Genomic DNA, 57,671 nt, shown 5'->3' with positions numbered 1-57,671 from the left:
GAGATGAAGTACTTAAGCAAGTGGCTACTATTTTTAAGGAAGAGGTTCAGGGCATAGGTGTTGCTGGACGATATGGTGGAGAGGAGATGGTTTTACTTATTCAAAGTCTCGACGTTGATATGGAAGAGATCACGGAACGAATGAGATCCCGTATCGAAAAGGAAACAATCACTACAGCTAGCATCGGCTATCGAATGTATGACCCAAGTGTACCAGCCGACCTTTTAATCAAACAGGCAGATGAAGCTATGTATGATGCAAAAGCAGCAGGCAAGAACCGGGTAATGTCCTATACATTAAAAGCAGCAAATATATTGGACGTAGCTGCCAACGAATAGGACAATAGGGTTTATATTAAACCCTTCATAAATAAGATCTAATAAGAGATTTCCCTTGAATTTTTTTAAACTCTTGGGCAATCTCTTTTTGTTTTAACTCAAAATTTTAATCGTAATACATGGTAGTTAGTAGATTTGAATTCATTGAAATAGCTTGTAAAGAGTTTTCAATATCGAGCAAATTTCTATCTATTCATTTAGGAAAGCACATGTTTCAATTTTATGGAACAACCTGGTATGATAATAATCATAACAACGTGACTGAGGTGATTCATGTGTCAGAGCTTATTGAAAATCGATTAGAAACAGAAAACACTAACGAAAGAACAGGTGAGCTACACATTAGAGAGGCGATACAATACATACTCGATCATTACCAGGAAGCAAGATTGTCATTTTTTGAGAACCATAAGATGGGTAACCACGTACGCAGTATATTTAAAGATATCATTATTAATGAAGCAAATTTAAATCAAGATCATCTCTATATCAAGGGCTCCGTTGGAAACGGACGATGGGCCGAAATACCGTGGATTTCAATTTTTAATAGAGATATTACCACCACAGCTACAAAAGGTTATTACATTGTTTATTTGTTTAAAGCAGATATGAGCGGTGTGTATATTTCCTTAAACCAAGGCTGGACATATTTTAAGGAAAAGTATCAGACCAAACTGGGACGGAAAAAAATCCGGACGACTGCAAATATAATTCAAAAGAAGTTGAACTTTACTCCAGATCATATGACTGCAGAAGCCATTACGTTAGGAGGACAAGGGTGGCTAGCAGAGGGCTATGAAAAGGGTCATATTTTTGGACGTTTTTATAGTGCCGATAACTTACCTAGTTCAAAGGAACTTATCAGTGACCTTAAGGAATTATTGATTACATATAAAGAGATTGAATATATGATCGGTGAAAGAACGCTTGAGCAATTTAATGATTACCTATTGTTAAGTGATGATGGTCAATTTTTAGAAGAAGAGCAGCAACAAGAAGAAGACTTCCAAAATAGAGTGCAATCGATACTTGATGAAAAGGTAAAGAAAGCCGAAAAGAATAGTATGGAGGATATAGAGACGGAGGATACTCCACTTCCAAAACCAGAACCTGTTATTGATCAGACCAAAAAAGAACGCTGGCCAAGAGATGCTCAAGTTGCCGCTAAGGCGCTTCGTTTATCTAAATTCAAGTGTGCCTTCGATGAGACACATGTTTCGTTTACTTCGAAAGTTACAGGAGAAAGATATTTGGAAGTTCATCATCTTGTACCCATGAAATATCAAAGGAATTTTAATGTTAGTTTGGATCGAGCATCCCAACTTCTAGCATTATGTCCAACGTGTCATCGTCAGATCCATCATGGAACAGACAAAGATAAAGAGAACATATTAAGAAAACTATTTGACGATCGACATGAGAAATTAAAGGCTATTGGTATTGAGATAAATTTAGATGAACTATGTCAAATGTATGGTATCGAGAAGTAGGCAAAGAAGAGAGATATATACTACTGATTATAGAAGCACCGAGTTGAATGTTGGAGAGTTAAATGTCTTGAATATAATAATGAAAGTGACGTGTTAGTTATGATACTCGCAGGGAAACTGTATTCATTTGAAATGCTTAAGAAAACACGAAAGGAATTTGAACATTTTGATGTTAAAGACTTTGATATTGATACAGTTCCAGTCGTGTATATCCAAAGAGATAAGAAAAATCTCTATGTAGGAAAATCTACAGACGTATATGGTCGTTTTTCTACACATCTAAAAGATATTAGTAAAACATTTACTGACATTACGATTATTAAAAGTGATCTCTTTAATGAGAGCTCCATTAAACACATCGAAACACTCTTAATTGATTACTTGCTAGCAGATGCCCAGTTCAACTTACTGAATAAGATTAAAGGCCAGAATATTCACTCGTATAATGGGATTGAAGATGTAAACGATATGTTCGTAACCATATGGGAAAAACTTATTCATGAAGGAATAGCAAGTGAACCATTAAAAGAGATACATAATAAGTTTATCTATAAATACTCACCTTTTAAGGAGCTTACTGCCAATCAAATTGATATTAGCCGTGACATCTTAGATACCGTGCTAAGTACCTCTAAAAGTAGACATCTGATTACTGGTGATCCAGGTACAGGAAAAACAGTAGTATTAACGAATCTTCTATATACACTTGTATATGATCAAACAACGGGTAAGGACCGTGAAGGATTAGAACGGGATGATATCGCACTCGTCATTCCACAAAACCACTCATTAGGCTTATATAAAGATTTAATTCGAAAAGTTGGTTTACATGGTATTACAGTGTTATCTCCTTCACACTTTATTAAGAAGGCTAAAGGTAGGGATACAAAATATAAGTATGTTTTTGTAGATGAAGCACATCGGCTAAAACAGTATTTTGGGAAGCAAGCGAGAGATTTAAAACATCTAATCACTCCGGATGGGTTTACAACCGAATTAGATCTGATATCAAACTACGCTCATCATCTAACCATTGTGTATGATCAGTATCAAACTATTCGTCCGGCTGATATAGACTCCGACCATTTTAAAGAAAAGACAACAGATTATCGTAGACATGTACTACGTAAACAGTTCCGGTTGAAGTCAGGGGATCAATATTTAGCATGGTTGAGAAAATATCTGCAAATGGCTTCAGATGTCCCTGTGTATGAAAAAGGATTACTAAAAGGTTATGACTTTAGAGTGATGGATTCCATTTCGGAATTACACAAGGGGATAAAGAAACTAAATAAGACCCATAAACTATGTCGAGTGATTGCGGGCTATTCTTGGGAATGGGCAACACAAAAAGACAATAATTTATATGATATAAGTGATCCTATCACAGGTGACACATTTAACTGGAACTCTAGAACAATAGGTTGGATTAATCAAGAAAATAGTGTTGAAGAAATAGGCTGTATTCACACAACTCAAGGTGCAGATCTAAACTATGTAGGCGTGATCTTTGGAGAGGAAATTGATTGTAATTATACGGGTGAAGAAGATGGAAGCTATGATTTTGAAAAAGTAAGAATTATAGTCTATCCAGAAAAGTATAAGGATCGAAATGGTCTTCCAATCAAAGGTACTGACGAAAATAACGAAGAATTAAAATCCTATATCCAGAAAATCTATTATGTCTTACTGTCACGTGGCATAAATGGTTGTTACGTATATGCAACAAATCCCAATATGCAAAAGTATTTAAAGGAACTTCTAAAAATCAGTCAGTAGTTGATAGAATGGAGTCTTCATAAGGAACGTGAGTTCCTAGAAGATTTTCATTGAGAAAGTAGCTTCAGATTATGAATCATTTGAGTACAGAAAAAAATCGAAAGATCACGTTTATTATTTGTCTAGGAACTTTACGAAGGAGAGTTGTTTACTGCAGTATGTAGTGAATAATACAAAGTAAGGCTAAGACAAAAGAGCTAAGATAACCCTTTTAATAGGGTTGTCTTTTCTGAATACCTAGAATAAAATACAAATATATAAAAGCACACAATTAATGAGTCTATCATGAGACACTGAGGTAAATATATTTGTATTACATATAAGAAAGATTCATATAGTTCTAGGAAAACTGTAAAAATAATAATGATTTCTCAATTATAAAATCATGAGCAGAAAGGAATTTTTTCATGAAAGAACCCGAACGTTATTTAAATAAAAGTCCTAATGTGTTTAAAGTCGTGGGCTTATCATTTAGACCAGAAAAACGCGAGACTGCAACCGAAAATAAACTATCTATTGGATTTAAAATTGGGGATTGGAATGAACCTATTAATTTTATTCCTTACTTTCAAACGGTAGATAGAACCCAATTACATTAATAGACGCTCTCTTAAGACTTCCTTATAGGAAGTCTTTTCTTCTATATCAAGAAATAGTGCTAAATCAGATACACGATAATAAAATATACTAGCCCATTCTCTTCGTAATAACTTTCCCAATTTTCGTTCAAACAGATTTTATACCCATAAATCACTTATGTATTTCAACAACATACTCAAATATCAAGAATACATATCAAAGGAGAAAATCTAAGCTATAGATAAGATGAGAAAAGCATACACCACCCGGACGGAGTATGAACTCATTAATTAATAGTATGTTAGTGCACTTTCGTAAAAGTTTACTTTCAATCTTTGCAAAGAAGATTAAAATGCATATAGAATTAAAGTTAACTTAGTAAATAGCCGTAATACGAATAACCAGCCTAGGATCCTTTAACAATTTGACAAACATAAGAATAAAATGAAGTAGTATGTTTAAGGGTATTGCAGATACTTTCTTATAGTAGGAGAAAGGGGAAATCAATTTATGGGAAGTTATTTCTTCGGTATTCTTGTTTTCTTATTTATTTTCTCCATACGCTCGAGATCAGTTTTATGGATATATCGGATGTATCTCATAATCTCATTTATAGTATTCACATGGTTTAGTTTTAAGGAAGGGTTTTGGTTCATTTCATTTGTTCTTCTAGTTTCTATTCTTTGTTATATCATATACATAATCTCAGATTCGTTTATGTATGAAACTTCAGATCAAAAGGATTCACTCGGAATCTATCCGATGATGTGTGGTCTAATCGCTATATGTTTCTGGCTAGCCAATACTGATTATTATCCTGTATCAGAGTATTATCGAAATTGTGCTGCTGCTCATGCAGATGGTGCTTCTCCTATCTATAAAGGGGAAGCGGGTTACCGTAGAGGTCTTGACCGAGATAATGATGGAATTGCGTGTGAGCTGTGATTCAGTGAGAGAGAAATAGACTAATAGATGGCCAAGGAGATGTACGAATGGATCCTATACAAATTTTAGCCAAAGGATTAACTACGGGGTTAACTTCTTTTATAAAGAATAAAATTACAAATGAGAAATGGTTCCGAGATGTGGTGTCTTTTATAAGAAAAGATAATTACTCCAGAGAAGTTACTAATATGTTCACTGCAGCTATCGCAGATGCAAATAGTCAAAGCAGGTTACCTGAAAACTTAGTTAAAGAATTATTGGAAGATCCACAAAACAGAGAGGAAGTGTTTCGTTGGATCATTGAAGGTGAACCCGATGATAGTCCTAAAGTAGATCTGAATTTAGATCCATATATGGAAAGATACCCTAGACATCAAGATGAAACCCTTCATTTCTTTTATATTGTAATCAAAAGAATGCAAAATTATAAAGTAACGTACTGGCCACCTGGTATCTTACAGATACTGAGTAAAGTGGAAAATATGCAGACTCGTCTAAACACAATAGACCATCAGGGTAAAGAAATATTGAAAATGCTAGGAGATGTTCAACCAAGAAATTCTAGTATACAATTTCGAAGAGCTTTAGAGGATATGCTTTATGAAATGAACTTAGATGGAGTTGAACAGCAATTAAAAAAAGCTCTTCTTACCGTTTCTAATACAGAACATAGTGACCCCAATTGGAAGTATGATTGGCTAATTGACGGTAAAAATATTAGTGTTGTAGAGAAACCAGTGAATCCAGAGATATTGAAAGATCTGGAGAAAAAGATTGTGGTTTTACCGGATATTCCAAAAGAATTCCGTCGCTTCGCTGATTTAAACGAAATTATTGAATATGGAAAAAGAAAGCAGATCACAATTGAGCTGCCTCTCCACGAGTTTCGTTCTTATGCAGGTGAGCATCTTCTATATAAACAAGTATCTAAAGATCCTGAGCAGCTAATTATGTCCATTCCACCTACCCCTTTCCCACATGTGGAATGCACATTAACCATAGGTGAGCAAATTAAATCTATGATCTGGCTACAAGTAGTCGAAATTTTGGATGATGATACCCGTATCTTCAGTAATCGAAATCAAATAGATCGAGTGATTGAATATGAATTTCGTTTTGATCCAGCTCGAGAAACCATTGCAGAGTTCCGGTTAGTACCCATTAATGAATCTAATCTTGTAGAAGCTTCGTTGTTATTCTTCAGGTACTTGCTACTGGAGGGAGAACAAGAATTTCAGCTTCTATTGAACCATAATAATGTGGTTATACTTGAAGGCATTCTAACTAAAGATAGAGAAGAAGACATTAGTATAGAGAGATCTACACCTGTCTTAGAATGTTTGTTTGAAATTGAGTGCTTTTTTAAGATTAAATTCCAAATGCCTACTAGGTTAACAGAAACAGAAGTGAAGCGAATTGCCGAAATTGTTAGAATCATACGCATAAATAATTTAGAAGAGGATGTATCTGGTTACACCTGCAGTGCATATTATTCTGATTTAGAAACGTTAAAGAAAATTGTTTATGAAGAAATGGATGAGGGGACTACTTTCCAACTTTATGACGATGCTAGGATTACGCTACTCAATTATTGTTTTAATATGAGGATCCATTTTATATCCGACATCCCACCTATAATCAAAGATGTTGAAATACTCAAGAAAAAGTTGGAGCTCTTGTCTCAAGGAGAAACGGTGAATCTTCAATTTATTTCAACTGAGGGAGCTCAAAACAAATTGAGGTACATCATGATCTGCGGCGAGTTGTAATCACATTTACCGTCATCAATCTTTTTCACATGATTAACTACTAAGCATGTATGGTTAGCTGCTAGATGTCATGAAATGAATTTTTGCAAACTAAGGAATATAGCATGGTTTAATTTTAGCTTTCGTTAGAGAATATCTTTAAATATCCATCCGCTTTGTGATATACTCTACTCATACATTAGTAACATGGATCTTTAAGGAACAGGCACACGCCACATTCCAATTCTACGTCCCTCAAGGGGCTGTATCACTTTTATTTGGTGATCATGTAGAATTCGGAAAGGGCAGGTGCCTTTTTTTGTTGTGTTGATAGGCTATACCTCTCTGAGAATAGGGTGACCTAAAGGTGACCTTAAATACACCTTTAACACTTAGGTCCATCCAAAGAAACCAAAGGAGGTCTTTACAAATCCATAAAACACGTATAAACGTACAACTCGCTCATAGGACTAAACCTCTTTTAATATATCCTAGTCCTGCTGCGTTCTCGCCGCTCATTTTTTGTTTGACTATTTAGCCTGCCTGTTGTATTGCTCCCTTTTAACGAGGGTTTAGATTTGTATCTAGAAATCTGCAACTTTTATTGAACCTGGAACCCCCTTTGCGCGCGGCGCGCACTCACTCTAGCCCTAAAAAAAAGATATAGATACGTATCTAGGTTTCAGAATTGAAAGTAGATCATAGATCCGTGCTTATGTGTCTCAGGGTTGAAGATCTCGTATAAAGGGGAAGGAAAAGGCGAGAAGGAAGAACGTATGCGAGAAGACGAAGTGCTTTCCTGTGACCGAGTAGTACGATATAATGTATATATGGATGAGTTTTACAGTTGATGGTCTATTGCACTCCTTCCCTCTCCATATGTGTTGACGATCGTTGCTCTTCGCATCTACTAAACGTTCATCATTTTTTTTAGAAACAGATACATATACGCTTAGATTTGCGGTTCCATCGAAAGGTACCTGTAGGGTGAAGAATGAATTTCTGTCTCGAGATCAAAGCTTTTTCTAGTAAACCGATTGTTTCGAAAGTATCTATAGCACGATAGGGAGAACGATAAACACACAGAGGGCGGACATAGCTTGTGTAGTAAAAATCAGAAAACAAAAGGAGAATGACAATGAATAAGGATTTTTTAGTAGCATTAACTGAGATTGAAAAGCAAAAAGGGATTTCAAAAGAAGTTTTGTTAGAGGCTCTTGAGGATGCGCTCGTATCAAGTTACAAAAAGAAGTTCAATACTGCAACGAATGTGCGTGTCGATATTAATCGTACGTCTGGTGCAATGAAAGTGTTATCAAAGAAGATGGTTGTAGATGATATCATTGATGAACGAGTCGAGATATTGATCGACGAAGCCCGGCAGATCAACCCAAAAATCCAACTTGACGAGTTTATTGAAATTGAAGTTACTCCGAAAGACTTTGGACGGTTGGCTGCTCAAACGGCTAAACAGGTGGTTATGATGAGAATTAAAGAAGCTGAACGAGCTCTCGTGTTTGATGCGTACGCTGGTAAGGAAGAAGAGATCATCACTGGAAAGGTCCAGGGCATGGACTCATCTAACTTATATGTTTTACTAGACCATACCGAGGCTGTCCTACCTATCAGTGACTTGATGCCCAATGAAAAGTTTAAGCTGGGGGATACAATCTCAGCATATATCTCGCGCGTTGAACAAACCTCTAAAGGAACTTTGGTCATTCTGTCTCGTGTACACCCAGGACATCTGAAGAAGTTGTTTGAAACAAAGATCCCAGAAATACAAGAAGGAAAGGTCGCTATCAAATCCATTTCCAGAGAAGCGGGGATTCGTTCGAAGATTGCAGTTACTGCACTAGATCCAGATGTGGATGAAGTTGCGGTATGTGTTGGCGTAAAAGGGCAAACGATTCAATCCATTACAAGTGAACTCGGCGGAGAGAAGTTAGATATCATTAAATGGTCCAAACAGATGGAAGAGTATGTTGCAAATTCCTTAGCACCTGCTAAAGTACTTGAGGTCCACATTTTTGACGATGAAGAAGATCCGACAGCACGAGTGATTGTGCCCAATAATCAGCTCACACTTGCGATTGGTTTGAAGGGGCTGAATGCACGTCTCGCAGCAAAATTAACGGGGTATAAGATGGATCTGTATAGTGAGGATCAAGCATTTAAACAATTCGGCCGTCCAGTGACCATAGTCGAATAGATTCACTTCTTTCTAATTAGGGCAACGGACACCTTGGCTCTATACAAAGATTTTTAGGGTTGAGGGAGATATAGCAGGCGCAGAAACTGCCCGAGATAAAGAGGCCTTCTAATCGTGTTTATTACCGTAAAAGCATAATCTTGATCCAAATGATAGAATATGAATGTTTGACTTGCCATATGCAATTTTAATTTCAGCAACAGAGGAGAAGTAATTATGCAGTTCCTCATAAAAATCGGAATTTGTTCCTTTATTCTTAGCATGTTTTTTGTGGCCAATCATATTCATGGCGTGATACCTCCAAGTGTTTACCGAATCTTTGGTACGATTGGGATATCTCAAATTATTATTTCTTATTACATGTGGAAAGCTGAATTTTCACGGATGCAAGGTAGTATGGATCGTAAAGTACCACATGATGAAGTTGAAAAACCTACGTTGACAGGACCTATGGTAAGGGGCGCAGTAATTTCACTAGTCTTATGCGGCATCCTTTTAATTCCTCATCTGATTGCAATAGGTGGGGTGTGGATCCTCACCTATGGAATTAGCTTTTTCGTGGTATATACGTTCCTTTCGAAATACATGGACGTTCGCCAAGACACAAAGACACTAACTAATAAACCGTCTTTGTCACGTTCTTAATCAAACTAAAAGATCCGGAAAGTGAGGGAGTCTAATGCCAGTGAAAGAGGAGATTAAACTCGGTCCAGAACGCTTAGGGCTCAGTGAGAGAGATATCATGTACTTGCTCATCTTTCGTGAACTTCACAATCAGTCGGCATCTCCTTCAGAAATCTTTGAGGTGGTCCGCGCGGAATTAAGTAATATACAACGAGGACGAGCGAGATCCTATTTCTACAATGTAGTAAATCAGATGGAATCATTCGGATGGATAACAACGATCCGGACGGAGAACAAGAACAATAAAAAATACTATGCTATTACCACAGACGGTTATGCGAAAATAGATAGTTTTAAAGAATCATGTATGGATACCATGAAGAGTTTAAAAAGTATGGCCGATCACTTTGACTTTCATATCTCGGGTACTGGTAAATCCGAACCCATTCAACTGAATACGCAGCAACGAAAAATGTTTAACCGATTAATTAACGTGCGACATTTGATCAGGTTCTTATTTTTAAAGATTCTAACTGAAGCCGAACATCGCCAAGAAAGTGGAAAGAAAGTGTGGTTACTTTTTAAAGAAAGATACGAATGGCAGCCTGCACAAGGCTATTATTACGAGGTACTTCGAGAAATGGAAGTAGACCAGGGATATGTAACAGGAAAATGGACGACAGATCGGCGTAGCACCTATATTTATCAAATTACGAGTCACGGGTTAGAGTCTATCGCAAGTGAAGCCGAGACTACGCTACACTTCCTACGACAGTTACAACACTATACACGTTTTATACTAAATTTGTTTCCTGATCGTAACAGTTAATGCCGGAACGAATTGCATATTAAATAGACTCAAAGCTGCATCTAAATCAGATGGGCTTTGGTAGGGTCATCTCAACAGGAGGAATTACGGGTGCAATCTTTAAATTTCGCACTACAACTGTTTAAAGATAGTGGCGTTCCATTCAAGCTTAGTGGCGAAGCGCAAACAGAAAGAGAACTGAAAGTAACACGTCTAGTTGTAACTAAAGATCATGTGTTACAAGGACATGTTCAAACGTACTTAAATGTACTAGTGAACGTTGAAAAGAAAAAACAAAAAGGTCAAAGCTCTGTGGTCATCTTATTTGACGGGTATGAACATGAAGCCAGAAGAATGTACAATGTGCCCGAGTTAAAATCTTGGATCCAAAAACTAGTGAAGAACAAACCATATCTGTTTTATTTTATCGCTAATATGAATGATCATTATGTTCATGATATGGCACTATGTTCAGTTACGACTTCAGCTTCTTTTATGCCTACATCTTTATTGGCGTATACGGGTAAATCCCCGGAACTTGAGCTAAACGGAGCAGATGTTACACCCGTGATTCAAAAACTGGCTAAATCAGCATTAATGTATGCCAAAAAGTTGAAGCACACGCCTGAAGAACTGATGGACCAATGTATAACTTTTCTGGATCATGTGAAGTACGAAGAACATTTAGAAGAACATAAGCGATTTCTTCAAGAGATCTAGATTACTTGCCGGTATGACGGAAAGCACCTCAAAGAAGGTGCTTTTTCCTTTTGCCTCTAATGACGGTTTATGAGCAGTTTTAAGCCTCTTCACACAAGAACACCTAATTACAAGGATGAGTCTGAAAACGAGTAGAGCATTGACGCTGATTGCGCCTGCTTCCTATGTGATGCTTACGCTTCGGTGTATCAAGAGGACGTAAGCAAGGACTTTGCCGTTGTTTGTCGAATGACTGTATAGAGGTGGTTCATTGTGGAGGAATTAATACAAAAGATTACTGCATTTAGAGATGAGCGAGACTGGGAACAATTTCATAATCCCAAGGATCTGGCCATTTCTTTGAATCTCGAAGCGAGTGAGTTGCTTGAAATATTTCAATGGAAAAGTAACGAAGAAGCCATTGCGAAAAGCAAAGACAAACTTCAAGATGAATTGGCTGATGTTCTATATTATGTGTTACTCATGTGCAACGATCTTAATATTGATCCGAAGAAAGCATTAATAGAAAAGCTGAAGAAGAATGCAGAGAAGTATCCAGTAGAGAAGGCATATGGCTCAAACAAAAAATACACCGAACTTCGTGGGAGTAACCAAGAATAAGGGTTCCTTTCCTTCATTAAGGCTACATTGTTCATTCATAAAGTAGTAGATTAACTATCCGTAGGAAAGGTTCATCATTTGGGTTTTATTTTGGATGGCTTGTTCACATGTAAGTAGAGACCGCAGAATAAGAACATATTTAGCACGCTTCTGGACAGCATACAGGGTGACCTCGGTGTAAGATTACGGTATAATGAAATCAATTGAATACTCACAAAGCGAAGCACGCTTCTCCCTATGGGGAAGCGTGCTTTTTGCTCGTTATAGGAGGTTTACATGAAACTTATCATAGCTGAAAAAAAAGACCAAGCTCAACGACTAGCGGCTCCTTTTCCAACCAAAGGGGAAGGTTGGGGCTACATCGAGGTACTTCCCTGTCCGACATTCCCCAAGGGAGCTTACTTCTCGTGGGCAGCAGGACACTTAGTTACTTTAAAAGAACCAGAGGATTATGATCCAACGTTTGAAAAGTGGAGAATGGAGCATCTCCCCATACTACCAGGACCCTTTCAACTGAAGCCTGCAAAAGGGAAAGAAAAATTGTTCGCCCACTTGAAGAAATTGATTCAAAACAAGAGCTTTAACGAAATTATAAATGCCTGTGACCCAGGCCGCGAAGGTGAAGCCATCTTTACTCTGATTTATCAACTTAGTGGGTGTAAAAAACCCGTGAAGAGACTTTGGACTTCTTCGTTAACGAAAGAAGCGGTTTTTGCAGCATTTCAGAAACTTCTACCCGAATCAGAAAAGAAAAATTTGTTTTATGAAGCATATGCTCGGTCATGTGCAGATTGGCTTGTGGGGATAAATACATCAAGAGCATACTCCATCCTGCTTCGAGAGAAAGGAGTCAAAGTTGAAAAAGGAGAGAGCTTCTCAACAGGGCGTGTTCAAACACCGGTTCTAGCACTTATTGTTGAACGCGAAAGGGAAATAGAAAGTTTTGTACCCACTCCCTATTGGGAAGTCATTGCAAACTTCAGTTTTAGTGATATGGAGTATAGGGGGAAATGGTTTACAGGCAATCAAGACCGACTTATGGATCAGGGTAAAGCTGAGAAATTGGCCGCTTGGTGTTCAGGAAAAACGGCCGATATCGATGAGATATCTGTGGAGACTAAAGAGACTTTGCCCCCTTATCTGTTTAGTCTTTCTGCATTACAAACCCTTGCCAATAAACTTTTCAAACTAAGTCCGAAAGATGTCTTAGATGCCTGTCAAACGCTATACGACAAGGGGTATCAGAGCTACCCACGTACGGATAGTAATCGGATTACGACGGAAGAAGCAAAGGAGTTACCCAGCATTCTTGAGAACATAGGTAAACTAGGGCCTTATACTCCTTTAATCCCTAAACCGGTTCCCTCTATTATGAATAATAAAAGATATGTGGATGCTTCGAAAGTATCAGACCACTACGCGATTATACCGACCGATACAGCTCCAGATTTAAGCAGATTAAGCCATAATGAAAGACTGATCTATGACTTGGTTGTTAAATCAGTAATTGCAGCTCATTATGATAGTGCTATTCTGGAACACACCACGATCATCACGTATGTGGGAGATCAATTTTCGTTCCTAACCAAAGGGAAGAGAATCATTCGAGACGGCTGGCGACTCGTTATCAATACAGATGACCCTGCCGAGAGCGAAGAAAGCCTAGATCTGCTGCTTCCTAGTGTAGTGGAGGGACAAGTTGGTCATACCACCGATTGTTTTGCTAAAGAAGCCTGGACTTCTGCTCCTAAGCGTTTGACAGAAGGTAACCTCATCTCAATGATGAAGTCTGCGGGGAATCAGTTAGGAAATAAAGAGCTAGAAAGCATCTTGCGCAAAACGCATGGTCTTGGGACAGAAGCGACTAGAGCAAGTATTATAAGCCGATTAAAGGATCAGAGTTATATTGAAATCAAAAAAAACTTGGTGTATCCCACTGTGAAAGGACGAACACTTATTCAAGCTATCGGCCAATCTGCTTTATCCTCAGCCGAAACAACTGCCAAGTGGGAACAAACATTAAGTGAAATTGGTCAGGGGAGATTTACACATACTAGCTTTATTGATCAGGCCAAGAAACTGGCTACTAAGCTTGTTTATGATGCTGTGAACTCTGTTCAATCTATGGACATGCCCGAAGCAGTTAAGCCAAACTCAGCAACGACTAATAACGGCATTCCCATGTCACGACCTCCAGTATCTAGCTCACCTGTACAATCCATATCGTCGCTGGGGCAGTCTAATACTACACATATCGAGGGGGATCCAAGGCATCAAAAGAAATCGATGCATGATGAGGATATGGAAATCAAGGGGAATGCTACTGAATATTCAGATGCTTCAGAACAGATTACTTCTCCTATATCTAGTAGCCCAGCTAAGACATTACCTACAACTGAAGCGCATCGACGGCCGAAACGAAATGTGACCGCTGATCAAAACTTGGGATCTTGCAAAAAATGTGGCCAGCCTGTCATCGATAAAGGAGTTTTATATGGCTGTAGTGCATGGGAGAACACGGGATGTGATTTCAAAATTAGCAAAACAATCAAAGGTAAAGTCATTGAAAAGGAAACGATCCTACGTATTCTGGAAACGGGATCGAGTGGTTTAATACGGGGATTTGTTCATAAGTCCAAAGAATCGAATAAAAGCGATACCGTCTTTGATGCTATATTACAGTTTGACCAGACAGGTAAACTGTGTTGGAATTACCCAAGCACCGATGTGTTGAAGTTACCTGTCACCTTACTTAAATCTTCAACAGTCATACCAACTTCAAACCAGGATTCAAAAAGTGCTTTCGCTGAGCTTGAAAGAGAAACAGCTAATTTGAAGTTACCTGCCAAAGTTATTCGCGTCACCTATGGACCTCGTGTAACGAGATATGAATTGGTACCAGCAGAAGGGCTGAATATATCCCATTTTAAGCGACTCAAGATGAATTTGAAAATGGCTCTGAAGGCTGAAGAAATCACGCTTTATCTCCCTATCCCTGGTACAAACGTAATTGGTATAGAAGTACCCAGTAAACTACCGTATACCGTTCATTTAAGACCACTTCTTGAGAATAAAGAATTTTTAGCTACACGAACTGCTCTAAACTTCCCTATTGGTATGGACATGTCGGGGGAACCGGTTTATGCAGATTTAGCCAGCATGCCGCATCTACTGATCGCAGGAGCTACAGGAGCAGGCAAATCCGTATTTATTAACGCTATGATCATAAGTCTTTTATACAGTCTGGGTCCGGATAAGCTTAAATTTTTGTTCATTGATTCCAAAATGGTCGAACTCTCTGTCTACGAAAACATCCCGCATTTGTTTGGCCCGATCGTAACGGATGTGAAAAGAGCAGGAATCGCATTAAAAAAACTTGTTGTAGAGATGGAAAAGCGATATGAAATTTTAAGCCACTATGGTGTGCGTAATATTGAATCGTATTACGATAGGGTACAATCGGTAGATCCTAGCGCTCCTCGCCTACCTTATATCGTTTTAGTCATAGATGAACTTGCGGATTTGATGATGACAACAGGAGCGGATGTAGAGGAATGTATTCAGCGAATTGCCCAACTTGCACGTGCAGCTGGTATTCATATGATTATAGCCACACAGCGGCCCTCCAAACAAGTTTTATCGCCTGTGATTAAAGCAAATTTACCCGTAAGAGTTGCATTCGCTGTTGCCAATCATTATGATTCTAAGGTAATTCTGGATGAGTCGGGAGCTGAAGATTTGCTAGGGAGAGGAGACATGCTATATCTCCCTAAGGATGGGGCAAAAAGAAGATTGGTTTCTGCTTATGTGTCCGATGTTGAAATTGAGAATATAGTATCTCACCTCAATTCAAGTGAAGAGGGTCCCTCACGAGCTTTTGCAAAACGAATTTAATGTGTCTTCACTATCTGCATTTTGTATACTTTTTATACCGACTCCACACATGTGGAGTGTTGTTCACTGTTGGTCAGGAAAGACTAATAGTTGAGATGTATTGGCGGAAATAGCAAAGAGGGGTGGCGAACCCCTCTTTTTCTCTAAGAACTTTTAGTTTTTGTAACAACACTTGAAAGGGAAAAACCGTATTTTCGTATTGGTTCATTAATCTTGTTATCGTTATTATTTTTTGTCTCTACAATTTTTGTTTTAAGGTAGTCTAGTTCGATGTTATCGAAATCCGAAGAATTTGTATCTAACAAAATGGTTTCTAATTCTGAATAAATTTCATTTAGATGATTATCCAATGCGATTCCAGTACTCACAACTTCTTTTTTTTGTTTAGTTAATTTTCTCTCGTCTAAATGATATTTTATTTCCTTCATCAGAGGCAAGATTATACCTGTTCCAACTAAAATGATAACTTCATATGGGCTATTATGTGAAAATTGTTTTAAATCCAAGAATCTTGAGTCTCTTTTGGTTTTATTAATATGATTTACACAAAGTATCTGTATTTTATTTGTTTCTGGGTAGTATATGCCTACGACAGGTCTTGAGTTGTTATTAAATTCTCTAAAAAAAGATGAAAAATACTTGGACTCTAGATTTTTGTATTTTTCATTTTTTAGTAAAGCGTAATCTTTTTCAAAAAAGCTATCTTGCATTAAATCAATATCTATCTGTTCATCATCAAATTTATTAATTCGGTTTACTGCTGCACCATATGCTTTTTCTATTTCATTATTTTTTTCTCTAAGATTAGATTTGCTTAAAAGATTATAAGCCAAATCCTTTAAATCAGAAAGATTATTTAGCATGCTCTTATCATTTGGAGAATTGATAAAATTATGTAGCTGTTTTTTAGCGATTCTTTTATGAATCAGTTTGTAAATAATTTCATTAAATGTTCTAAAAACATTGAAAATAATATTGATGGAGTAAATCTTGCGATTTGGAAATAGGCTCACAGGTTTACCCATATGATAAAGATATAATATCTCGCTTGCTTTATTTAAATCTATTGCGTCAAGTTTAGAATAGGAGGTATTAATTTTAAAAGAATCATCTAATATGAAAATATTTTCAACGGGAGTTCCTGAATTTATTGCTTTAGATATTGAAATTAGTAATTCGTTTTTATAATAATTACTAGAAAATTGATTTATGAAGTTTGATATTTCCCAAGGACTTAGCAGTTCTTCTGTGGGACGCTTGAAAATGATTTCAATTCTTTTATCGAGGTCAGTACTTTGATTTTGTTGAGACATTTAGTATCCCCTCCCTTAGGGCTTTCTTTTATTTTTTATAGAATCCACTTTACTTATTATCTCATTTACTTTTTCATTGACTGCTTTCTGCTTTTCAATTTCAAATAGCTTTTTTATGTGACCCAAATTCCTATCACCAGAAAACAATGTAAGAAAACTAAATGCAATTCCAAATAAAAGAAAAGTGTCATTGTCTATTGAAGTTGTTATTGTTTGGATTACGGGTGTGTTATATATTAGGGGAACTAACACAAAAGACATTATGCTTAGAAATAAAAACACGAATTTTAGAATTATGCTAAAGCTCTTTTTATTCTTAATCTCTTTTAGAGGATCATCTAAATAGCTCACTAATGACATGAATAAAACACTTAATGAAAAGCCAAAAACATAGGGTTCAGTGATTTCGATAAGCCCGAACATTTTTAGTGCGGCTGCAATTAGTAATGAAATTCCTAAGAATAATCTTATCAATAAGTTTCACCTCATTTCTTAGTGCTATAAAATGCCGCAGTTACTATTTTCATGAATTTCTTTAATTATACATCAAATTCACCTCTTGTAATGAGTTAGTCCTAAAAAGAGCAAATAGAAAAGAGAGACTAATCTCTCTTGTATACATAATCTATCGTCAACATCTTCTGCTATTTATGATAATGATTCGTATAGATACGGCAGCTCAAGTCAAACTCGATAAAAACGTCAAGTTCATTAGTGGTACTAAAAAGAATGTATTATTATTTTCTTCCCTTGCATTATTATTTTCATTACCTCTCTATCGAATAAAATTTCAGATTGTCTTATGTCAATTTCTGTTCTCATGAAATGAAAAGCATCCATGAAGTTTTGTTGATCTTCATTACTTCCTATGAATTTATACGGCTTTTTATTATCAATAAATGGAGGTATCCATTTTTAGTTTAAAAGCACCATTTCCTTCAAATCTTGACTAAATATCAAACAATACAACTCTTTTTTATCCAGGAATATCAACTCACAATATAATTTATTCTATCGCTTCTAAAACCTTTAAAAAAACTTAATTTACTGAATAAAAAACGACTGGACAGAATCTAAATGGAAGTCCACATTTCTACTTTTGCTTCTTTAAATTGCCTCCGGGAGAACCATTTAAGCTATACAATAAAGTACGTAGATGGTAAGGATTTTCTCCCACGATTTTTGTCGTCTTGAAACATTGCCAAAGATTTTAGTGTCGTCTATATTCATACGATATTCTTCAACTCTTTTGCGTAATCTATTGGTTGTGAATTACTCATGACTACGTTTTTTTCTTTCGTTTTTTAGTTGTTTGATTGTTTTTGAGTTGATTATTGTCGTTATTGTAAGAACAATAGCAATAACAATTAGAATCATGATGATTACGAGATTCAGAATGACAAATTGATAATAACACGACGGTCATTATTTCACAAAATTTGGAATTAAAATACATTTTTGATATTGTATATCAAAACTTTTGAATGGTGGAATGAGAATATGCGTAAAACGTCAATTCAGAAAAATTTTGTACGGAGCAGACGAGGATAAACTCTGACACTCCAACAAAAAGTAAATCATTCGCTAATGGGGGGGGAGCCTGTACAAGCCCTATAAGGTGTATTTAAAAGAGCAGTTGCCCTAATTGAGCTTATCACAGTCCTCTATACAAGTCCTGAACGTCTCACAGGCTGTCTTAGTTGGCTTGTAACGGCTGACTGTTATTTTCATCCGCTTTCTTTGCTCCTTGCTTCCTGCGATTTAGTTCACGGTAAAGTGAACCCTTGCTTACATCGGTCATTTCTTCAATCTGCGCTACTGTAAATTCTCCGCTCTCGTGTAGCTTGATTGCCTTGTCAAGCTTCTTCTTATCTGTCATGGGGCGACCGCCCTTGCGTCCACGCGCTCTAGCCGCTTCTAGCCCTGCTACGGTACGTTCTCGTATAATTGACCATCGTTTTCGAACCAAGGGATATGATTTAGGTTAATTGATTTAATGCCTTTTAAATGCACTTATGATAAATCATAAGTATGGGGGACAGAGCGTAAAGCTCCAGGAACGCCATAACAACAAAGCTAGGAGATTAAGAGGGGGAATTACTAAACAAAACACCATGAAGCATTTTGAAATTTCGGGGATTTCCTTTAATTAAGGCTCTGTTAAACTTTGTTGTTGATTTCATTGAACTAACGGGTAGGGAAGTTACAATATATGTTATAATTAACTCATTAAATTTATTGATATTGATGAATTTGAAGCTAGTTTCTATGAGATGAAGACCATTAATAAAGGATAAGGAGAAAACAATGGATACGGAAGCAATATATCATCATCTTACTCCTCAAACCTACATGAAGTCCTGGAAGCATGGAAATTCGTCAATCTATGTTGTGAAAAAAGGAATCAACGATTTAGGGGAAGAAAAGAATACCAAAAGATTTGCAGGGATTGATGATTACCATACAATTAGAGCAGGTTCTCTTAGTGGTAACGAAGAGGATTTCAAATCATTTTTTGAACCTTTGAAAGAATACGTCGTAAAATTGGATGGAAATATACTGAAAGATCCAATCGATATGAATCTAAACTTTTATAGATTCAATGAATGGAGCATTAGTGATTTGAAAGGGAATGTTGTTTCTGATGAAGTAAAACGTTCACTTAGAAGCACTATACTTTCAAAAACAAGAAAAGATATTGAAGTAAATTGGAGCCAACAATATGAAAATGATTGGAACAAAACTCATGATACAATTGCAAATGCAGTTTCGTCAACGGACACTCATTTATTAAATGCAATCAAAAGAGATGATCTAATTAAGTTTATGGTTTCGATTGAATGGCGATCGAAACCGTATCACCCAGTACTACAAAACGCATTGGACGTAGCCTTAAGAGGTGATTTATTAGGTATCGACTTTAAATCCATTAAAATTCCAGAAGAAGAACGGTTATTTCCGTTTTTAGAGACAGTGTACGATGAATATGCCCATAGTTATATATTGAAGCTATATCGTCAATTTCTTAATGGAGAAGGATTGATTATGGATGAGGTAGAGAAATTTGTTAATGAGTCAACCCTTGTTTTCTTAAGGGCTCCTGCTAATGGAGAATTCATAACCAGTGATAATCCTGTTTGTAGATTCATTAATTCCGAAGGTAAAATTGAGTATATCTTCCCTTTAGACTCCCATATTGCTTGTGCTGTAGTAAGTGGCAACCATAAGAAATATTATGTAGTAAGAGATCTTACGAAAGATGAGCTAGTTGATTACAACAATCGACTAAAGGACAATTGCAACGAAGGATATATTCTACGTGTGCAAGATCGTGAAATGTATTTTGGTGATGAATAGGGATGATTTTTCCAATGTAAAGCTATAAAATGTTCAACTGAACATAATAGTAATCATTACACTAACGGGAAACGATAGTTGAATAAACATAGTATTTTAAGCCACTCAATTGAGTGGTTTTTTCTTTGGGGGAAAAACAAACAATAACCTTTAAAAGAGCCATAATTAAAAAGAAGCCGCCTCGACTCCACTTGCTATGTTCCCCTCATAGTAGACAGTAGAAAAAAACAAAACTTTCTACGTCTATTATGAGGGGAGTTTTTTTAGAGCTGAAGTATGGAAATGGACGTAAAGCGTATCTAAGTGCCATTATTGATGTATACGATAACTCGATTGTTTCATGGGTACTCGGTCATTCCAACAACAATAAACTCGTGATGGATACGTTGAAAAAAGCCTACGACACAAATCCAAGCGTGTCCCCTATGATCCAGAGCGACAGAGGCTTTCAATATACCTCTCATGAGTATAAAAGACTCCAGTTGAAGTATGGATTCATAAAGAGCATGTCTCGTGTAAGTCGCTGTTTGGACAACCAGCCAATCGAACGATTTTGGGGTACGTACAAGTCAGAAAGTTATTACCTTACGAAATATGACGCCTATGAAGGTCTGTACAGCGCAGTCCGTCGTTACATGCGTTACTACAACCACTACCGTTACACGGAGTGTTTGGACGGCCTGTCTCCGAGTGAATACCGCAGTGCAACATAACAAAATACCTTAGCATGTCATCCGAGCTAAGGTATCTAAACGAACCATTTTTTGTTTTTTAGCTGTCTACTTGACGGGGAGCAGTTCAAATTCAACGCAGTCGGCTTTTTTACGTTGAAGGGAGGAAATGCGATGACGAAGGTAGTCGTCGCCCTGGCTAATCAAAAGGGCGGTGTGGTCAAAACGACAACGGCTGTAAATCTAGGAATCGGATTGGCTAAGGAAGATAAGAGAGCCTTGCTAGTGGACGCAGATGCGCAAGGGAATTTGACAAATTCCTTTGGGCTATAGGGAACCAGACAGCATTCCTGTTTCATTAGCCACTCTGCTTGTCAAAACGATGATATTCACAGGAGGGTATTTTACAGCATCAGGAAGGCTCCGGCTTCATGCCAGGCAATATTGAGTTATCGCGGTTAAGGTGTAGCTTGAGAACACGATGAGCCGTGAAACAATTCTGCGCTCATATATCGACCAGGTAAAGTCAGATTACGATATGTCCTTATTGATTGTATGCCAAGCCAGGGGATGCTGACAATCTATGCCTTGGCAGCAGCAGATAGTGTCATTATTGCAGTACATGCTCATTATTCGCCAGCAAAGGGAATGGCTCAGATTTTCCAAATCATTTCCCGTGTGCGCCGTTAAATCAATACGAAGTGGGGCTCTAGATGACATAATTAAGATCATTTTATTGCATTAAGAAAAAGCTTCAACAGTGCCAGCGCATCTTTACGTTGCTTTTCTGTGCAGTTTTGGAGTGCTGCCATAATTAACTCAGACTCATCACTTATTGAAGAGGTTTCATTTTCCAATAGTAACTCATTAGGAGAAATTTTGAGCAAATGGCATATGCTGAGCATCGTTTCAATGGACATGCCAACTTTTCCGCGTTCAATATCTCCACAGAACCGTGGTACTCGTTTAATATACTCAGCCATCTGTTCACGGGAAATTTCCAGAGCATCCCGCTGCTTCCGAATACGCTTACCTACCTTCTTTTTGTCGTAAACAATCATTACAGTGCCCTCTTTTCAATTAAAGTATCTTTATAACTCTTATTATGTAGGAGTACAGAATTGACTTAAATGAGTTTTTAAACTACCATTAAGGTGGTTTTAAATACACATCATGTTCATCTTTTCTACATTTCATAACTGGAATGGAGGTTGAGGATGTGAATGAATGGTTGGAAAAAATGGAGGAGGAGCGACGTAAGCTAAACGTATTAGGACAAGCTGCATAGAACAGTCTATTCTTTTGTTTGAAAGTCCAGAAGTAAAGTCGCAAGCTGGATGAATTATGAAGCGAACTGAGCAGATGCTATAAAAGAAAGTTAGGGGGAAGCTGAGCGATGGGATTTCCACCGTGGTTTCGGCAAGCGATTCAAGGAAGAATGGATGAGGTTTCTGCTAGAATTGAGCACGATCCTGAATTAAACTTTATCCGTGAGCAAGCAGATAAAGCCTTTGAAGCTTTGTTTGCAGAAAAGGATATTGGACGGATGTCGGAGTTCTCTGAATGGGAGGACTGGCATCACCACAAGTATGGAATTATAAATGAACGATTGTATCTGCAGGGGTTGAAGGATGGAATTCAGCTTGCTGCCACGCTGCTATTTCATTCCATAGGGTTTGATGAAGGAGAAGGATGTAGCCATACAGAGGAAAAGAATAAAAGTAAGTAATGTGTGGCTAACTTGGGAGGGATTAAGGTGGAGGTAAAGATTAACCGGGAAATCCAGGAATATACGGAAAGCTATTTTTTGGAATCTCCTTGCGGCAGTTCTTTTTTTCTATTCTAGCTGTTGGTGTAGGATTGCTTTGTATTTTAGGCAATTTGGTATTGAAACGTTAAGCCGGATGTGTTTGCTGGGAGTTGAGCCATGCGCGGCATTGGGCTTTATTGGGTATCACGGCTTGACAGCAGATCAGCTATTAAGGGCGTATTTAAAATGTGAATTTCTAATGCCACGGCACTAAGTTTTTTTATTCTACAAATACCTATTATGAGGCGCTACAAGGAACGATTCAAAAGTATGAAAAAGAAGGAAAGAAGCGCTATGATTAAAACGTTAAGTCGCATTCTGAAGCAGGATAAGGAAAGATTTGTGCCAATTATCCACTCTGAGCTATCAGCAAATGAATGGACTGAATACTGCTTCTCCTTCGGAGTAGAAAGGGAATGCACTGAGAACATTGAATACCGAAAGTATGGCAATGTTCATCCCCTTTCGGGCGCAGCAGGTCTTCCATCCCGAAGGTATTTATTATGGGCAAAATGTAATTAGCAAGAACATGCTCATTACCAATCGAAAGCAGTTGTTAAATGGAAACAGTTTCATCTTGGGGATATCTGGTTCAGGGAAAGCTTTATTGCCAACGAGAAATCGTTAATCAGGTGCTGGCTACAGATTTCGCAATGGGGGTAGCTCGCAGAGAGCCTGGGAGAGGTTAGATACCTATGAAAATGACTAACCATCGTTCGCTGGATAAGTAAATCGTCAAATCCAAACAGTGTAGAAGGGGCATTCGAATGTCCCTTTCATTTAAACTTGTGCCAAACTATCCATTTATCTTGAACCTTAGATCGCTATGCAGTCCTGATTTTATCAGGACTTTACCTTGCCAACGGTTGTTTCGGAGCTTGTAACGTAATTTAGAGGTGGTCGGGTTAATTCGGTAAAGACACCTTTAGTCTTTAAATTATTTCTAACAACATTAATTTCTATTGATTCTTTTGACAGAAAATTTTAAGTTCATATCCCAAGTATACATTAGACTCTAATCGGTCGGCATTAACAAAGATACGGAAATTTTTTAAAAGTGTGTTAAACGAGATTGTGAGCTGTTTAATACCGATATACCCGAGATCACGATGAGCAGAGGTAATATCCTGAATGAAATATATTCAATATGCTGTCTCAACTCGTATATGTATATTTTCATTCTGCAATCCTACGTTCTTCCTCATGATAACCACAAGGGTGTGGTATTCTCTCAAGCATACATATCCCGTTTGGAGGTTTTACGATTTTATATTAAAATGCTCACAAGTTATACACTTGCGAGCATTTTTTCGTGTTGTTCCATAACTCTGAAAAGGCTTGGATCTTCTTCAAGACATTGAATGAAAATCTCAACGATATAGGGATCAAATTGATGACCAGCGTTATTTCGAAGTTGCTCAATAGCATAGTTTACATCTAAGGCAGGCCTATAGGACCGACTGGTTGTCATTGCATCGAAAGCATCGCATATGGAAACAATTCGTGCGGACAGAGGAATCTCATATCCGGACAACCCTCTCGGATAGCCCCTTCCGTCCATTCGTTCATGATGATAGAGAACGATCTCACTAACACCTATAGTTCGGAGCTCTTCAATCTCATTAATAATCTGAAATCCATATTCGGGATGCTTACGAATAACGGCAAATTCAGATTCAGTAAGCTTTTCTGTTTTAGAAAGGATGTTCTCAGGGACTCCTACTTTTCCGATATCATGAAGAAGCGCACCAATCTCTAAATAATAACTTTCACTTTCATTAAGCCGCAATTTCTCAGAAAGTGCCTTTGCGTATCGGCTGACATTCGTTGAATGAGAAGCTGTATAAGGATCTCGAGCATAAACCAGTTTAGAAAGAGCGCTAATTGTATCTTTAAAGAGGGTGCTCATATTCTCATTTTTTCGGATTAATTCATAATTCATCACATTAATTTGATGATTTTGAAGTTTTAATGTTGCTGTCAATTGGTTAAATCCATTTTCCAAAATACTAAATTCATCCCCTTTAGGATGAGCTCTATCTACAGTACTTCTGACTGCAGCTGTATCCAATTTTTTAATGACCTGCAATAGCGGCCTCATAATAGGCCCTGCAACCATATAATTGACGCTGGAGATTAAAATAAAGCATGCAGTATACTTTAGGATCTCATAAGATAAAATCTCAACTGTAAACCGCTCATTACCTACAATATAACCGCTGAAAAGGTTCACTGATATTAAAAGAGTAGTTGCCATAATACTAAAAAGAGTAGCCATTTTAATCCTCACAGCCATCTGAATTTCCCTCCCAAAACAAAAAAAGCCCACAGCAATCCCTTTGGATTACCGTGGTGCTTCCACGTTTGATATTTTATTATCTATATTATACCAGAACATAGTTCGTAAACAAAATAAAAGATTTCCCCAACAGCACCCTGAATTAAGCTGACAACTCTCGAGATAGTGAAGGCTTTCTTCGTATGAGGAAAAGGACCTACCTATTCGTTGAAAAAATAACTCTATTCATTCTAGTACGATTCAAGTATACTATGGTTAATTGAATACACGGTTCTGGAAGCACCAGAGGTTTAGCCGATCGAGAATTCTCGATTGACGTGCCTTTGGTGTTTTTTTGTTGTTTGTATGAGGTACTTTATACGTTCGCCCTTGGAATTGTTGTTGTGGTAGTCAAATAATCAAACAATAAAGACGATTCCAAACTTGTCTGATTGTAGATGAAAAATGTACAACTAGTACTCCTTAAGAACCACCTACAGGAACGGTATTCAATTTATTCCTTATTAACCTAAAGAGAACATTTGAGACATAACTTTAAACATTTCGAACAAATATACTTTAATAGTCCTATATGGATTGGTATATTAGTCATGTCCCTAATAGTTCTTTAGGATTACGTCAATGAGAGGTGCATGCAAGATGTATATGTCCAACGATTCATATTCAGAAAGAGAAAACCCACTAGTGCGAAAAAATAACGAAAATCTTTATGATCAAATTAAGCTCTGCATTATTTCCGATTATTTCCCAAGAACACTTTCCAAGCTCCCTAATGGCACGATGGAATTCTTTGTGAGAGATGGAGAACTCGCAATTAACTATCACACTACAAAAATTGGACTCAGGGGTCCCAAGCAGGGATTAGCAGGCGAGGGTATGAACCGTAGCAAACTGCTAACATTGTTATTACTTTTAGAGGATCAGATCACTGGACATCCAGCAATTGATTATGGAAGCATCACAATTACATACGAACTCCTTGAAAATGGTGAAGTAGATGGAGAGATCGAGTTCAAAACACAAGTAAACCATCGGCGACGCTAAGTACTTTGTGTACGAAATTTCAAAAATAGATCACCAGCATCCATATAGTTTTTTTTAGTTAAAGGGACTTTTTCAGAAGTATAGTCTAATGACACGTTATAATTTTTTGTAAACATACCATCAGGTTGTATAGCCGTGATATACAGTATGTTAATGAGATAACTTCTGTGGGAATAGACTAAGTTTGAACACATTTCCTTAATCTCTTTAAGGTGTGTGCTCGTCTCAACAGTTGTTCCATCTTTGAGGTGAACAATGTATCTATTACGATACTGTTTATCCTTCTCAACAAAGATGATCTGATTCTCTGCGACAGTTACATCACGGTAATTTTGCTTTAATACAACCCAGTTTATAGCTTCTGCTACTTCAGCATCAATTAGCTTTTTTGCATATATCAGTTCTTTAGCTTTGTTAATCGCTCTCTTAAATCTATTTTCGTTCACGGGCTTTGTTATATAATCAACGGATTCAAACTCAAATCCTGCTAATAGATGTTCTGTACTGATAGAGCCTGTAACGAAAATGATCTGTGGATGAACACCCGATTGCAGTACTTCTTTAAAAGCAGTTATACCGTCCATTTTTTTTAGTCCTATATCTAACAAGATAATATCAGGTTTATGTAATTTGGTTTCCTCTATTAAACGTATCCCGGATGATACACAGGAGACGACGATTAAATCCATTTCTTCTAAGTACTTTCTCAACAAAGACACTTGATGTATGTCGTCTTCTGCAATTATTACCTTATATCTTTGTTGTTCCACTTTCTAACCCTCCTATGCTGAATTACTTGACTAGCTTTAGATCACTGCATAACTCTACTCATGATTACCATCAACGAATAGCATCTGTACTTCTTAAGAATCAAATCTGATTTTGTAAGAAAGATGTTTGAAAAATTGTTTAGATATCTAAGGATCAAGTTGTTTTGTTGAACGATATTCTACATTTGACTAGAGATTTAAAAATGTCTCGTAACCACACGGTCACCATTAAAATTAAAGGTAATACCGTTCTTAACCACAAGAGAATAATACCTTTTACTCAAGACCATTTGTGTCGTATTGTGTCGAAGACTGTACATTAAAACGCGGGTATAGTTAAAACTTCATTAAACAACGAATAAAGAAAATGATTAAATTTTCTATTTTAATTGATTTCCATTTAAAATAGAAAGAAAGTAAAAGAGATTTTTTTTTCTGCAGCTCATCCTTACAAGAAAATTATAAAAAAAAAAACCACTTCCTTCCTAGAACAAGGTGATGGTTATTTTATGTTTTCACCCACTATGTGGTGATATGAGTAAAAATTACACCATGATATGCTTCAATACGGACGTGTTCATTTCTACATAATCTTTGTGACTCTTCAAAGGAAAAAAGACTGTCAAATTGGCTTTGTGCTATAACAAACAAAGCCTTCAATCGTCATCCTGCAACCCTGCCTCTATAAAAGAACGCACAATATTTATTGGATTGGTTTCTTCATATAAGAATTCAGATTGACCACCTACTAAAATAGCACGCAAGTACACGATCCGCATATCATTGTTTTTCTGAATACCACTTAATTTAATATATCTTTTGTTCTCATTAACTGTAGTAAACCAAACATTCTGTGGGGAGAGCTTTTCTAGAACTCTCAAGTTATGAGAAGTAAATATAAGTTGACCTTTACTATGATTTTGGAATATTTCGATAAGTTCACCAAGCAGGTATTCGAAAACTCCTTCATCAAAATTATCTATGACAACAATTGTTGAAGGATTGTGAAAAGCAGATATAAGAGAAGTAGTTACAGCAAATAACTTTAGATTTCCAGCCGATTCAACCTTTAATGGTAAAATTTTACCCTCTTTAATTGAAATAAATTCTGCTCGGACTCCTTCTTCTCCATTAATTAGGGTTGTGGTTCCCATATTTTTAAGCTGTACTTTCAATCCTGGAATAATTGCGCTCAGGACAACATTGTTTCTTTCAATGACATTTGCGAGATTTTTGTAATGTTCTTTAGATAAGGACACGGGGCGATTAATATCATAGGTGCTGTTTTCCATTGATTTTGAACTTAAATCATGAAATAAATAAGATGGGAACATGCCTTCTTGCAAGTTCTTTATTATTAATAGATTTTTAGAAAGCTGATCCCTTAAGGCTCGATAAATTACTAACTCCGGTCCATCAAAAAGTCTATCGGCGTGGCTTGTAACTATTTTACAAAAAATAATGAACCTTCTACTTGATCAGATAGTAACTTCATACCCTTTAGAAGAATCTCGTCTTCTTGTTTTGGTTTACGGCTTAATTCAATTGGTTTTCTTTCATCATTTTCGTAATGGAACATTTTACGGTACGATTTTTCCTTAGTGCTCACACTTTCCATCTGAACAACCATTTTATCTTCTCTATACTCCAAACTAACTTTGTATTTAGCTTTGAACCAGTTTGTATCTTGTTGTAGCATAAATTCAAATTCCAGAGAGAGTTTTTTTTCACCCTCATAAATTAACCGTTGATTCTTACCTGGAAGTTTATGACCATTAAGTAAGCTCTTTAAAATTGACAATGCCTCAACTACAGCAGTTTTCCCTGAACCATTTTGACCATAAAAACCTACTACTTGTGCATCCAAAATATTATCGTTGTTAAGATCTAAATCAACTTTACCGTAACGAACATTTTTTATGTTTTGCATCTCTATGGATAAAATTTTCACTTCACAATTCAAATTTAACACACCACACTTCCTTAACTTCTTATACATATAATATCGCTTATCGAGAATCAAATACATTGTTTCAATAGGAATTATGGAATAACTCAATTACAAAAAGATTATATGGGTTTAGTTGTAGTTTTATATTTAAAATATTTGAAATATCAATTTTCATCATAGGTAAAGATTGAAATGGTTTAAAGGATAAATTTTAGGTTGTCCAAATAAAACAAAATACTAAATATTGAGAGACTTTTCATGTTGCATGTAGAAATTAGTATAAGAAGGTTCCATGGTTTTTTCTTTTAGGATGTTTTGATGTGAGGAGATTTTGTAGTTTCTATTGCATAAGCAGAGCCAAAAAATGTTGATTTCATGTACACTACTGCGATTTTTTATATCTTGAGACCTAGATAAACATATTACAAATTACCTAATTATGTTATAATCCATTTCGGTACAAATTTACTAAGGAGGATGAAATGGGAAGAATAATTTTATACATCATTGTTATAGCAGTCATAATTGCTGTAATCACTAAGTTTTTCTATCTTCTTGTCGCTGGTGCTCTAGGATACTGGGCATATAAGCAATTTAAAAAGAATCAAGCTAAGGGAAGTAAGCAAACACTGACTTATGTCTTAGGAGCGTTTGCAGGAGTGTTCCTAATCTTCTTTTTAGGATCTCTTTCTTCCGAAACAGCAAGTAAGACAGAGCCGATCGCTGTGGTTGATACTAAAGAGGACAGCTCATCTAATGCTGAGACAAAAAGCAAAACAGCAGATGTTATAGAGACACCCCAGAGCTCAGATTCTAAAGGAAAACAAACTCAAGGAACCCAAAATAATGATAATAGGTTTCCTGCTACTTTGGTCGAAGTAACGGACGGCGACACGTTAAAAGTTACGGTAGAAGGCAAAGAAGAAAAAGTTCGTTTACTACTTATTGATACACCGGAATCCGTTCATCCAGAGAAGGAAGAGCAGCCTTTTGCTAAAGACGCATCCAACTTTGTAAAGAAGCAGGTTGCCAAAGGGAATATGGAACTTGAATTAGATGTTTCGGAACGCGATAAATACGGGAGATTGTTAGCATATGTATGGATAGACAATAAAATGTTAAATGAGCAACTACTCGAATATGGGTTAGCTCGTGTTGCTTACATATATCCACCGAATACGAAATATGTAGATCAATTTGAAGAAATCCAGAAACAAGCACGTGTAAAAGCGAAGGGGATCTGGAGTATAGAAAACTATGTCCAAGACAGCGGCTTTGTTGAACCTAAGCCTGCGATTGAAGAGCCGGTTGTTGTCACGCAAGCGCCAAGTGTTGAAAAGAACAACGAAGTTAAAAACGAATCAATTGTAACGAATGTGTACTATAAAAACTGTGATGCTGTCAGAGCCGCAGGAGCTGACCCTATCTATGAAGGGGAGCCTGGGTACAGTCGTAAACTTGATCGTGATGGAGACGGTATTGGTTGTGAAAGATAAGTAGTTAACTATCTCAATAATGGATCAGATACATTTAAGCGGATAATTATATCTGGCTTAAGATCTTTATCAGTTTTTGAAACTTTTGAAGGGTTGTGTAGAAGTGAAGGAATTAAAGAGAAGAAATATAGTATTACCTATTATAATTAGTTTGATGATCGTTGTTTTATCTGCCTGTGGTAAGCCAATAACGGAAGAACTTTATTCAGAGACCGTCTCACAAGATGTGAAGAATAGCACTCAACTTACACAAGAGGAAAAAGATTATTATAGCAAAGCAATTGAGAACGCAAATAGTGAAAGTGCAGATCTTTCTGCTAAAACAGTTAGTCAAATCATAACTGGTGAAAAAGAGAGACAGCTAAAAATAGAGGAAGAAGAAAAAAAGAGACAAGAAGAGATTAAACGTAAACAAGAAGAAGCAGAAAAAGAAAAACAAGTTCAGCTTAAACTTTTGAATGAGTCCATAAAAGTTGGCTTAATTAAGAAAAGTGTGACATACGCAGACACGGATAAATGGATTTTCAGAGACATCATTAACATGACACTTGATTTGAATAATATTTCTGACAAAACAGCCAAAGGATTTCAAGGCGTCATCACTTTCAAAGACATGTTTGGAAACGAGATCAAATCACTTAACGTAAAATACGATAAAGCAATCAAAGCTGGTTCATCCGCTTCTTATGATGGTAGCTTTGAAGTGAATCAATTTATGGATGAGGATAGCGAGCTACGGGATACACCACTCGAGAAGATCACAGTTGATTTTCAGATGGACCAAATCATCTTTGATGACGGAGTTACTGTAAAGCGTAGCGATATTGAGTGAAATATTACACTACATCGATCATATTTGTGAGAAATTTATAAGAAGAGAAACTTAGAAAACAATAAAGATTGCTTTGCTAAAAATATAACGGGTATCTCAAACTGAAAAGTGACACGCCTTTAATAAAAAGGCGTGTCACTTTTTTTATAAACCATTATGAAGACTTTAAGACGGTTTTATTGTAAGTTGATGTTCACCATTTATAGAACTGACTATACATTCACTGGGCAAAACTCCAATTTTATTGATTTCACCAATTTTCCATTCTTTCGTAAAGGAAATTAGTTGTCCCTCTTCATAATTACTGAAAGACACTTTAGTAGATCTTCTTTCATGCCCAACCCATGGATAATCTTGCTCAATAATATCCGTTGGTAGGGGATGGATTGAAATCCTATGGAATTCACCTTTGATGATAACGCCACACTCGATTACTTTCTCCATTTTTACCCTCCTTCTTTAAAGATAAAATACCATTTATACAGCTCAAATAAAAATATCTAGGCTGAGTACTTCACATAAAAGCTTTGACCAAATCAAGTTCTACAACATTATTGTTTCATTCCTCATCACATTTTTATTCAACATTATTCTTCATATCAAATGTAGTTAAAAAACTCAGCCAAAAGCATGGATTTACAATCATTTATTCTTTCGAATTCAGTACTTGTTAATTAGATCAAGACCTCTTATACACATCCTTCGCTTTTCCATATTCTAAAAGCTACAGCTTTTCAAATAAGAAGAGTGTCTAATGTTCATTCATTTGGTGAGGTCCAACCCCGCACCTTCTCCTTAAAAACCATTGCATGCAAAGCAGTGTATAAAATCAGGAAATTAATTGGATATTAATATCGAAGAATATTCTGATTTGGAGGGGTAAAATGACTAAGCCTTTAGCTGTATTAATTATTCATGGACTGGGCATGCAAAAGGAAAACTTTGCAGAGCCTTTTATACATTCCTTAAAAGATTCGTTTAAACAAAATAATACTTTGGAGTTCACTCAAGAGCCACTCGTCATTAAACCCGTTTATTGGGCTCAAATATTTGAAGGGAGAGAAGAAGAATTAAAGCAAAAGTTGTTCCATGGTCACGACTTAAATTTTGAAAAGCTAAGACATTTTATGTTTCACTATCTGGCTGATGCCGTAGCGTACCAACCCCTGGAAGTTAATGATCATAATTACATGGCAGTACATGACACGATCAGTACGGCTCTTCATGAGTTATCTGAGGAGGCAGGTTATGATGCTCCTCTTTGTGTAATATCTCACAGCCTAGGCACCGTGATCGCAAGTAATTACTTCTACGACAGACAGAATTCAGCACAGTGGAAGCCAAAAATAATCAATGCTGATTCAGCGCTTGAACGTGGAGACACCTTAAGCTTATTTTATTCCTGTGGAACAACACTGCCTTTATGGAGCTTACGTTATAAAGATTTTGATAAACCTATTCAAGTTCCTAGTCCTACATTTGCGAGTTCTCAACCTGATTTTGCGGGAGAATGGGTGAATTTTTTTGACAATGATGACATCCTGGGTTATCCCCTCAGACCCGTCCATCCAGCCTATGAAAAAGTGGTTAGTGAAGACATACAGATGAACGTAGGCGATTGGAAAAGCTACTGGAATCCACTTAGCCATAATGGATATTTCTCAAGCCAACACGTAATTGATCGTATAGTTCAAGGTTTGACAAAAACTTGGGAAACCGTAAATAAGAATGGGAAAGCATAAACATTAAACCAACCATACAAACATTCACTATTGTTTGTATAACAGGAAGAGTTCTCAGCTTATGCACGGACGAAGGAGATTAATTAATGGCATACAATTTGAATGAGATTGTTCAAATCAAAAGAGAGATCGAAAAAGAATGGAGCAAAAAGTTAAATGTGAACAATATTGATATCGGATTAAAGTATATAGATGGGAAGCTAACCGATCGAATAGCAATTCGCGTGTATGTGGATAAGAAAGAGAACGTATCGCCTAAAGATGAAATACCCAGTTCTGTATCTGGCATTCCTACTGATGTAATAGAGAAAATCGAAACATTCGAGCTTCGTGTTTTAGAAATGTCAGAGGAACAGACAAGAATATCGGAGATGGGTCAGCGGTTTGACCCCTTATGTGGAGGGATACAAATTGGGCCTTGTCGGAAGGTAAATGGGAATTCAATTAGAGGTACGTTAGGAGCCATTGTTCAAACGCAGGAAGGTGAGCTTTGCGCATTAAGCAATTTCCATGTTCTTTGTGTTGATGCGGATTGGAAAATTAAAGATGCTGTCGCACAGCCCGTAGATACTGCTGGGTGTCCTACAAATATGGCTGGCAATCTTCTTAGTGGGACTCTTTACGGGAAGTTTGGTAAGACTGAACGAGTAGTAGACGCTGCAATAGCAGAAATAAAGGATCGAAATGTTACCTCAAACATTCCTGGAATTGGGAAAATAACGGGTTTCGCTTCACCAGAAATTGGATCACGCGTTCGTAAAGTGGGCATGGTTACAGGGTTGACATATGGAAAAGTGGAAGGCGGGCTAGAGAACATGAGCGTTATTCCCTATGGTCATGGTATCGGAGATGTTACGTTTAAAAACTCTATTCGAATCACAGCAGACAAAGATCATAATGAGATTTTTTCCCAAAATGGGGATTCAGGCGCCATTATCGTGAACGAGCATAACCAGGCAGTTGGCCTTTTGTTTGCTGGAACGACAGACAATTCTATAACTTTAGCCAATGATATCCAGGAATTGAAACAAACCTTTCAGATCACGATGTATGGTGGTGACGAGTGATGGGAGCATTAAACAAAGTTAGCGAGAAGAGCGGGGTCCTTATTTACGGATCAGAGAGTAAATCCGTGGGATATTTAATGGAATGGACAGAAACGGAAAAAGAAGCACCTCCTTCACTAACCTTCCCCGAAGCTTGTTTTAGCCACCAAGGGTACATGATCTTTGTTACTGATAGTTTCGAACAACTCGACGCTAAATCAGTTGAAGTACTTACTTTTCTTAAAAACCAGCTTAACATGGATCAAGGTTATGTATGGATCAGTGATCTTGAAAAACTTTCTACAGAAACAGTGACTTGGTTTGTAGCGAACCAACATACCGGAGACATTCAAAGGAACGCTGTTGTTCCGATCGGGTACGAGTGGAATCTTTCTGTCTCAGCAGGGGTAGAGATACGACTGGATTATGCAGAAGAGCCTGAGCAAGCAGAGCTGGTTTTTCACTCTGGGCCAATATCCTTTACGGGAGAATCATCTTTGCAATCTTCGACTATTCAGCAAATCAGGATTCCATTGGTAGGGGAGTGGTCAGGTTGTGTCTTAATTGATAATCTTTCCATTAGAGCAGAGTCTCTGATCTTAGATCTCGGGGTTGGATTCCGATTTGTTTCCCCAAATGTTTCTTCGGACACTGGTCATCAATTTGTTCATTATCCACTTGTGGCCTATGACCAAAATACAGACGTACTTATGCATGCATGTATCGATCCGATTTCGGCACTTTCACCTACAGATGATAGAGGTTTTGTTGAACCAAAGATTAAAACTTTCTTTGCTGTGTCAAAAATGAATGCAAAAGGGTTTACACAGCAGCTTAAGAGCTATCTAGTTACTACGAACGGCGAACCCATATGGTTAGAGCCCAGCGATTCGGATACCATGTTTGCGGAACATCAGCCTAGATTTGTGTTTCACAGTGGACCAGATAAAGAACCTTTTTTAAGTCCGGCTGGTGACTTTCAGCTTTCCTTAAAGAACAATTCTTCATCTGATACTCCAGTAGAGCTGGTCTGTGGATTATCCGGATTAGAGTACCTTATTGTTCCACAGGGGGGAAGTTTGCGCTTTAAGCCCTTTATGCCTGCATACGCTTTTCATTATGATCCAACTGAAACAGATAGTCACGATGACTCCACTCTTAAACAGGAGAATCTGTTAGTAGCGGATTTCACCACGTCCTGGCTCAGCATAGCACCTGTAGAAGGTGAAATCGATACTTCAAATCAATACGTTTCTCAACCAACAGGATCTGTATTGTATGGGAATTCATCGACTGAGAACCAAGAGATGAATTTGTTAAACTACAAGCCCACCCCTGTACTTTTAGGTAATCATAATGATCATGCATTTCCATTGGTTCCCTATGGCGGCATGAATTTTGAACAACACGAAAACAGTAAAGAAGAACTACTTCGATTTGAACAACATATTCTCTCACCAGCGAGACGATACTTTTTGTCGACATTGTTAATTCGAAATGATGCTGAAAATCCTCCTCCGGAGGAATATCAGGCGACAACTCCAAACGGCCTACTTATACGGTTGAACGGCAGCCGATTTGAGAAAGTCTTGTTGACTAAATCCAAGGACACGGAGTTTTGTTTTGAACGCCCTGATGAGCATCTACAGCAAGCGTTGCAGACCAATCAATTGTTCCTGGTTGCCACAACCGATGTTCACCTCGGCAAACCAAAGGATCAGGCTGGAGAAGGCCCAGTATTCAACAATATTATCGATATTGGTGGCTGGAAGTTTGATATTAACGTGGACAATAGCACGCTGGATGACGTGGGGTACCAAAACATTCTGATTATGAAATCACGCGTTGGTCCTGGACAAACGCTATCCGAGTTGGTCAAGCAACCAAAAACATGGACCCAGCCCCAACATTTTATTCAATCTACGTACGAAGGGGTCGATGTTACAGAATCGGGTGATATTCCAGCATTGTCTCAATGGTTAAACGAGTATTTTATTGATGCTGCTGCAGAAGAGGCTGTGGATTCTACACTTTCGCATTTTAATCAAATCGTTCACGATCCGAATTGGACAGGTGTGATTATTCTGCGTCCAACTATAAAAGCTTTTCCGGATGAGATATCAAATCTAAAAAATTTGATTGTTTCGAATAATAACACTCCAGATCCTCAGATCAAAGTTTACGGACATCATATAGGATTCGAAACCATGGTATCAGAGGGACTTATACCTGCTCTAGAAAGCCGCATTTTTGGTTTAATTCGATATCAGGACGACAAATATAATCCAAGTACTCCTCAAACTCCAGTGCAATTGGATGAAGAATGTGATTTTAGACTGCTTCATTTACGATTGGTTATTAGGGAGAGCAAAATAAAGGATTTTTCGTGTAAAGGGCAATTGACGATGAAAAATTGGTTTACACAAAATGTCCTTGGTACTGGTGAAAGAGATATGCCATCATCAGGGCGAGCGCATGCCATACTTCTAGAGGGATATCAGCAACGCGTAAAGGGTAAGGGAGAACATCCAATCTGTGTATTGGAATCAACCGGTCCAGTAACTTTTTATATGCGGGAAAAAGGAAGTGTGCTTAAAAATGTGACCGTAGAAAAGGTCACATATGAATCAGTTGATCAAGAGGCCCGCTTAAGTGTGTCTGGAAATATAGGGTTTAACCAAATTAAATTGCGTGGAGGAAGCCCTTTTGATCTGTGGACCTTTGGTAAAGATGGGCTTCAGTTCTCTCAATTGATTATCCAGAAACGAGATCAAGCCTGGAACGTAAATCTCGAACAAGCTTCCTTTAAGCCAACGGCTCCAGTGGAATCCCATGAAGATCGCAGTTTGTTTGACAGTTTGTCCATGGAGCTTATTGGATTCTTGCCTAACAAACAAGGCTCTATCTCAGATTTGGGATTCATCCGAGTGACTACGACATCAGATTTTTTTGATGTTGGGCTTGATGAGCGTTTATGGAATGGCCTGAAGTTCAGGCTTCAGGCAGGAACGGCAGGTAAATTAAGTGACAATAAACTGTTGGAAGCAGAGTTGTTGCTTGCCTGGGGAGCAGGTAAAGATAATCAACCAGATCGGTATGAGACAACCGTAGGTTTAAAGCTTGGCGGGAGCAAACCACAGTTTCAAATACAAAATGTACTATCTCTCCAGTTTGAGGATCTTGTCTTGAATTATATACACGAACACAAACGTTTTGAACTCACACTCAGTGATGCGTATATACGGTTTTTGGGCCTTCGCTTACCACCAACAGGCAGCATGGCTCTTAAATGGTTTGGCAGTGGAGAGCAAAACCAACCCATTGGATGGTTTGCGAAATACCAATAACATCGAAGAAAGGGGATCACATGAGTCATTTTACACAATTGGTGGAGCAGTGGAAATCTTTTGATGGAGAAACGGTGGATATCGAAAAGGAATTATTTAATGTACCTGAAATCGCCTCCTTGCTACGTCCGTATTCACCGTATATACAATGGACTGCGTTTAATACAGTAGTGGAGATAAACCCAAGTATTCTTACTGTAAAGGGTAGCATCAAGGCGTTTGGAGATGTGGATAGTACATTTTCCGTTTCAATAGAAGAAACCCAAAACGAACAACTCTCAATTATTTTCAACTTAAATACTGTAGAAGAAATGACGTTTAGAATAGGTGGGATATCGTGGCTTCTATTCAAAAACGGACTTATTCATATCACAGGAAGCCAAAGTGGAGATCCAACGCCACAAGGATCTATTTCTTTTCAAATATTAGTCGGCTCTACTTGGGTGATGCTGCAAGTCCCTAGTCTTGAAGCAGGAAACAAACGAATATTTCAGTCAATTCAGTCCTTTCCTATTTCTGCTTTGCGTAATTTGGAACCGGTATATGGTGCAGGTAGATTCGCTCATAAGCTTCCTTTTACCACAGGAGATGCTGAGGTGACACTTGAATTTGATGAACAACAAAAACAAGTGCTTAGTGTATCAGTTAAGTTAAATACAGGAAGCTTTATCCTTGCGGACAGAGTGAACGTGGCAAACGGAAACTTGAATCTAAGCGTTCATCGACGGGATGCAGGAATAGAGCGAAATCTCCAATTCAACACTACGTTGTCTACCGTCTCAGGTGCATCTCTTGAGATGACGTGGCGTTATGAAGATGAACAAGGTCTTTGGAAAATTAGACAGTCAGACCAAAAATCTTGTCCCGTTAATGAGTTGTTTGCGACCATCATGCCAAGTATTTCTAGCCCGATTTTGGAACCGGTTATAATATCTGGATTTGAATTAGATGTGCAGCTAGGAAATCCAACCCCTATCATGAAGGGCAGTGCACACATATCTTCAGAAATCAGCGTTGGAGGCTTAAACGTCCAATTCACTTCATTAAAGCTGGGTAGTGAACAGGGACATCTTCAACTGAGTTTGGCTGGTACCATAACAGTAGATAATAATATGAGAATAGATATCCAATACACATTTGAGGATGGGACATGGGATTTATGTGGATCAATAGATGATTGGGAAGAAATATCTCCAGTCAATCAAATTCAAATGAGCCCTGCCAACATTTGTTGGTCAAATGATTCATGGAATCTAACAGCCTCAGCTCAATGGAATCTCTGGGAGTTAACTGTACAAGCTGAGTTGAACATGCATTACGACTTGAGTAAGGAACAATTTACGGGAAGCTTGTGTGGTGTGGCCGATTTCAATGGATTCGCTATTGGAGTTTGTCATGATGGAGAAAAATTAACTGCTACATGGAACGGAATATCTGTGGATTATCAGCCGGGTATGGAAAAAATCATCTTTCCGCTTCATGAAGGTTTCACACTTGGGGATCTAGTGGAGGAAGGGATTTACTGGGTAAAAGGTACCCGACTTGGCTTGTCCAGCCCATGGGATATGATGAATGATTGGAAACTTCCAAATTTAAATTTAGAGTTCAGTCTAAATAGCGAAAATAGAGGAGTTACGCTCTCTATTCCTGTACAAAAAACGCTGAAATTTCTTTCCGAAATAAAAGGGCTGTTTTTCCGTTTCGATCCGAGATTAGAAGGAAATAAGAGGCTGGAATTTACAGTTCAATTATTCGGTGGAAAAGATATGACATGGTATCCAGCGGACCCTTCCACTACCCCTGTTCCTAACTTAAAACAAGGAGTACTGAACCTTGAATATTTGGGGCTTGGACAGCATGTGCTTCCCCAGGGACAAGTAGGACGAATCGAATCAATAACTCAAGCTGTGGAACTCATGAAAAGTTCCGACATGCAAACAGTCCAATATGATGCAGGAACTGGCTGGATTGTGGCATCCCAATTAAGTATTTTAGGATCCATTAATCTGAGTTTTGTATTCAGTGACCCTAAATTATATGGTTTAAAAGTTCAAGTTGCTAAAAACTCAAATCAGTACTTTAAAGGATTAGATTTTGAAATCCTTTATCAAAAAGTGACCAAAGAAATCGGTTTATACCAAGCAGAAATTACGCTTCCGGATATACTTCGATATCTTGAGTTTGGAGCATACTCCCTTACACTCCCATCCTTCGGTATTGGAATCTATACAAACGGGGATTTTCGAATTGATATTGGGTTTCCTAGAAATATGGACTTCTCTAGATCCTGTACTATCCAGACGATTGTTCCTCCCGGAATCCCCTTCATTGGATCGGCTGGGTTTTACATTAACAAGTTGTCTGAACATACGTCCACCCGCTTACCAGAAATACAAAATGGACACTTCAGTACTGTTATGGAGTTCGGCTTCGGGATGCGAATGGGACTTGGCAAGGAGATTAGAAAAGGTCCGTTGACTGCTGGATTCAGTGTAACTGTGATAGGCATTCTTGAAGGAGTACTTGCTCATTGGCATGCAGAAAGTGGAGGGAAAGAAGATTATTACTATTGGTTGCAAGGTATAGCAGGCATACAAGGAAGGCTCTATGGGGATGTAGACTTATCTCTTGTTAAAGCCTCGGTGGATGTAATCGTTACTGTTGCCACGATGCTCACGTATGAGGCATACCGCAATCTTGAGATAGCACTTGTTGCAGAAGTAGATATAAATATGAAAATTAAAATCGGCCGAAAGCCATTCCGAATCAGTATGAATGTCTCTTACTCGTCCAGTATCAAAGAGCAATTCACCATTGAGATGAAAAAGAAAGCTCCTTGGGATATTCAAGTACAACGCGAGGTGTTGGAAGAAGGGGAACAGAGTATAGAACCGATCATGTTTTTCTGGGACAACCTGGTTACAGATGCACCTAGCCCGCTAACATTGTACATGACTCCTGTGCTTACACTTTCTCCTAATCAAAACTCGCCATCAGGGTTAGCAAACGCTGTCGTCTTGCAATTCTCAGTGGAGTCCGTTGCAGCTGTCACGGTAAACGAAGAAACAGAAAAGCCAATGACACACTTTGAACAATTAAGTTGTCGCACCATACAATGGTTACTCGCAGCATCGACGGGTTCAACAAAAGGCATATCCGTAAGTTCATTTTCTGAAGAAGAAAGCTTCATAGTTAACCGCGATGTACTTCGTCGATTGAAAAAGATGTCCGATAACAATACATTAGTCATTCCCTTAGAACAACTACACAAATTTCTAATGTCTCATTGGACCATAACCGTTCGCCCAAGTAAAGATCAATGCACGCCTCCTGGTTCGGAACCAACTACAGAAGAAACCTGCATTGAAACAGCGTTTTTTCCGATTCTGCCCGGATTGGAGATTTCTTTCGAAGAAAGGATCGGTGATGTAAAGGAGAACAAATTGAAATACCGAATGGACGAAGTAGCTAAAGCTTCTCCACAATATTTACGGGAATTAGCCAGTCACTTTAAAGATTCAACTGTAGAAACAGAGATCTCTGCCCACCGTGACAATCAGACTCATTCTGCACCGATAGACATGAATGAGCAGTCTGTTGCTGATTTCGTCCTTAATGATTATTTTGTAACCATTGCTCGACAGATGATCCAGGCTTCATTAGATGCACTAGATCATTATCAGTATCCTGTAGTGGATAACACTAAAATGACAGAAATAGCTTTTTTTATTGAAACAGGGACAAAGGCTATCTCTTCTGGGCCGGGACCAACTGAAGACAAACTGGCGAATATCATAGAATATTTGTTTGAGCAGAATAAGACTATCCCTTTACGGGTTGGCCTAGAACTCAGTTTAGAAGGAGTAAAATACTCTCTTCCGCCGGATGAAAAATGGGAGAATATCGTTAACCTTTTCAACTTTAATGATGTGCTTACCTTTGTACTAAAAGTGTTGGAGATAAAAGAAAACATGTCTAAAGTTGGACTATTTAAGGCAGGGACTATAGAGAATGCTGATTCTACGAAATTACCTCTTAATATTGAATCGGAGGATAGCCCAAACGATGTTTTGAGAAAAGCGGGTCTAACCTCCATGAGTGAAATTGTGGCTAACTATCCGCAGATCATGCTACAGGAATCCATTGAGATTATGATCCCACCATTCTTATATAGTGTGAAGGATCAGGACACATTACAAATGTTATCTCAACAATTCAATTTGTCATACATGCAACTGGCAAGACAAACCTCTATACAACAAGCTGATAAACTTTTCAATGTCTCCGCTTTAGAAATTGGACCATTAAAGAAGTTAGAGTTTTTTGAAATGTTTAAACATATCAGAAAACACCAAGCTCTGCTCCAATTATCTGGCATGGTATCACGCAGTTTCTTACATGGAATGAGGCTGAGTGCTAGTGAGGGTTTACGCGTTCTTAAACACTTAGAGAATCAATCGAGCTATGGGTTATTTGAGCTCACTGGACAACAGGTGGAGCTAGAGGATATGGGATCGCCGGAAGGATGGATTATCTCGTTGGATAACAAAAGCGAATCGGGTGGATGGAACACGATCATCATTGAAGAGGAAGTGGATTTTGCGTGAGTGTTATGAAAATCAATCTACAAAGAAATGACGTTCTTCAAATAGATGAAAAAGCAGACCTTAAATTTATTGAAGAGTCTGTTATTCAATTGGAGATTCCCTCGGTAACTGTGCCTTATCGATATTTACCGAATCATTCGACCGCTTTAGAATTAACCGATGCACAGATCAATGCTATGGGGCTCAAAGGCCCTGTTCGGATCTGGAAGTTGTCCGAGTCCATGACAATACCAAAGATTTCAGATGATAAGGGCAACAATTCTGTTTCTCTTCAACCGCAGCTCATTGTCAAATCTGCTCTACAATCAGAGGGAGGGTTACAAGAGAAGCAAATTATGCATGCAGAAGAGGAAGTAGGAGAAAGTAGTTCAGTATGGAGAGCTGGAACTCAGTTGAGGCTAAGGCTAAAAAGATCTAGTACAACTGCACCTGCATTCCAAAATAAGGTATACTCACTGATTGGTGTAAACGAGGCAGATGTCCTTCTATTGGAGAGACTTCTACAGTTAGGACGTACTAACTTGAATAGTCTAGGATTGCAGGTCAGATTACTTTATTTTAATAAAACACAAGATGTACTGCAGACCGTAGGAGAAAACCCTCACATGTTTATTATGCAGGAGAATCTCAGTACCATAACTCACCCTTCTGCTAGCCTAGAACCATTCTCTGCGCTTCAGGAAAGTGGATTGATCCCTGATGCACATCTTTTCTTCAGTAAATTATGGGAGGGAAGTATTACTCGTTCAGGAGGATATCGTTTGTACTTTTTCGATGAGAAAGAACAACGCGGTTTACCGGATGAGGTTTTTAATGTGAAAGGTGAATTAGAGGCTGTCCTCATGATCATGTTCTCCGACAAAAAAGTAGAATCATACCTGAATTGCTTGATAACCGGAGGACTTGATCCAGCGAGTCCTACGAACTCGGTTTATGCGGAGTGGGAACGAGAACATTTAAGTATCGATGTTAATGATCCTAATGAGAATTTAGAAAGGTATATACAAGAACATGGCGTTGATCCAGCAGAATTTGCTGATGCGAATGCAGATCTTCCTTTGAATGGTGAGCAAGAACTACATGTTGAAGAAGCTATTGTCATGATCAAACCTGGATTAATATCGCTCTCTGACTTGGCTAATTTTTATAACGTAGATGCAAAAGAGATAACAAGATTAAATCCGGATATGAATTGGGTTAAGCCAGAGGTAGGTATGTGTATCCGTATGCCACATATGCTGGCTCAAGTTAAACGAGGCGAGACATTGCGGCAAATAGCTGCTAAGTATCATGTACCAATGGTGTCTCTTGTTTTAGCCAACCAAACGACGTTATTTAAGTTGCTACGTGAAGTGCTCAATAAAGTCAAACTTCTGTCTGGTCCTGTGTATCGGATTCCAGTTCTTCCTGAAGGAACTGTTGAATTAAAGGCAGAACGTCTAGCCCCACCAGAGGATGCAACTCCAATGGACGGAAAAGATGATTTCCAAGAACTGTTTCAATTGCTTGGCTATAACGTTGTAAAGAATGAAAACTTTCGGGAGTATGTTCCGACTTTGCCTTTGCCGCCTAAACCAGTACAAGTGGATGCTAATGGCGAAGTTTCATCGGTAGAGGAGACTCCTGTAAAGGAGGTGAAATGGAAATATAATAAAGCCATTCCATTTCATAAATATTTAATGAACCAGGATGCTAATTCTTTTGATTCTGATTCTAAATACCGTGGTGTCGGTTCCATATTTCAAATACGCCATTGTTGGATGGACATCTTTGGCAATCAATTATTTCAGGGCAAGAAAGAGAAAGATGTAACAAAGGATATTTTACCCATATCCATTGGATTTACAGATGAAATGCTCGGACCCAACCGTTGGCCCATGATTACGAATGAATATGAAATCTTACTTGCAGGTACAAAACCGGTACTTCAGGTTCGGTTTATTTGTGATTTGAGCTATTTAGCTAATAAACCAACAAAGAAAGAAGAAGCAGATCAGGCCAGAGGACAAGGAAAAACATTGCTACGGGCAGCAAACCAGCTTATGTTCACCGTGAAAAGAATGCCTGAATTGAGTTGCACAGTCAAAACGAGTTTAATGCCCCTTGAATCGTTTGACATAAAGGACATCCCTAGTTTAGTGGGATTTCTGAAACTTGCAGCAGAATTACTATACGCTTGGGCAGACGGGAAACAAACGCTGGATAATGAAAAGGACATGGATAAACTAAAAAAACCGTTTACCTTAGATATTCCTATTGACCCCGATAAATTAAATCCATTGGATATCTTTGAGTTGAATGTCCTCTTTGAAATTACACGGGAGAAGTCATTCGTCGCACCAGTCTTTCGTTCCATGGAGTCTGTTTGGAGAAGTAGTACTCGCATTTTGCCGATCAGAGATAAGGCACTTGATGAGAAAGACCATGAGTCTGCGCGTCTTGAAACTTCTTTTCTACGATTTGCTTCCAATTTGGAGAAAGCATTAGAGCAAAATCAGCAGTACTTTTACCGTACAGCAATCGGCCTAGATCGTAAAAAATGGTTGGAGCACTCCACAGAGGTGCCAATCTGGATTGTTCGAATGGCTAAGACAGACGCCACGGATGTATCTGGACTAAAGTTATTAATTGAACGAGAAAATGCAACTAATATAGTGCCAACAATTTATGCTCCTAGCCCTTTAATTAACGAGGACCTCGAGCTTCCTTATCGCAAAAAATTTAATGCTGATGGTACAGAAATTCTTGAAGCACAAGATTTAGGACGAATTCGCACGAAAGATATGGAAGCGTACGCTCAATTCTTCCTAAACACGTTTGAACAGATTCTGTCCTCCGAAGCTATTCCGGCATTCGAATTGTTGGAAAGTCAGCCTACTGACATGAGATATACGGAACAATTGTTGATGTTTAAGAGAGAAATAGCAAAAGCACTTTCCAATCAATTGATCGATGTATATAAAGGGGCACCAGAATCGGATTTAGATGCACTAACATCTGCACGAGAGACATATCGGCAGCAAATGCTCCATTCCTTGCAAAAAACGTATTTAACCGATGCAATCGCTCAGTTTCAGACCATTTCACGAGGTAATTTAAAGTCAAATGATGAAGATACGAGCCGCCTTTACGGTATGTTCTTGGTGGATGGAAATACTCTACCTGCAGGTATTACTTTGCCGCCAAGTAAAGTCGACATTAAGCAATATGGGGTTGCCCATCAAGTGCGTTCCTTCCTAAATATGGCTTTTGTAGGAACTAAAGAAGATCCGGCAGCAATCACAACTTCGCCTTTTATAAAAGTTAATGCCCAGTATTGGCCAACACATATCGAGCATCAGATCGACACAATACCAGATATTGAGGGTTATGAAGCTTCTTCTTGGCTTTATTTCATTCTGCCTGACAAGGATCAGGGCAAGGATTCTCCACTTACGAGATCGCTGGGTGCCTTTGATGTCCCTTTACCATTAAGGAGCTACCCAGAAATACCTGCTTTAAAGACCCAAGGTATGGAGGATCCACTGGTGGACCAAACGTCTTTTACCTCTCCACTAAATTCTCATTTGCTTTGGAATTACACGCTTACTTATAGCAGAACTCGGCATATGCCTCAAGATCGAGTGCATGTGAGAGTGATTTTTAAAGAGATGCCATCCTTTGAGACACAAGCGGATGAGGAAGGAGTCCATTTATGTGGGGCGTTACTGGAATATCAAGATTATTACAACAGCATTAAAAAGCAGTTGAAGCAAGTAGAAGAGCTCTCTTCTTTAGTTGGTGATCAACAAGTAATGGTTAAAGATATGGCAGAAAAACTGTGTAGTATTGTTGGATACGTTAAAGAAAATTGGGTAAGATGGCAGGACTATAAAGCAAGTCTTCCATCTGCAATTGATGAGAATGAACCCAAACTGGACACTTTAGGAAATCACGAATATCGCTTCTATTTGGAGGAATACGATAACAAAGGGTTATTAGAAATAGCTTTAACTGAAACTTCTCCCAATCCATCTAGTTTTGTACCTATCGTCAGTATTGATGGCTATGACACAGAGTCTGTTTCCAAAATCCCGCTAACGAGTGGAACAAGCCACCGTTTTATTTTCAGGTTCCGTAATCGCATTGCGAATGATTCATGGCTTCAATCTGATCAAGGTCTACAAATCTCAAAGAGGTTGGTGACACTAAAAGGATTAAATATTATTACCGAATCGAGTGCTCGTGCACATGTGCTAATTTCTAGAAACGAGGAATTAATCAAGGACAAGCCCCTCGCCCTGCCCTTTGTTTATCGAACAGAAGAGCACCGTTTTGAAAGGGCGTATCTTCCTTCGCTTAGAAGGGACTATCCAATTCCTATGACTGAAATTGGTGGAGCACCAGTGTCATTAACAACGCTGCTCGAACGCTTCATTACTTCTTTATTTAAGGGTGAAAAGGATTCTAATCAGCTTCATTTACAACTAGAATGCTTCTATTCTTACGAGCTGGAAAATCGTATTTTCTCCATATCTCTGCCCATGTTCCTTATGCCAAGAAAAAACTTTCCTGTGACTTCGGATATTTTAGATCAGATATCCAAACACGTTGAGGAATTTTTTGTAGTCCGCAATCCTGAACGAAAAGGAGGAAAGCTTCATTTTGATTTTACAGTTTTGATTAATGACAGTCAGCAAAACACGAGTGGAGGAGAAGTTGGTAAACCGGTTACACTTTTGCGACTAACAGACGTAGTACTTGACCTCACTCAAATCGCGTTAATTTAAGAAGGGGCATGGATAGCGATATTAAAAAGGACCTCACCCACAATTTCAGTAAAACATATGGTTTGCTGAGATTGTGGGCGGGTTATCATATTAACCCTTAAAAGTCGCTATTTGCGGCTTTTTTCTTTTAAGACATCAAGTTTATTTCTTGTCCTGTTGTCTGAAAGAGTTTTTAGAAGTACAAAAAATAATTATCATATAAGTCGTTAGTATAGTGGCTTTTTTTGCATTTAAAGAATTAAAGTTACTATTTCAACCTCACCCTCAGGAAAGTTGGAATCAATCATTTATCTTGGGGCGAATTATTGCCAGGTCATGGTCTCAAAAGAAATATATTGGGTACACAAGTTGAGATGTATTGGTATAGGCATTTGTATTTTATTTATGATGCCTGGAGTAAACACAAAGTTATTTCCTTTTAATCTGTAAAATAATGACGTTCTGGGATTTTAACTTTATAATGTAATGAGACGGTGGAACTACTCAATAACCTGAATTAATCGGAGTGAGTGTATGATCTATATAACGGGAGATATCCATGGAACCATTAGCATCAATAAGCGACTAAATAGCCGGAACTTCCCACAACAGAAACACATTACAAAAGATGACTATGTCATCATTGCTGGAGACTTTGGATTGTTATGGGATGATAGTAATGAGGATCGGTACTGGCTTAAGTGGCTAGACAAAACCAAGTCGTTCACCACTCTTTTTATAGACGGAAATCATGAAAATTTTGATTTGCTAGAGCAGTACCCTGTTGAAAGCTGGAATGGGGGTGAAGTACATAGGATAAACAAAAGCGTGATCCATTTGATGCGAGGACAAGTTTTTAATATTGAAGGTCAAACGATTTTTACGTTTGGGGGAGCCACTTCTCATGATAAAGAGTATCGAAAAGAGGGTAAATCGTGGTGGAGCCGTGAAATGCCTTCGCAAGCGGAATACGAAGAAGGATTAAGAAACTTAGATAAAGTTGACTGGAAAGTAGACTACATTATAACACACACATGCTCAACAACTGCCTTAGAGTACATTGCAAGCTGTTGTGACCTTCACATGGATTTGGACGAGATGCATCCATACTTTCAGGGAATAGAGCAAAAAGCCAATTATAAGCATTGGTACTTTGGTCATTTCCATCATGATTTTGAGTTGCCCAATAATCTGAGGCTATTGTATACGGATATGATACAGATTAACTAGAAGAAAAGACTTGAATTAGAAAAACTATATTATAAAAATATTAAAAAATAAGCCTACATTACAATGTATTCCAAGGAGGAAAAAATGAAGTATTATCCAATGACAGATGACGTGAAAAAGTTTAGTAATAATCAGAGATTTGCATATAATGTCGTGGTGAACCTCTACACTTGTAAAGATGAGAAAGATGATTATATTAATAAAAATATTCGTATTGGTTCTAATGAGAACCTCAGTGAGGAAGATCTCATACAAAGAGCAACAAATGTGGTTAATGGATTGATTGATTCAAAGGAGGAGTTCAAGCATTACGATTTAGTTAAAATTGTAGGAATTACTTTTGCAGGTGCCTATGATCGACATTTAAAATAACATAGTTATTGATCGCAGGTCACCTTACATACGTTTACTTCAAATTAAAAGGAGGTTTCCGTAACCTCATCTTTAACTTGTGATGCGCTCACAGTCTTACAACCTTGTCGATATCAGGATCATTCGAAACGACCTACTGAAAATTATCTTTAGGGAGTAAAACTGATAGAACCTTTAAATATCTTAACTTTGAACGAGTTCGTATTACTTTAAAAGTTGTGACAATATAGCCTTTGGGAAGGAGGATAGAGTATGAAAAAAGGAATAGAAGTTAACGGTACAGTTTTTGCTAATCAGGGCGATGTTGATAATGATGAATTTCTTGATAAATTTATAGCATTTATTGAGTCAAATGGATGGGGGTTTGGTGGAGGAAGCAAACAGATTGATGAAGATGGAAATGACATTTGATATTGATGTATAACACCAGCTGTCTGACTAGATACAGTGTACGGATGTTATTTGCTTGTTTGTCTTCATACTCCTTTGCGCAAAATTTACTTTAACACGCTTGCAAAACACAAATTAACGCTTGTTGCACTTACATCCTTGGTCACAGTGATTTGTCTACGGTATATAGATTAATCAAGATGGGAGAAAATCCAACTAAACCTAGAGCAAAAGACATCTATAAATGAGGGATCGTTTGCATCCAATTTAAATTGCATAGGTAGATACTTTAAGAGAAACAAAATCGATTCAGGAACTTTACTGTTAATCATATTAATATTTCGTCGTGTACATAGAAGCAAACATAAATAAGAGAAGGGCTGTGCCAGTATTGAAAGGAAAGATATCTAAAAGGTTAATAGCAATTTTCGTGGTTTTTGCTTTGTATTTAGCCAGCACAAATCAGATGTACGCAGAATTCACCGAATTAAGCTTAGAGGAGCACGGAGGGCTACAGCAGGAATGGGTACATACTCTTCCTAAAGAATTTAATTATCTGAGCTTTGATCTAGGTTACAATCCTCAAGACAATATTAACCGTGCTGCTCAGCTTGTCATGCTAAACCCGGGCACTTTGTCTGGTAATAACTTTGGCCTATACACGATAAATAATAAGACAGGGAAAATTGCCTGGGCGTACGACATTAAAAATAAAGTGAAGAATTTTTACCCTTTGAATCACGCTTGGTTCTATAACGAGAGCGGAAGTATATTCTATCAATATTCTACGAATCATGGGAAAACGTTTAATATTCTTAGTTTGGATGCGAAAGGAAAACGTATATATGAGAAGAAGGATTTAAGTTTCTCAAATATCTATCCGTATAAAAACGGTATTGTTCTACAACAAACGGATAGTCTTAAAAATCAATCCCGTTTTATCACACTAAATTCCAAAGGAATAACGACAAGCGAGACTGTGTTAGGTTATAAAACTGAAGTACTGACTTCTGGTTATGTACTCCATTTTGTAGGTGAGAATAAAATCGAGGTTTTTAAAGATGTAACCTCTTTGAAAAAGCCGTTATTTACGATTAACTCTAAAAAGTTTGGTGGTTTTTACGTTGCGGGTTATCATCAATTAAGTGACGGTACACTAATTGTAGAATATGTAAGATCCAATTCATATGGTGGACAGAAATTAATGGCTTATGGAGTTAATGGTAAACTCAAATGGGACACCGTGCTTGATAGAAACATGAATATTTCTATGCATTCAACCGGAAGTAAACTATTAATTGATAACAAATCTGAACACAGTATCACTTTATATGATCATAACTTCAAAAAGCTGTTTTCTCGTACGTATGAAGGAGAGCTTAATTTTAATGGTTTAATGAGCTCCTATCGAAACGATAGCTATATTGAGTATACTAGCTTTGGGACCATTGATGACAAATGGGGAGAGAGGTATACCTTAATGAAAGATAATGGAGACATTATACTTAGTAAATATTTTATTTTAGATGATGTGCATAAGAGTAACTTTGCATATGACTCGTCCGAAAATGTGGTCTATCGCACCGTGATTAGCGACCACCGATATAATCTGATTAAATACAAGGTAACTAAATAATAGTTGGAGTGCCGTTGATAACAACAATCAACGGCTTTTTAAATTCTATGAAGTTTCAATACTTTATTTGGAATTCAGTAATGAACTTAGTTTATGAAATAAGTGTAGAATGAAGGTTCCTACTCCACATTCACACAAGGTGAAACCACCATGACTGCTCACATATAGCATAATGATACGCAGTTAGTTGAAAATCCTCCACCAATATGAGACAGTCTTTAGTCTGCTTAAAATGATCGTTCGCAGGCAGTATTCAGACCGATTGGTGAAAGGCATACCTTACTGTGCTAGTCATAAAGGTAAACGGCAAAAGCCTGCCGAGACACGCGTCAAGTTCGCTTGGGGTATGACCATCTCTCAGCGACCGAAAGAAGTTCGATCCCTCGAAATCTTTGGCATTAGGAGCCGAAAAGCAAGGGCAGTTTATTAGCTACGTTCATCGAACGTAGGACCCACCTATACGCCGCCAATCCCATGTCTGACCATATAGGACTGTCCATAGAGATTGCTTTTGGTAGCAGTTTCTCAGTACACTGACGGTGCATTTCAAACCGCTCCTGCAGATCGTGGCAAGGAGTTGCCTGTTACGCCAGCCCGGAAGCCGCTCATGGGCTACAGGTGTATTTCGCAGATCCGCATTTCCCCTGGCAACGCGGCTCGAATGAGAATGCTAATGGCCTCTTGCGAGAGTTTTCCCCTATGGGACAGATTGCGCACAAGTGACGGATAAAGCCTTGGAGACTACACTGCGCTTTATCAATCACAGACCACGAAAATGTTTGGGTCGGAGAATCTCTCACGAATCCTTTTTAGAGGAGCTATTACCCTTAGCTTTACAATCCGTCATAAGTAAATTTACTTATACCTAAGGTGTTATTCGTTGGGTAAAGTTATATCAATGAAAGTAATTAATAACCATAACCTAATGCAAATTTACAAATGACTGTTACAAGTTCACATAAAATAGAGAAACATTATATTAAACCAATTAATTATATGGTTCTTTAAGACTAGTTATATTTGTTATTTTATAAATATATAGACCTATTTTTATTGTGCTGATATAATAATGGAAAATGTTAGGTTGGGGGATTGGATAATGAAACAAAAAGTAAAAATAATATCTGCGTTCCTGTGTGGTGCGATATTTTTCTCAGGAGTTTCTTATGCAGCGGATAATTATTTAAAAGCTGTACCTGTGAAAAATAGCAAAATACTAGTTAATGGTTCAGAGGCGGTATTCGAAGGTCAAGCAGTTACGATTAATAATCGCGTATACATGCCATTAAAGGAATTAGGTCAAGAGGTTGGGTTTTCTGTTTCTTCTGGAAGTGTTATTCAAATCAATAAGTTTGAAAAGCTGCCGCTTACTGTTACACGTGAGGGCGTAACTATCACTTTGAATTCTCTAAGTAAAATTGATGGTAAAGTACAATTAAATATTACAGTGAAAAATAATAGTAATAAGAGAGTTGATGTTGATCTCTCGCAAGTTAGAGCAGATGATAATGTTAAAGGTAGAAAGATGTACACGACTAGTGCATCAAGTTTTTTCACACCAATCAATGATAACTGGAGTCTAGCTTCTAAAAAATTCTTAGATGATCCAGTAGATAGTAAAAGTGAAGTGACGGGCAATATGCAAATATCAAGTGTTTCAAAAGGGACTAAAAACATATATTTTTTCTTTGAATCACATAGCATACCAACATCATTTTCGTTTTATGTTGATACAGAAGGATTGTTTTAATTTGATAATGTAACGATAGGCCAAAGATAGAATCAAGTTACCATTTACGGTTGAAATAACACTGTTAATAACAGTAAGTCCGATATGCTATATGGAGCATCACACTTCAATACCAATTACATATATCTACACATGTAACGAGTGCGGCATATTACGAGAGCCACTTTAGAGTGAAAACAAAAAAGAAGAATACTAGTTAGTAGACCTAATAATGGAGGAATAGAAATGAATATGGTTCGCGGTATTACGTTGGCTGAGAACGAGATTGTCATCCGGGAATATGAAGCCTCTGCTTTATATGTTCCTAAAGGAGAAGGGTATGTAATTGTAACGAATCGGAGAGTTATCTTTACTGGTAACTCAGAATCTGTTGCGGGTACTGGACTCATCATCCGAGATGCTAAAATCGATACAATTACCGGTGTCATGGCAGGCCTAGTTCGTCATCGTAGTTTCAAAATGCTTATCTTTGGAGCTATTATTGGACTTCTTGGCTTGATTATGACAATGAATAATTCTACATTAATCTCGTGGATTTTACTCATTATTGGTTCCATAATGGTGTACTTTGGCTTGAAATCTAAAGGTGTGTTGATGCACATCAATATTTTTGGAGCACAATCTTCTTCCGCACTCAGCGTAGCAGTTGAAGCAAGCACGTTATTCTCACGCGTAACAAATAACCAGGCACTCATGACAATCACCGCTGCTGCACCAGGCCGTCATACAGAACAAATGCTGCGTGAATTAGGAGCTCTGATTCAGGATGTACAAGTAATGGGAGATATGGCGATTGAAAAATGGAAAGATATACCCATGACAGAAGGAAGCATACTGACCATGCCAGTAAGTGAGCAACTGTCGTCTTCTATCAATACAGTGATACAAACTGCAAACAAAGTTAAAGAAACGACTGTTACAGCATCTCGTAATCTACAACAACAAATGAATAAAACGGAAGATAAGAATCCTTCAGATTCACTAACAAACCAGTGTAAATGTGGCACTGCTTATGGAATAAACGCTGTTTTTTGTCCAGAATGTGGTGCAAAAACGAGTTAACAAATACATAGATTGAGGAAAAAAGAGCCAATGTTTTCTAATGGACTCTTTTTTTCTGAGGAGGAAAACCTTGAGTCTTCTGAAAAATAATATTGTTAATGGTCAGCAACTTCATACACTAGCACCTAATGAAGTAAAATGGTTAGATGAGCCTCAGGCCAATTATGGAATACCAGGAGTAGACCGAACAGGAGTTATGCTTCATCCTTTACTTCTTCAACGTCATCTTCTCTTTGTAGGTTCGATTGGAAGCGGAAAGACAGTTTCCATGGATCATGTTGTTCGTGCACTACGTAGCGGGGCAACAAGTGACGATGTGTTTATCTTCTTTGATGCCAAAGGGGATTATTTGAAAAAGTTCTATCGAACAGGAGATTATGTTCTCACTAACGAAAGTGATAATGTAGAAGGTAGGGTACGATGGAATATCTTCCAAGATATTATCGCAACACCATTAGAGAAACGAGATGAAGTCATCTGGGAGATCGCTTCTTCTTTATTTAAAGACGATATTGAACGATCGTCAGCACCCATCTTTGCGACCGGAGCTCGTGATTTATTAGCTGCTATTTTAAGCGCAAAAGTAAGGGGAATGGAAAAAGAAGGGGGAACCGAGGATCATGAAACCCTGATTCAATGGGTAAAGAAGGCAAGCGATGTTTCTATTCGAAATTTGCTGTTAAATCATCAAGATTTATCATGGGTTCGTAGTTACATAAGTAAAGAGAATAATCCAAACACCAACCAATCTTTCTTGATGCATTTGTATCAGAACCTTTTTGGTGTGTTTAATGGTGCTTTTAGAGAAGCAGGAGACTTTTCTCTCACTAAATCCATACAAGAACGTGATGGTAGAGCCATCTTCCTTGAGTATGATATTGCAAGTTCAAATGTATTAAAACCGATCTATACGATGATCTTAGATATTGCTATGAAAAATATACTCGGTACTAAAGAGGAACAGTGTCGTGGAAATGTATACTTCATTCTTGATGAATTTCCACTTATTCCAAAGCTAAACTATATGGATAACGCACTGAATTTCGGACGTTCCCTGGGTGTTCGAATCATCGCAGGTATTCAAAACATCGGACAAGTGAAACATGTATATTCAGAGTCACTGGCAGATAGTATTTTGAGTGGATTTGGTACGGTCTTTGCATTCCGACTCTTCGATGAACCAAGCCGCTCCTATATCACAAATCGTCACGGGAAAAACCAACGGATGATTGCTTATTCCTCATCTAATGCAAACAAAGGTATACAAGAACATCTCGTAGATGGAAATGTTATAGAAGACTGGGATCTTACAGATTTGAAGATTGGACAATGTATTATATCACCATTTAATGGAGAGCCTTTCCGTTTCTACCCAGCCAAACCTAAATCTTAAGGATGTTAACGTTAATAGAGTAGGAGTGATTTTATTTTGATTAATAAAGACCTGAGTTATTTGCGTGTGGGCAGAGGTCTCGGAGAGTTTCCGGCAGACAATAAATCCAAAATGTTTGTGGTAGCAAATGGTTTTCAGGAGTTTGAACTAAGTCAATTTGAATACACCGTTTGGGAGCAAATCCATCGCTATGAAACACTAGCAGCTTGGGAATCTGCCATTCTACAAAAGGTTAAAAACATTCCGAATTTTGATTTTTCAAAAATTGTTCGTAGACTCATCGAGAGAAATCTCATTATGCCATGGTCTTTTTCCGACATGCAAGATAAGAATTTGATAAACCTACAAGTAACACGATACGGATATGCACATGGTCTGATCAATGAGGAATATCTCATTGGGGATTCTAATGCAAATAAGACCTTTGTATTCACCAAAGATCAATACGATGTGTGGAATGCAGCTGCTGGGAAGGTTATGTTGCTTGAAGTGATTGATACCCTAATGGATCAACGCGGAATTAATTTTGAAACTGCGATCTCACTGTTTAATATACATGGTCTTAAATTATACAAGCTTACCCTATGGGGACTAGAGTATGTTAATGCAGACCAACTGGAGGTGCAAGCATGAGCTCAATTATGATTGGTGCTGGTCAAGAGCTAGGAAAGTTTCTGCATAAAGATGGCCTTGTTCATTATGGGGTGCAATTTGAGAAACAACGATTGCTGCTCGAAGAGCATCGTTATAAAGTGTGGCAAGTTGCACAAATGGCATCTTACAGCGTTGAAAAATTCACAGTATTACTGGACCTGGAATTACACGTTATTCAAGGTCACATCGATGCTCTTAAGGAGCAAGGACTTGTCTTTGAATCGAGGGACATACTTTCAACTTCGTTTAGAACAAAACATATTGCTATTACTAAAGGGTACATAGAATTAAAAAATGATGGAGAGTTTGAATTGACAGAGTTCCTTGGCTCTCCTCCCGTATCACTACCATTAATCACGGCTACTGTTTGGCGTTTGGCAAATCCTCTTTTCTCATTAGAATCGCTTGTTGATAATCTTGTCCAAGTCATGGATATGCCTAAAGTTGATATTCTAGTCATGTTATCCGAAGCTATTATATTTCTGGTCAGTAATGGATTTATGGCCATTGACCGTTTACCCGAAGCGTAAAAATCAATGAATATAAAGGACATAATAGCAGGTGCATCCAAAAAGACAAGCGAAGCGACACAAAAAGTAAGAAGTAGCACGGTCAACTTATATAGGAATCAAAAGGCGAACTTACTTGTTGGCAAATCTCCTGAAGCACATATAAAATCAACAGAAAGAATGAAGGAAGCTCTTTCTGATCCAAGTAAAATGCCGAGATACAGTTTAGAAGACCTGATAAGTAAAATCCATATAGGATTAGATGTAGGAACAGAATTAGGGTTATCCGGATTAAACCATTATACAAAGGTTTTCGATGCTTCAACAGGTACAACCTTGAAACAAAGTGTTAAAGATACATTAGGTCAAATAAGATCTGGCATTGAATACTCATCACACGCTACAAAATTAAAACAGAGCCAATTGGAGAAGTACCAGAAAAGTTGGGATAATAAAACTCCCGAAGAAAAGCAGGTTGAATTAAATAAGTTGCGAGATAAAATTCAAGAGAGAGAAAATCTTGAGAGTCTTTATAATAAGTTGCATTCTGAACAAATTGACAAGGAGCAAGGGTTAGAAAATTATCAGGAAACCTTAAATGCGGCAAAAGATGAAGAGAATGAAAATAAGGATTTAGAACATTTAGCAGCACAACAACAGGAAATAGAAAGCTCTAGGAACATTGAAACAGACCAGGTCGGACAAAATTCTATCTCGGAGACTGAATTAAAAGAAGACTCTTTAGATGAATCTGTAGTTTCAGAGAGTCTATTTGGGAGCGGATTTGAAGATTTAGAAAATATGGCAGCTGAACTTCAAAAGCAAGAAGAGATTAATGTGGCCGAACAACAGGTGCCTGAAGTTCAGCAGGAAGAATTACAACTGCAGGAACTAGAAGCTGAGCAAGAAGATGCTCAGCAACATGAAGAACCTGGAGCGGAACAAGAAGATGTTCAGCAGCAGGAACAATTATCTAAACTTGAGGTGGAACAAGAATCAGAGCAGCTGTCTGAGCCTGAGGTAGAACAGGAATCAGAGCAGGTATCTGAACCTGAGGTAGAACAAGGAGCAGAGCAGGTATCCGAGCTTGAGGTAGAACAAGAATCAGAGCAGCTATCCGAACCTGAGGTGGAACAAGATCCGGAGCAGCTATCTGAGCCTCAGGTAGAACAAGAAGCAGAGCAGTTATCCGAACTTGAGGTCGAACCCGAACCAGAGCAGGTATCCGAGCTTGAGGTAGAACAAGAATCAGAGCAGCTATCCGAACCTGAGGTGGAACAAGATCCGGAGCAGCTATCCGAACCTGAGGTGGAACAAGATCCGGAGCAGCTATCTGAGCCTCAGGTAGAACAAGAAGCAGAGCAGCTATCCGAACCTGAGGTGGAACAAGAAGCAGAGCAGGTATCCGAGCCTGAGGTGGAACAAGATCCGGAGCAGGTATCCGAGCCTGAGGTGGAACAAGAATCAGAGCAGGTTTCTGAACCTGAGGTAGAACAAGAAACAGAGCAGCTATCTGAACCTGAGGTAGAACAAGGAGCAGAGCAGCTATCCGAGCCTGAGGTGGAACAAGAATCAGAGCAGGTTTCTGAACCTGAGGTAGAACAAGAAGCAGAGCAGGTTTCTGAACCTGAGGTAGAACAAGAAGCAGAGCAGTTATCCGAACTTGAGGTCGAACCCGAACCAGAGCAGGTATCCGAGCTTGAGGTAGAACAAGAATCAGAGCAGCTATCCGAACCTGAGGTGGAACAAGATCCGGAGCAGCTATCCGAACCTGAGGTGGAACAAGATCCGGAGCAGCTATCTGAGCCTCAGGTAGAACAAGAAGCAGAGCAGCTATCCGAACCTGAGGTGGAACAAGAAGCAGAGCAGGTATCCGAGCCTGAGGTGGAACAAGATCCGGAGCAG

43 protein-coding genes and 3 pseudogenes (1 of these 46 running past the window's edge) are annotated in these 57,671 nt (G+C 38.0%); 36 read left to right on the top strand and 10 right to left on the bottom strand.

Annotated elements, in window-relative coordinates; genetic code table 11:
* The 7 genes and pseudogenes from BLS69_RS22850 to nusA all read left to right on the top strand — a co-directional run.
* A protein-coding gene (locus BLS69_RS22850; protein ID WP_091036692.1) for a GGDEF domain-containing protein crosses the window boundary here: on the top strand, positions 1 to 338 show its final stretch. It extends 793 nt beyond the left edge of the window; 338 of the gene's 1,131 nt are visible here — the last part of the coding sequence; the start codon falls outside the window, past its left edge; the stop codon is at positions 336 to 338.
* Positions 339 to 547: 209 nt separating this feature from the next.
* Positions 548 to 1,828, top strand: a complete 1,281-nt coding sequence (locus BLS69_RS22845; protein WP_091036689.1) for an MrcB family domain-containing protein — start codon at positions 548 to 550, stop codon at positions 1,826 to 1,828.
* Between the two features lie 99 nt (positions 1,829 to 1,927).
* Positions 1,928 to 3,607: a DNA/RNA helicase domain-containing protein gene (locus tag BLS69_RS22840; RefSeq protein WP_091036687.1), complete on the top strand. Its 1,680-nt coding sequence runs from the start codon at positions 1,928 to 1,930 to the stop codon at positions 3,605 to 3,607.
* Between the two features lie 407 nt (positions 3,608 to 4,014).
* Entirely contained in the window at positions 4,015 to 4,206 is a 192-nt protein-coding gene (locus BLS69_RS22835) for a hypothetical protein (protein ID WP_091036684.1), read from the top strand.
* A gap of 802 nt (positions 4,207 to 5,008) precedes the next feature.
* Positions 5,009 to 5,131 (top strand): annotated as a pseudogene (locus tag BLS69_RS32705) (excalibur calcium-binding domain-containing protein); the annotation flags it as partial.
* A gap of 47 nt (positions 5,132 to 5,178) precedes the next feature.
* On the top strand, positions 5,179 to 6,900 hold the full coding sequence (locus BLS69_RS22825) for a hypothetical protein (RefSeq protein WP_091036679.1): 1,722 nt from the start codon (positions 5,179 to 5,181) through the stop codon (positions 6,898 to 6,900).
* A gap of 1,117 nt (positions 6,901 to 8,017) precedes the next feature.
* Positions 8,018 to 9,091 (top strand): transcription termination factor NusA, encoded by a 1,074-nt coding sequence (gene nusA / locus BLS69_RS22820; protein ID WP_091036676.1) that lies wholly within the window; start codon positions 8,018 to 8,020, stop codon positions 9,089 to 9,091.
* Between the two features lie 108 nt (positions 9,092 to 9,199).
* Here the strand turns inward: nusA and BLS69_RS31940 are convergent, their stop codons facing one another.
* Positions 9,200 to 9,379, bottom strand: a complete 180-nt coding sequence (locus BLS69_RS31940) for a hypothetical protein (protein WP_143023611.1) — start codon at positions 9,377 to 9,379, stop codon at positions 9,200 to 9,202.
* Positions 9,380 to 9,770: 391 nt separating this feature from the next.
* Between BLS69_RS31940 and BLS69_RS22810 the strand changes: the two genes are divergently transcribed.
* The 4 genes from BLS69_RS22810 (at position 9,771) to BLS69_RS22795 (ending at position 15,737) form a co-directional block, all read left to right on the top strand.
* On the top strand, positions 9,771 to 10,544 hold the full coding sequence (locus BLS69_RS22810; RefSeq protein WP_091036671.1) for a helix-turn-helix transcriptional regulator: 774 nt from the start codon (positions 9,771 to 9,773) through the stop codon (positions 10,542 to 10,544).
* 90 nt (positions 10,545 to 10,634) lie between these two features.
* Positions 10,635 to 11,243, top strand: coding sequence for a hypothetical protein (locus BLS69_RS22805; protein ID WP_091036668.1), 609 nt, complete (start codon positions 10,635 to 10,637; stop codon positions 11,241 to 11,243).
* Positions 11,244 to 11,495: 252 nt separating this feature from the next.
* Entirely contained in the window at positions 11,496 to 11,843 is a 348-nt protein-coding gene (locus BLS69_RS22800; protein WP_091036666.1) for a nucleotide pyrophosphohydrolase, read from the top strand.
* A 276-nt stretch (positions 11,844 to 12,119) separates the two neighbouring features.
* The gene (locus tag BLS69_RS22795) at positions 12,120 to 15,737 is read left to right on the top strand and encodes a DNA topoisomerase 3 (RefSeq protein ID WP_091036664.1); all 3,618 of its coding nucleotides are present in this window, start codon (positions 12,120 to 12,122) and stop codon (positions 15,735 to 15,737) included.
* 143 nt (positions 15,738 to 15,880) lie between these two features.
* Here the strand turns inward: BLS69_RS22795 and BLS69_RS22790 are convergent, their stop codons facing one another.
* The 3 genes from BLS69_RS22790 to BLS69_RS22780 all read right to left on the bottom strand — a co-directional run bounded on the left by BLS69_RS22790 (position 15,881) and on the right by BLS69_RS22780 (position 18,929).
* Positions 15,881 to 17,050, bottom strand: a complete 1,170-nt coding sequence (locus BLS69_RS22790; RefSeq protein ID WP_091036662.1) for a hypothetical protein — start codon at positions 17,048 to 17,050, stop codon at positions 15,881 to 15,883.
* A gap of 15 nt (positions 17,051 to 17,065) precedes the next feature.
* Positions 17,066 to 17,524 (bottom strand): MraY family glycosyltransferase, encoded by a 459-nt coding sequence (locus tag BLS69_RS22785; RefSeq protein ID WP_091036659.1) that lies wholly within the window; start codon positions 17,522 to 17,524, stop codon positions 17,066 to 17,068.
* A 1,222-nt stretch (positions 17,525 to 18,746) separates the two neighbouring features.
* Positions 18,747 to 18,929: a helix-turn-helix domain-containing protein gene (locus BLS69_RS22780; RefSeq protein ID WP_091036655.1), complete on the bottom strand. Its 183-nt coding sequence runs from the start codon at positions 18,927 to 18,929 to the stop codon at positions 18,747 to 18,749.
* A 428-nt stretch (positions 18,930 to 19,357) separates the two neighbouring features.
* Between BLS69_RS22780 and BLS69_RS22775 the strand changes: the two genes are divergently transcribed.
* From BLS69_RS22775 to BLS69_RS32695, 4 genes are all read left to right on the top strand, one after another.
* Positions 19,358 to 20,407 (top strand): DUF4238 domain-containing protein, encoded by a 1,050-nt coding sequence (locus BLS69_RS22775; RefSeq protein WP_091036652.1) that lies wholly within the window; start codon positions 19,358 to 19,360, stop codon positions 20,405 to 20,407.
* A 248-nt stretch (positions 20,408 to 20,655) separates the two neighbouring features.
* Positions 20,656 to 21,120, top strand: coding sequence for a DDE-type integrase/transposase/recombinase (locus BLS69_RS22770; RefSeq protein ID WP_091036649.1), 465 nt, complete (start codon positions 20,656 to 20,658; stop codon positions 21,118 to 21,120).
* A 132-nt stretch (positions 21,121 to 21,252) separates the two neighbouring features.
* Positions 21,253 to 21,411, top strand: a complete 159-nt coding sequence (locus BLS69_RS32700; protein WP_180361813.1) for a ParA family protein — start codon at positions 21,253 to 21,255, stop codon at positions 21,409 to 21,411.
* A gap of 174 nt (positions 21,412 to 21,585) precedes the next feature.
* Positions 21,586 to 21,768 carry a ParA family protein gene (locus BLS69_RS32695; RefSeq protein WP_371129090.1) on the top strand — a complete coding sequence of 61 codons (183 nt, stop codon included), beginning with the start codon at positions 21,586 to 21,588 and terminating at the stop codon, positions 21,766 to 21,768.
* 38 nt (positions 21,769 to 21,806) lie between these two features.
* Here the strand turns inward: BLS69_RS32695 and BLS69_RS22760 are convergent, their stop codons facing one another.
* Positions 21,807 to 22,139, bottom strand: coding sequence for a helix-turn-helix domain-containing protein (locus BLS69_RS22760; RefSeq protein WP_091036646.1), 333 nt, complete (start codon positions 22,137 to 22,139; stop codon positions 21,807 to 21,809).
* A gap of 335 nt (positions 22,140 to 22,474) precedes the next feature.
* On the opposite strand from BLS69_RS22760, the gene BLS69_RS22755 reads away from it, so the two are divergent.
* Together BLS69_RS22755 and BLS69_RS32690 are read left to right on the top strand one after the other, a co-directional pair.
* Positions 22,475 to 22,807 (top strand): hypothetical protein, encoded by a 333-nt coding sequence (locus BLS69_RS22755; RefSeq protein ID WP_091036643.1) that lies wholly within the window; start codon positions 22,475 to 22,477, stop codon positions 22,805 to 22,807.
* A gap of 175 nt (positions 22,808 to 22,982) precedes the next feature.
* Positions 22,983 to 23,102: a PrgI family protein gene (locus BLS69_RS32690; protein ID WP_371129089.1), complete on the top strand. Its 120-nt coding sequence runs from the start codon at positions 22,983 to 22,985 to the stop codon at positions 23,100 to 23,102.
* Between the two features lie 1,074 nt (positions 23,103 to 24,176).
* On the opposite strand, the gene BLS69_RS22740 is transcribed toward BLS69_RS32690, so the two are convergent.
* Positions 24,177 to 25,184, bottom strand: a complete 1,008-nt coding sequence (locus BLS69_RS22740) for an HD-GYP domain-containing protein (RefSeq protein WP_091036641.1) — start codon at positions 25,182 to 25,184, stop codon at positions 24,177 to 24,179.
* A 642-nt stretch (positions 25,185 to 25,826) separates the two neighbouring features.
* Between BLS69_RS22740 and BLS69_RS22735 the strand changes: the two genes are divergently transcribed.
* Entirely contained in the window at positions 25,827 to 26,231 is a 405-nt protein-coding gene (locus BLS69_RS22735) for a hypothetical protein (RefSeq protein WP_091036638.1), read from the top strand.
* On the opposite strand, the gene BLS69_RS22730 is transcribed toward BLS69_RS22735, so the two are convergent.
* From BLS69_RS22730 to BLS69_RS22720, 3 genes are all read right to left on the bottom strand, one after another.
* On the bottom strand, positions 26,228 to 27,001 hold the full coding sequence (locus tag BLS69_RS22730; RefSeq protein ID WP_091036635.1) for a LytR/AlgR family response regulator transcription factor: 774 nt from the start codon (positions 26,999 to 27,001) through the stop codon (positions 26,228 to 26,230). The two genes, BLS69_RS22735 and BLS69_RS22730, sit on opposite strands and share 4 nt — an antisense overlap.
* 656 nt (positions 27,002 to 27,657) lie before the next feature.
* The gene (locus tag BLS69_RS22725; protein WP_091036633.1) at positions 27,658 to 28,335 is read right to left on the bottom strand and encodes an AAA family ATPase; all 678 of its coding nucleotides are present in this window, start codon (positions 28,333 to 28,335) and stop codon (positions 27,658 to 27,660) included.
* A gap of 110 nt (positions 28,336 to 28,445) precedes the next feature.
* The gene (locus BLS69_RS22720) at positions 28,446 to 28,973 is read right to left on the bottom strand and encodes an AAA family ATPase (protein ID WP_176872953.1); all 528 of its coding nucleotides are present in this window, start codon (positions 28,971 to 28,973) and stop codon (positions 28,446 to 28,448) included.
* Positions 28,974 to 29,434: 461 nt separating this feature from the next.
* Here BLS69_RS22720 and BLS69_RS22715 point away from each other — a divergent pair, with 461 nt between their 5' ends.
* Together BLS69_RS22715 and BLS69_RS22710 are read left to right on the top strand one after the other, a co-directional pair.
* Complete coding sequence (locus BLS69_RS22715; RefSeq protein WP_091037497.1) at positions 29,435 to 30,448, top strand: thermonuclease family protein; 1,014 nt, start codon at positions 29,435 to 29,437, stop codon at positions 30,446 to 30,448.
* Between the two features lie 103 nt (positions 30,449 to 30,551).
* The gene (locus BLS69_RS22710) at positions 30,552 to 31,280 is read left to right on the top strand and encodes a hypothetical protein (protein ID WP_091036627.1); all 729 of its coding nucleotides are present in this window, start codon (positions 30,552 to 30,554) and stop codon (positions 31,278 to 31,280) included.
* 165 nt (positions 31,281 to 31,445) lie between these two features.
* Here BLS69_RS22710 and BLS69_RS22705 read toward each other — a convergent pair whose 3' ends face one another.
* Positions 31,446 to 31,724, bottom strand: coding sequence for a hypothetical protein (locus BLS69_RS22705; protein ID WP_091036625.1), 279 nt, complete (start codon positions 31,722 to 31,724; stop codon positions 31,446 to 31,448).
* 440 nt (positions 31,725 to 32,164) lie between these two features.
* Between BLS69_RS22705 and BLS69_RS22700 the strand changes: the two genes are divergently transcribed.
* The 16 genes and pseudogenes from BLS69_RS22700 to BLS69_RS22630 all read left to right on the top strand — a co-directional run.
* Positions 32,165 to 33,022 (top strand): chemotaxis protein, encoded by an 858-nt coding sequence (locus BLS69_RS22700; protein ID WP_091036621.1) that lies wholly within the window; start codon positions 32,165 to 32,167, stop codon positions 33,020 to 33,022.
* An 86-nt stretch (positions 33,023 to 33,108) separates the two neighbouring features.
* Positions 33,109 to 34,089, top strand: a complete 981-nt coding sequence (locus tag BLS69_RS22695) for a chymotrypsin family serine protease (protein ID WP_091036618.1) — start codon at positions 33,109 to 33,111, stop codon at positions 34,087 to 34,089.
* Positions 34,089 to 37,415 (top strand): hypothetical protein, encoded by a 3,327-nt coding sequence (locus BLS69_RS22690; RefSeq protein ID WP_091036615.1) that lies wholly within the window; start codon positions 34,089 to 34,091, stop codon positions 37,413 to 37,415. Before BLS69_RS22695 ends, BLS69_RS22690 begins: the two co-directional genes overlap by 1 nt.
* A gap of 20 nt (positions 37,416 to 37,435) precedes the next feature.
* Positions 37,436 to 42,022 (top strand): hypothetical protein, encoded by a 4,587-nt coding sequence (locus BLS69_RS22685; RefSeq protein WP_143023609.1) that lies wholly within the window; start codon positions 37,436 to 37,438, stop codon positions 42,020 to 42,022.
* Positions 42,023 to 42,027: 5 nt separating this feature from the next.
* The gene (locus BLS69_RS22680; RefSeq protein ID WP_256332414.1) at positions 42,028 to 46,791 is read left to right on the top strand and encodes a LysM peptidoglycan-binding domain-containing protein; all 4,764 of its coding nucleotides are present in this window, start codon (positions 42,028 to 42,030) and stop codon (positions 46,789 to 46,791) included.
* Between the two features lie 513 nt (positions 46,792 to 47,304).
* Entirely contained in the window at positions 47,305 to 48,000 is a 696-nt protein-coding gene (locus BLS69_RS22675; RefSeq protein WP_091036608.1) for a metallophosphoesterase family protein, read from the top strand.
* An 84-nt stretch (positions 48,001 to 48,084) separates the two neighbouring features.
* Positions 48,085 to 48,372, top strand: coding sequence for a hypothetical protein (locus BLS69_RS22670; RefSeq protein ID WP_091036605.1), 288 nt, complete (start codon positions 48,085 to 48,087; stop codon positions 48,370 to 48,372).
* A 252-nt stretch (positions 48,373 to 48,624) separates the two neighbouring features.
* The gene (locus BLS69_RS32230; protein ID WP_176872951.1) at positions 48,625 to 48,783 is read left to right on the top strand and encodes a YggL 50S ribosome-binding family protein; all 159 of its coding nucleotides are present in this window, start codon (positions 48,625 to 48,627) and stop codon (positions 48,781 to 48,783) included.
* Positions 48,784 to 49,144: 361 nt separating this feature from the next.
* Positions 49,145 to 50,398, top strand: a complete 1,254-nt coding sequence (locus BLS69_RS22665; protein WP_143023608.1) for a hypothetical protein — start codon at positions 49,145 to 49,147, stop codon at positions 50,396 to 50,398.
* Between the two features lie 609 nt (positions 50,399 to 51,007).
* Positions 51,008 to 51,267, top strand: a pseudogene (locus BLS69_RS32685) (transposase); the annotation flags it as partial.
* A gap of 230 nt (positions 51,268 to 51,497) precedes the next feature.
* Positions 51,498 to 52,148, top strand: coding sequence for a hypothetical protein (locus BLS69_RS22655; RefSeq protein WP_091036599.1), 651 nt, complete (start codon positions 51,498 to 51,500; stop codon positions 52,146 to 52,148).
* Between the two features lie 225 nt (positions 52,149 to 52,373).
* Positions 52,374 to 53,210 carry a zinc ribbon domain-containing protein gene (locus BLS69_RS22650; RefSeq protein WP_091036596.1) on the top strand — a complete coding sequence of 279 codons (837 nt, stop codon included), beginning with the start codon at positions 52,374 to 52,376 and terminating at the stop codon, positions 53,208 to 53,210.
* 70 nt (positions 53,211 to 53,280) lie between these two features.
* Positions 53,281 to 54,603, top strand: coding sequence for a type IV secretory system conjugative DNA transfer family protein (locus BLS69_RS22645; RefSeq protein WP_091036593.1), 1,323 nt, complete (start codon positions 53,281 to 53,283; stop codon positions 54,601 to 54,603).
* A 36-nt stretch (positions 54,604 to 54,639) separates the two neighbouring features.
* Positions 54,640 to 55,236 (top strand): hypothetical protein, encoded by a 597-nt coding sequence (locus BLS69_RS22640; RefSeq protein WP_091036590.1) that lies wholly within the window; start codon positions 54,640 to 54,642, stop codon positions 55,234 to 55,236.
* Positions 55,233 to 55,787 (top strand): hypothetical protein, encoded by a 555-nt coding sequence (locus tag BLS69_RS22635; RefSeq protein WP_091036588.1) that lies wholly within the window; start codon positions 55,233 to 55,235, stop codon positions 55,785 to 55,787. The genes BLS69_RS22640 and BLS69_RS22635 overlap by 4 nt, the downstream gene beginning before the upstream one ends.
* Positions 55,788 to 56,567: 780 nt before the next feature.
* A pseudogene (locus tag BLS69_RS22630) lies at positions 56,568 to 57,671 on the top strand (hypothetical protein); the annotation flags it as partial.

Origin of the sequence: Paenibacillus sp. CF095 (assembly GCF_900101225.1) — a bacterium.
Lineage (GTDB): Bacteria > Bacillota > Bacilli > Paenibacillales > Paenibacillaceae > Paenibacillus.
The sequence above is the reverse complement of the archived record's forward strand: the minus strand, read 5'-3'. Positions and strand labels throughout refer to the sequence as shown.

What these genes read in the sequence shown, in the direction of transcription:
- BLS69_RS22755 (WP_091036643.1), top strand. Translation starts at nt 22,475, where the DNA reads ATGGGATTTCCACCGTGGTTTCGGCAAGCGATTCAAGGAAGAATGGAT.
- BLS69_RS22735 (WP_091036638.1), top strand. Translation starts at nt 25,827, where the DNA reads ATGTATATGTCCAACGATTCATATTCAGAAAGAGAAAACCCACTAGTG.
- BLS69_RS31940 (WP_143023611.1), bottom strand. Translation starts at nt 9,379, where the DNA reads ATGAATATGATTGGCCACAAAAAACATGCTAAGAATAAAGGAACAAAT.
- BLS69_RS22725 (WP_091036633.1), bottom strand. Translation starts at nt 28,335, where the DNA reads ATGTTCCCATCTTATTTATTTCATGATTTAAGTTCAAAATCAATGGAA.
- BLS69_RS22655 (WP_091036599.1), top strand. Translation starts at nt 51,498, where the DNA reads ATGAAACAAAAAGTAAAAATAATATCTGCGTTCCTGTGTGGTGCGATA.
- BLS69_RS22790 (WP_091036662.1), bottom strand. Translation starts at nt 17,050, where the DNA reads ATGTCTCAACAAAATCAAAGTACTGACCTCGATAAAAGAATTGAAATC.
- BLS69_RS22635 (WP_091036588.1), top strand. Translation starts at nt 55,233, where the DNA reads ATGAGCTCAATTATGATTGGTGCTGGTCAAGAGCTAGGAAAGTTTCTG.
- BLS69_RS22795 (WP_091036664.1), top strand. Translation starts at nt 12,120, where the DNA reads ATGAAACTTATCATAGCTGAAAAAAAAGACCAAGCTCAACGACTAGCG.
- BLS69_RS22835 (WP_091036684.1), top strand. Translation starts at nt 4,015, where the DNA reads ATGAAAGAACCCGAACGTTATTTAAATAAAAGTCCTAATGTGTTTAAA.
- BLS69_RS22700 (WP_091036621.1), top strand. Translation starts at nt 32,165, where the DNA reads ATGACTAAGCCTTTAGCTGTATTAATTATTCATGGACTGGGCATGCAA.
- BLS69_RS22680 (WP_256332414.1), top strand. Translation starts at nt 42,028, where the DNA reads ATGAAAATCAATCTACAAAGAAATGACGTTCTTCAAATAGATGAAAAA.
- BLS69_RS22675 (WP_091036608.1), top strand. Translation starts at nt 47,305, where the DNA reads ATGATCTATATAACGGGAGATATCCATGGAACCATTAGCATCAATAAG.
- nusA (WP_091036676.1), top strand. Translation starts at nt 8,018, where the DNA reads ATGAATAAGGATTTTTTAGTAGCATTAACTGAGATTGAAAAGCAAAAA.
- BLS69_RS22840 (WP_091036687.1), top strand. Translation starts at nt 1,928, where the DNA reads ATGATACTCGCAGGGAAACTGTATTCATTTGAAATGCTTAAGAAAACA.
- BLS69_RS22670 (WP_091036605.1), top strand. Translation starts at nt 48,085, where the DNA reads ATGAAGTATTATCCAATGACAGATGACGTGAAAAAGTTTAGTAATAAT.
- BLS69_RS32230 (WP_176872951.1), top strand. Translation starts at nt 48,625, where the DNA reads ATGAAAAAAGGAATAGAAGTTAACGGTACAGTTTTTGCTAATCAGGGC.
- BLS69_RS22770 (WP_091036649.1), top strand. Translation starts at nt 20,656, where the DNA reads ATGAGGGGAGTTTTTTTAGAGCTGAAGTATGGAAATGGACGTAAAGCG.
- BLS69_RS32700 (WP_180361813.1), top strand. Translation starts at nt 21,253, where the DNA reads ATGACGAAGGTAGTCGTCGCCCTGGCTAATCAAAAGGGCGGTGTGGTC.
- BLS69_RS22845 (WP_091036689.1), top strand. Translation starts at nt 548, where the DNA reads ATGTTTCAATTTTATGGAACAACCTGGTATGATAATAATCATAACAAC.
- BLS69_RS22760 (WP_091036646.1), bottom strand. Translation starts at nt 22,139, where the DNA reads ATGATTGTTTACGACAAAAAGAAGGTAGGTAAGCGTATTCGGAAGCAG.
- BLS69_RS22695 (WP_091036618.1), top strand. Translation starts at nt 33,109, where the DNA reads ATGGCATACAATTTGAATGAGATTGTTCAAATCAAAAGAGAGATCGAA.
- BLS69_RS22740 (WP_091036641.1), bottom strand. Translation starts at nt 25,184, where the DNA reads ATGGCTGTGAGGATTAAAATGGCTACTCTTTTTAGTATTATGGCAACT.
- BLS69_RS22810 (WP_091036671.1), top strand. Translation starts at nt 9,771, where the DNA reads ATGCCAGTGAAAGAGGAGATTAAACTCGGTCCAGAACGCTTAGGGCTC.
- BLS69_RS22685 (WP_143023609.1), top strand. Translation starts at nt 37,436, where the DNA reads ATGAGTCATTTTACACAATTGGTGGAGCAGTGGAAATCTTTTGATGGA.
- BLS69_RS22780 (WP_091036655.1), bottom strand. Translation starts at nt 18,929, where the DNA reads ATGACAGATAAGAAGAAGCTTGACAAGGCAATCAAGCTACACGAGAGC.
- BLS69_RS22690 (WP_091036615.1), top strand. Translation starts at nt 34,089, where the DNA reads ATGGGAGCATTAAACAAAGTTAGCGAGAAGAGCGGGGTCCTTATTTAC.
- BLS69_RS22775 (WP_091036652.1), top strand. Translation starts at nt 19,358, where the DNA reads ATGGATACGGAAGCAATATATCATCATCTTACTCCTCAAACCTACATG.
- BLS69_RS22705 (WP_091036625.1), bottom strand. Translation starts at nt 31,724, where the DNA reads ATGGAGAAAGTAATCGAGTGTGGCGTTATCATCAAAGGTGAATTCCAT.
- BLS69_RS22650 (WP_091036596.1), top strand. Translation starts at nt 52,374, where the DNA reads ATGAATATGGTTCGCGGTATTACGTTGGCTGAGAACGAGATTGTCATC.
- BLS69_RS22825 (WP_091036679.1), top strand. Translation starts at nt 5,179, where the DNA reads ATGGATCCTATACAAATTTTAGCCAAAGGATTAACTACGGGGTTAACT.
- BLS69_RS32690 (WP_371129089.1), top strand. Translation starts at nt 22,983, where the DNA reads ATGTGTTTGCTGGGAGTTGAGCCATGCGCGGCATTGGGCTTTATTGGG.
- BLS69_RS22715 (WP_091037497.1), top strand. Translation starts at nt 29,435, where the DNA reads ATGGGAAGAATAATTTTATACATCATTGTTATAGCAGTCATAATTGCT.